Annotated in this window: 36 protein-coding genes and 1 pseudogene (1 of these 37 running past the window's edge); 20 read left to right on the top strand and 17 right to left on the bottom strand. The window is 53.3% G+C overall.

What is annotated here, in order from left to right; translation table 11 throughout:
• The 6 genes from ACWKXT_RS15795 to ACWKXT_RS15770 all read left to right on the top strand — a co-directional run.
• Positions 1-4716 carry the 3' portion of a DEAD/DEAH box helicase gene (locus ACWKXT_RS15795; RefSeq protein WP_454532843.1) on the top strand. It extends 1611 nt beyond the left edge of the window, so the window shows 4716 of its 6327 coding nt (coding positions 1612-6327); its start codon lies beyond the left edge, outside the window; the stop codon is at positions 4714-4716.
• A 223-nt stretch (positions 4717-4939) separates the two neighbouring features.
• Complete coding sequence (locus ACWKXT_RS15790) at positions 4940-7798, top strand: SNF2-related protein (protein ID WP_454532842.1); 2859 nt, start codon at positions 4940-4942, stop codon at positions 7796-7798.
• A 2-nt stretch (positions 7799-7800) separates the two neighbouring features.
• Positions 7801-12705, top strand: a complete 4905-nt coding sequence (locus tag ACWKXT_RS15785; RefSeq protein ID WP_454532841.1) for a hypothetical protein — start codon at positions 7801-7803, stop codon at positions 12703-12705.
• A 47-nt stretch (positions 12706-12752) separates the two neighbouring features.
• Positions 12753-15713 carry a hypothetical protein gene (locus tag ACWKXT_RS15780; RefSeq protein ID WP_454532840.1) on the top strand — a complete coding sequence of 987 codons (2961 nt, stop codon included), beginning with the start codon at positions 12753-12755 and terminating at the stop codon, positions 15711-15713.
• A complete protein-coding gene (locus tag ACWKXT_RS15775) occupies positions 15713-22054 on the top strand; it encodes a DEAD/DEAH box helicase (RefSeq protein WP_454532839.1) in 6342 nt (2113 codons plus the stop codon). Before ACWKXT_RS15780 ends, ACWKXT_RS15775 begins: the two co-directional genes overlap by 1 nt.
• Positions 22051-24168: a UvrD-helicase domain-containing protein gene (locus ACWKXT_RS15770; protein ID WP_454532838.1), complete on the top strand. Its 2118-nt coding sequence runs from the start codon at positions 22051-22053 to the stop codon at positions 24166-24168. The genes ACWKXT_RS15775 and ACWKXT_RS15770 overlap by 4 nt, the downstream gene beginning before the upstream one ends.
• Positions 24169-24240: 72 nt before the next feature.
• Here ACWKXT_RS15770 and ACWKXT_RS15765 read toward each other — a convergent pair whose 3' ends face one another.
• On the bottom strand, positions 24241-26037 hold the full coding sequence (locus ACWKXT_RS15765) for a GmrSD restriction endonuclease domain-containing protein (RefSeq protein ID WP_454532837.1): 1797 nt from the start codon (positions 26035-26037) through the stop codon (positions 24241-24243).
• Positions 26038-26128: 91 nt separating this feature from the next.
• Positions 26129-26998: a phosphorothioated DNA-binding restriction endonuclease gene (locus ACWKXT_RS15760; RefSeq protein WP_454532836.1), complete on the bottom strand. Its 870-nt coding sequence runs from the start codon at positions 26996-26998 to the stop codon at positions 26129-26131.
• A gap of 299 nt (positions 26999-27297) precedes the next feature.
• Here ACWKXT_RS15760 and ACWKXT_RS15755 point away from each other — a divergent pair, with 299 nt between their 5' ends.
• Positions 27298-27753, top strand: a complete 456-nt coding sequence (locus ACWKXT_RS15755; RefSeq protein WP_454532835.1) for a SymE family type I addiction module toxin — start codon at positions 27298-27300, stop codon at positions 27751-27753.
• Positions 27754-27795: 42 nt separating this feature from the next.
• Here ACWKXT_RS15755 and ACWKXT_RS15750 read toward each other — a convergent pair whose 3' ends face one another.
• Together ACWKXT_RS15750 and guaD are read right to left on the bottom strand one after the other, a co-directional pair.
• Complete coding sequence (locus tag ACWKXT_RS15750; protein ID WP_454532834.1) at positions 27796-28560, bottom strand: LecA/PA-IL family lectin; 765 nt, start codon at positions 28558-28560, stop codon at positions 27796-27798.
• Positions 28561-28899: 339 nt separating this feature from the next.
• Positions 28900-30279, bottom strand: a complete 1380-nt coding sequence (gene guaD, locus ACWKXT_RS15745) for a guanine deaminase (RefSeq protein ID WP_454532833.1) — start codon at positions 30277-30279, stop codon at positions 28900-28902.
• Between the two features lie 526 nt (positions 30280-30805).
• Here guaD and ACWKXT_RS15740 point away from each other — a divergent pair.
• From ACWKXT_RS15740 to ACWKXT_RS15730, 3 genes are read left to right on the top strand one after another with little or no spacing between them, the layout of a single operon-like run.
• Positions 30806-31264: an STM2901 family protein gene (locus ACWKXT_RS15740; protein WP_454532832.1), complete on the top strand. Its 459-nt coding sequence runs from the start codon at positions 30806-30808 to the stop codon at positions 31262-31264.
• Positions 31258-31590 (top strand): DUF1493 family protein, encoded by a 333-nt coding sequence (locus ACWKXT_RS15735; RefSeq protein ID WP_454532831.1) that lies wholly within the window; start codon positions 31258-31260, stop codon positions 31588-31590. Before ACWKXT_RS15740 ends, ACWKXT_RS15735 begins: the two co-directional genes overlap by 7 nt.
• 18 nt (positions 31591-31608) lie before the next feature.
• The gene (locus ACWKXT_RS15730; RefSeq protein ID WP_454532830.1) at positions 31609-32106 is read left to right on the top strand and encodes an Hcp family type VI secretion system effector; all 498 of its coding nucleotides are present in this window, start codon (positions 31609-31611) and stop codon (positions 32104-32106) included.
• Positions 32107-32161: 55 nt separating this feature from the next.
• On the opposite strand, the gene ACWKXT_RS15725 is transcribed toward ACWKXT_RS15730, so the two are convergent.
• Positions 32162-32503, bottom strand: coding sequence for a hypothetical protein (locus ACWKXT_RS15725; protein ID WP_454532829.1), 342 nt, complete (start codon positions 32501-32503; stop codon positions 32162-32164).
• Between the two features lie 177 nt (positions 32504-32680).
• Complete coding sequence (gene trpS / locus ACWKXT_RS15720) at positions 32681-33685, bottom strand: tryptophan--tRNA ligase (RefSeq protein ID WP_454532828.1); 1005 nt, start codon at positions 33683-33685, stop codon at positions 32681-32683.
• A gap of 199 nt (positions 33686-33884) precedes the next feature.
• Here trpS and fosA point away from each other — a divergent pair, with 199 nt between their 5' ends.
• On the top strand, positions 33885-34310 hold the full coding sequence (gene fosA, locus ACWKXT_RS15715; RefSeq protein ID WP_454532827.1) for a FosA/FosA2 family fosfomycin resistance glutathione transferase: 426 nt from the start codon (positions 33885-33887) through the stop codon (positions 34308-34310).
• Here fosA and ACWKXT_RS15710 read toward each other — a convergent pair.
• Positions 34296-35303, bottom strand: a complete 1008-nt coding sequence (locus ACWKXT_RS15710; protein WP_032670627.1) for a LacI family DNA-binding transcriptional regulator — start codon at positions 35301-35303, stop codon at positions 34296-34298. The genes fosA and ACWKXT_RS15710 overlap by 15 nt on opposite strands.
• A gap of 111 nt (positions 35304-35414) precedes the next feature.
• Between ACWKXT_RS15710 and ACWKXT_RS15705 the strand changes: the two genes are divergently transcribed.
• Complete coding sequence (locus ACWKXT_RS15705; RefSeq protein WP_454532826.1) at positions 35415-36539, top strand: cellulase family glycosylhydrolase; 1125 nt, start codon at positions 35415-35417, stop codon at positions 36537-36539.
• A gap of 33 nt (positions 36540-36572) precedes the next feature.
• Here ACWKXT_RS15705 and ACWKXT_RS15700 read toward each other — a convergent pair whose 3' ends face one another.
• The 4 genes from ACWKXT_RS15700 to ACWKXT_RS15685 are packed head-to-tail and all read right to left on the bottom strand — an operon-like array spanning position 36573 to position 41319.
• Positions 36573-37394 (bottom strand): alpha/beta fold hydrolase, encoded by an 822-nt coding sequence (locus ACWKXT_RS15700; RefSeq protein WP_454532825.1) that lies wholly within the window; start codon positions 37392-37394, stop codon positions 36573-36575.
• Positions 37395-37424: 30 nt separating this feature from the next.
• Complete coding sequence (locus ACWKXT_RS15695) at positions 37425-39044, bottom strand: MFS transporter (protein ID WP_454532824.1); 1620 nt, start codon at positions 39042-39044, stop codon at positions 37425-37427.
• Positions 39041-39448: a DoxX family protein gene (locus ACWKXT_RS15690; protein ID WP_059312690.1), complete on the bottom strand. Its 408-nt coding sequence runs from the start codon at positions 39446-39448 to the stop codon at positions 39041-39043. Before ACWKXT_RS15690 ends, ACWKXT_RS15695 begins: the two co-directional genes overlap by 4 nt.
• Positions 39448-41319, bottom strand: a complete 1872-nt coding sequence (locus ACWKXT_RS15685) for an amidohydrolase (RefSeq protein ID WP_059312689.1) — start codon at positions 41317-41319, stop codon at positions 39448-39450. The genes ACWKXT_RS15690 and ACWKXT_RS15685 overlap by 1 nt, the downstream gene beginning before the upstream one ends.
• A 218-nt stretch (positions 41320-41537) precedes the next feature.
• On the opposite strand from ACWKXT_RS15685, the gene ACWKXT_RS15680 reads away from it, so the two are divergent.
• The 5 genes from ACWKXT_RS15680 to ACWKXT_RS15660 all read left to right on the top strand — a co-directional run bounded on the left by ACWKXT_RS15680 (position 41538) and on the right by ACWKXT_RS15660 (position 48759).
• Positions 41538-42224, top strand: a complete 687-nt coding sequence (locus ACWKXT_RS15680) for a hydrolase (RefSeq protein ID WP_047742952.1) — start codon at positions 41538-41540, stop codon at positions 42222-42224.
• Between the two features lie 61 nt (positions 42225-42285).
• On the top strand, positions 42286-42507 hold the full coding sequence (locus ACWKXT_RS15675; RefSeq protein WP_454528726.1) for a DUF1427 family protein: 222 nt from the start codon (positions 42286-42288) through the stop codon (positions 42505-42507).
• Positions 42504-42764 carry a XapX domain-containing protein gene (locus ACWKXT_RS15670; RefSeq protein WP_116343926.1) on the top strand — a complete coding sequence of 87 codons (261 nt, stop codon included), beginning with the start codon at positions 42504-42506 and terminating at the stop codon, positions 42762-42764. The genes ACWKXT_RS15675 and ACWKXT_RS15670 overlap by 4 nt, the downstream gene beginning before the upstream one ends.
• A 22-nt stretch (positions 42765-42786) precedes the next feature.
• Complete coding sequence (locus ACWKXT_RS15665; protein ID WP_454532823.1) at positions 42787-43167, top strand: response regulator transcription factor; 381 nt, start codon at positions 42787-42789, stop codon at positions 43165-43167.
• 9 nt (positions 43168-43176) lie between these two features.
• Positions 43177-48759, top strand: a complete 5583-nt coding sequence (locus tag ACWKXT_RS15660; RefSeq protein WP_454532822.1) for a trifunctional serine/threonine-protein kinase/ATP-binding protein/sensor histidine kinase — start codon at positions 43177-43179, stop codon at positions 48757-48759.
• 3 nt (positions 48760-48762) lie between these two features.
• On the opposite strand, the gene ACWKXT_RS15655 is transcribed toward ACWKXT_RS15660, so the two are convergent.
• The gene (locus ACWKXT_RS15655) at positions 48763-49380 is read right to left on the bottom strand and encodes a response regulator transcription factor (protein WP_454532821.1); all 618 of its coding nucleotides are present in this window, start codon (positions 49378-49380) and stop codon (positions 48763-48765) included.
• Positions 49381-49559: 179 nt separating this feature from the next.
• Positions 49560-49946 carry a VOC family protein gene (locus ACWKXT_RS15650; RefSeq protein WP_454532820.1) on the bottom strand — a complete coding sequence of 129 codons (387 nt, stop codon included), beginning with the start codon at positions 49944-49946 and terminating at the stop codon, positions 49560-49562.
• 82 nt (positions 49947-50028) lie between these two features.
• Here ACWKXT_RS15650 and ACWKXT_RS15645 point away from each other — a divergent pair.
• A pseudogene (locus ACWKXT_RS15645) lies at positions 50029-50637 on the top strand (ATP-dependent Clp protease proteolytic subunit); the annotation flags it as partial.
• 73 nt (positions 50638-50710) lie between these two features.
• Here the strand turns inward: ACWKXT_RS15645 and ACWKXT_RS15640 are convergent.
• The 4 genes from ACWKXT_RS15640 to ACWKXT_RS15625 are packed head-to-tail and all read right to left on the bottom strand — an operon-like array spanning position 50711 to position 55457.
• Entirely contained in the window at positions 50711-51424 is a 714-nt protein-coding gene (locus tag ACWKXT_RS15640; RefSeq protein ID WP_454532819.1) for an HAD family hydrolase, read from the bottom strand.
• Positions 51417-53795: a carbamoyltransferase HypF gene (hypF, locus tag ACWKXT_RS15635; protein WP_454532818.1), complete on the bottom strand. Its 2379-nt coding sequence runs from the start codon at positions 53793-53795 to the stop codon at positions 51417-51419. The genes ACWKXT_RS15640 and hypF overlap by 8 nt, the downstream gene beginning before the upstream one ends.
• Positions 53767-54804: a hydrogenase expression/formation protein HypE gene (hypE, locus tag ACWKXT_RS15630; protein WP_454532817.1), complete on the bottom strand. Its 1038-nt coding sequence runs from the start codon at positions 54802-54804 to the stop codon at positions 53767-53769. Before hypE ends, hypF begins: the two co-directional genes overlap by 29 nt.
• A complete protein-coding gene (locus ACWKXT_RS15625) occupies positions 54801-55457 on the bottom strand; it encodes a cysteine hydrolase (RefSeq protein ID WP_454532816.1) in 657 nt (218 codons plus the stop codon). The genes hypE and ACWKXT_RS15625 overlap by 4 nt, the downstream gene beginning before the upstream one ends.
• An 80-nt stretch (positions 55458-55537) precedes the next feature.
• On the opposite strand from ACWKXT_RS15625, the gene ACWKXT_RS15620 reads away from it, so the two are divergent.
• Entirely contained in the window at positions 55538-56449 is a 912-nt protein-coding gene (locus ACWKXT_RS15620; protein ID WP_454532815.1) for a LysR family transcriptional regulator, read from the top strand.
• 87 nt (positions 56450-56536) lie between these two features.
• Positions 56537-57658: a ribosomal protein uL16 3-hydroxylase gene (locus ACWKXT_RS15615; RefSeq protein WP_454532814.1), complete on the top strand. Its 1122-nt coding sequence runs from the start codon at positions 56537-56539 to the stop codon at positions 57656-57658.
• The last annotated feature ends 13 nt before the right edge of the window (positions 57659-57671 follow it).

The raw sequence follows: 57671 nt of genomic DNA, 5'->3' as shown, positions 1-57671 counted from the left end.
CAATTTGATCGTCTTATAGCGAGCGATGGTGAAAAATATATCATTTCACTAGAGGAGGCGACGGCGGGTAAAATCGACCGCGAGGCGCAAAAGCACTATGAGTTAAATCTGATAAGACCTGAATCTCGAGGTGAGGGACGCAATAATTCCTTTGCTTGTGTTTGTTGTGGTGACACCCAACGGAAAAATAATCCTTTGTTCCGTCCGCTTAGACTCGGTGCGCCCTTTTTTTTAAATGAAATTATTCCGACTCTGCTTGAATTTTCGCCTTTACCGCAAACAAGAGAAGAGCAGTTAGGACCGTTTAATGGTCGACGCTTGCTCACCTTTACGGATTCACGTCAGGGAACCGCCCGTATCTCTGCCCGATTACAGCAGGACGCAGATAAAGCTACGTTACGAACCCTTTGTTATCAGGAACTGGCAAATATTAATGAGCCATCAGTAAAGCTCAGTCCGTCACATTGTGCATTGTTAGAGAGTTTTATTACCCAGTTTTCTATCCCTCCTTTAAAAAATTCCATCGACGCACTGAGAAAAGCGATGGTTTCGAATGAGAAGCTTAGCCCAGCAGACGTTCAGGCGCTTAGAATTATCGAGCCGATGGTTAGTTCCTTAAGTCAGGAACATGCTGAAGCGATGCAAATACTCCTCGTCAATTCAGGCAATCAGCAGAAGAAAACCATGTCGTGGCTAACTCTGTCTGAACAACTTGTTGGCAGTGTGGACCTTGCGGACAGAATGAGAGGCAGTTTTAAAGACTTGTCTGGACTTGAGCTTACTAAACAACAGTTTGCTGATTTTTGTTTATACAGTGAGTTTGGTCGCCGCCCTAAAAATGCCTGGACCCTCGAAAGTCTGGGGCTGGTGGCCATTTACTATCCATTTATTGATAAAGTCACAACCTGCCCGCAGGACTGGAAAACATTATTACCCGACCCCGATAAGCAATTACCGGAATGGCGTAATTTATTGAAGATTACCCTTGATTTCTTTATACGTGAAAACAGTGCCGTTTTTTACGAAAACGAGGAGTACCCTCGCTGGATGGGGGCACGTTTTCCGGTAAAAATGCTGCAGGGACCAGATAAAAAATATAAAGGGCAGAAACGTGATCAACTTTGGCCACAAATACGCGATCGCCATTATAACCGGGTAATTAAGCTTTTAATTGCCGTCTTTCCGGCAATACAGCCTGAGCAGGCTCACTGGAAAGCGTTGGTTAATCACTTAATGATTGAAGTCTGGGAAGCTATTCGACCATGTCTGCGTCAGTTTGAATCTGGTTATCAACTGGACATTAAACAACAAGCTGAATTTTACAGTCCAAAGCAAGTCTGGCGTTGCCCCTATACTCGCCGTGCGTTAGATGTCACTTTATTGAGTTATTCTCCGTATTTACCAGGTAGCAAAGAGATAGCACCTGAAAAAGCTGTATTGATTGAAATGCCCGAGCTTCCTGTGCGTCACTGGCGTTTATCCGGTGGTGGAGAAATGGCGCGAGAAGAGCGCCTGCACTGGTTGGAAAGTAATGAGCTAATTCAACATGCTCGGGAGGAGGGGGTATGGTCAACTCGCAGCGATAGATTGGCCCTGAAAGATAGCTGGTATCGTCTGGAGGAACACTCAGCGCAGCGAACGCCAGAGAAGAACCAGTTCAATGAAAAGCAATTTAAGGCAGGGAAAGTTAATGTGCTGAACTGTTCCACGACCATGGAAATGGGCGTGGATATTGGTGGTATGAGTTTGGTCGCGATGAATAATGTTCCTCCAGCTCCGGCGAATTATTTGCAGCGTGCTGGCCGTGCTGGCCGTCGCGGTGAAAGCGCATCTGCGGCCATTACGTTATGTAAAAACACCGCGCATGGAATGGAGGTATTCAAAGACCCTCTCTGGGCGTTCAACACCGTTGCGAGTGCCCCACGGGTTCGTTTTGGTAGCAGTAGTATTGTTCAGCGGCATGTTAACGCATTGGTTTTAGGTGCCTTTTTACGAGCTGAAGTTCCTGATGCGACAAAACTGAGTTGTAAATGGTTCTTTGAAGGTGATGATAGCCAGTGTCTTCGTTTTCTCCATTGGTTAAATCATCAGGCCGATCAACTGGCGGATAAACTTAAACGCCTTACCCAGGGAACTGTTCTGATGTCATTGACGCCGACACAGCTCTTGACTCGTACGCATACGATGATGCAGCTGGTTGATACTCGTTGGAGAAGCCAACTTGCCATACTGTTGGAAAACGTCGAAGCGTTGAAAGCAGATAACAGCGCGTGGGAAGAAACGCCAGCAGGTAAAGCCATCACTTATCAGCTTCGTGATTATCGCGGGGCTTATCTGTTTTCTAAACTCATCAGTGAAGCGTTCCTGCCGGGTCATGGTTTCCCGGTTGGCGTGGTCAATTTCAATTATCTGACCGCGGATGAACTGGAAAAACGTCGCGCAATAAAAGCCACTCAGGCTGACCCTAATGAAGGGGGAGAAAACTTTTCTCGCCGCATTGAAAAACTGCCCAGCCGTGACCTGCCCACAGCATTACGTGAATATGCTCCTGGTGCTGATGTGGTATTGGGCGGAAAAGTGTATCGTTCCTCGGGTATTATGCTTGGTAAAGTACTTGCCAGCGGGCAGGAGCTGTCTGGCGATCATCATATTCCGTGGTTTTGGCATTGCCGTAAATGCGGCGCGGGAGCGACCAGCGCCACCCGCCCTGTCGAATGTAGCCACTGCAAGGCAGAGTTACAGCAGCTTGATGTGAAACGGTATTTACAGCCTGTCGGTTTTGCGACAGACATTCGTTATCAGGCACATAATGATGTATCCATGCCTGCGCAACTTCCCTGGAAAGATCCTCGTGTTCTTGTACCTTCTTCGGTGTGGGTCTCCTTACCCGATGCTGGACTCGGGCGTTACCGTTTTAGTCATAGCGGGGAATTGTTCCACTTCAGTGAGGGTGAATTTGGTCATGGCTACGCAATTTGTCTTTCCTGTGGCCGGGCAGAATCTCAAACCCAGCCCCAGCGTACTCCGGAGAATCTAAAGAACCCGGAGAAGGAAAATACGCACTACCTGTTGAGAGGCGGTAGTAATGATCGGCAGGGGAACAATAAATTGTGCCACGGTCATGTTCATAAAGATCTGTGGCTGGGATATAGCAGCCGTACAGATATGGTTGAGCTGCAACTCAGTGATGATAATGGCTTATTGATCAGGGATGATGTTGCCGCGCGTTCCCTTGCGGTTGCTTTGCGTGAAGGATTAGCGCATAAATTGGGTATCGAAAATACTGAGCTGGGCGTGACGACGCAGCAAGCGCGCGATATCGATGGCTTCACTGGATATTCTATCTTTATTTACGATAATAATGCTGGTGGTGCGGGTTATGCAGTGCAATTGATCGATAATTGGTCGGATGTCTTTAATTACGCCAGAAAATTGCTCGATTGCAGCTGTGATAAATTCTGTCACCACTGCTTGCTCAGCTACGACAGTCAGCATTATGTCGGTAAATTAGATCGTCACCAGGCATTAACCCTGCTCACTAATCTTCGTCTACAGCGGCTTAATCTCGCGCCAGAATATCAGTACTTCGGAGAAAGTAGCCGGGTTGAAACCAACCCACTCAGTTTGCGTATTGCGCAATGCCTGAACAGCGAGATTTATGATTCTTGCTCGTTGGTTCTTGCTGGGTCGCAGGAACAGTGGAGTTTTGCGCAATGGCCATTATTTAAAGAGTTACTCCAGTTTGCTTCCTCTGGGGGCAATGTTGAGTTGCTGATTGCCACGCAGCTGGAAAACATGGCTGATAGCATCAAACATCAGCTTTCCGCGCTAGCGGCGATACCGGGTGAACGCTTGCAAGTGAAATCTATAGCCACTGCGCAACTTGTGCAAGGGGAAGGGATCTTGTTGGCACAGGTCACTCGTGAGGGGCAAACCCAACAGTGGGCCGCTGCCGACAGTGCCACCGTTTCGCCCGGTGAATTATGGGGACAAAGTTCGGCATCGCCGGTAGTGACGATTAAAGGAGCGTCCAGAAAAACATTCTCGGGTCAGACCTTGAGTGCAGAAGACTTACTGCCAGCATTGCCCTCAGGGGCGGTACGCATCAATCTCAGCCAACAACTTGACGGTCTGGTGGGAGGTTTTGGTTCGCGTTTCTGGGCACTGATAGCTCAGCAGCATGCTGGCTGGAAGAAGGCTTTTACTAATCGATGCGAAATTACTCACGTCCATTATAGTGATCGTTATCTCAATAGCCCGTTCACTGTACGTTTGTTAGGTGAAATTTTGACGGAACTGGTTGAACAGGGGCTGGCAGAACGCTCCGAACTCACTGTTTCAGTTAAAAAGTTAAAGTATAGTTCTCGCCAACACGATTCACTCTATAACGCATGGCTTGAAGAGCAGGATCGCCAGCAAGTTCTGACCGCGTTGCTGGAAGAGGGGTACCTTGGGCCTGCCTGGTCAGGGAAAATCTCATGGTTAGCAGGAGATAATCAGAACACCGATCATGGACGTGAACTGACCGTGACCTTCAGCGATGGCAGTGAACATTATGTGTTGCTCGATATGGGACTGAGTTACTGGCGTTGTACGGGTGACACATTCTTCGATTTTTCAGGACGAATACCGAATCAGGTCGAGCGCCTGGCAACATGCCGGGCATTGGTTATAGCCCCGGATAATGGATTGAAGAGTTATATCATCGCAGGCTAAACGGACACTTCCCCACCGACTCAGTGTGGGGGAGTTGACCCAGCTCACTTTTTAACTATCGTTGTTTGAAATTTATGCGTGATTTCTGCGCATTACATTCCATTTTATCCCCCTGACGCCACCCTTCATGTTATCTTTAAAGCCCTCTTTTTTATCGCAGTGTGCAGCGACATATCGCTCGGGATAGTGTTATCACCACTGCCTCATACAGACAGAAAAACCGATGAATAAGCAAAATTATGCACCTGGAATGCGGGTGGTTATTCGTGATGCAGAGTGGCGCATTCGCCGGGCGGATGACAGCGGAGATGGTGGTTACCTGCTGACCTGTGATGGTATTTCGGAGCTGGTACGCGGTAAAGAAGGGCTGTTTCTGACAAAGCTGGAACAAAAAGTCGAGATCCTCGATCCAGCAAAAACAAAACTGGTTGAAGATGAATCAGCCAATTACCAGGCGTCTCAGTTGTACATAGAGAGCCAACTACGCCAACGCGTCCCGACTGACAGCAAAGTCCATTTTGGACATCAGGCTGCGATGGATTCAATGCCATTTCAGCTCGATCCCACTCGCATGGCACTGGCGCAACCGCGCCAGCGGATATTAATTGCTGATGCGGTAGGGCTGGGTAAAACGCTGGAAGCCGGTATCCTGGTTTCAGAGCTGATTCGCCGTGGACGTGGCAAACGCATTCTGGTGCTGGCGGTTAAATCCATGCTTACGCAATTCCAGAAAGAATTCTGGAGCCGTTTTGCTATTCCGTTGACGCGGCTTGACTCCGCTGGTCTACAAAAGGTGCGTAACCGCATCCCAACCAATCACAATCCGTTCCATTATTTCGATAAGACCATTATCTCCATCGATACCCTGAAACAGGACATCGAGTATCGCCATCACCTGGAAAACGCCTGGTGGGATATTATTGTTATCGATGAAGCGCATAATGTCGCTGAACGTGGGACCAGCTCTTTGCGCAGCAAACTGGCAAAATTGCTCGCCGGGCGCAGCGATACGCTGATTATGCTTTCAGCTACGCCGCATGACGGTAAGGCTGAAAGTTTTGCCAGCCTGATGAACATGCTCGACCCGACGGCCATTGCCAATCCGAAAGAGTATGAATACGCCGATTTTGCCGATAAAAATCTGGTTGTGCGTCGCTTCAAAAAAGACGTAAAAGATCAGATGGCTGGCGAGTTTCCGGAACGTAATATCGTCAAATTGATGCGCCCGGCAACCGGAGCTGAAGAGGAAGCCTACCGCCGATTGGTTGAGAGTCAGTTCCGTGACGATGATGATGAAGACTCGCGGTCAAATAAAGGCCGCCTGTTCAAAATTACGCTCGAAAAAGCGTTGTTCTCCAGTCCAATGGCATGTGCCAGCGTGGTGGCTAACCGCCTGAAGCGGCTTGAGAACCGCAAAGAAATAAACAGTCAGAGCCAGATTAACGAATTAGAGTCACTGCTGCTGGCGCTAAATAATATTGATGCCAGTCAGTTCAGCAAGTATCAGTTATTGCTGGAAACCATCCGTAACGATCTCCGCTGGAAAGCGAATAACACAGAAGATCGTTTGGTGATCTTTACCGAGAGTATCAAAACGCTCGAGTTCCTTGAGCAGCAACTGCGTTCCGAACTCAAGCTGAAAGACGATCAAATTGCCACGTTGCGGGGCGATCAGGGCGATACAGTTCTGATGGAAACCGTCGAAGCGTTTGGCAAATCCCAGTCTCCGCTGCGCCTGCTCATCTGCTCGGATGTCGCGTCTGAAGGTATCAACCTGCACCACCTCAGCTATAAAATGATTCACTTCGATATTCCGTGGTCGCTGATGGTATTCCAGCAGCGTAACGGACGTATTGACCGCTATGGGCAAAAACACCAGCCACAGATCCGCTACTTGCTGACTGAAGCCAGCGAACCGCAGATCAACGGTGATATGCGCGTGCTGGAAGTGCTGATCAATAAAGACGAACAGGCGCAGAAGAATATCGGTGACAGCTCAGAATTTACCGGCAAATTTACCCAGGAAGAAGAAGAAGAGCAGGTTGCTGAATTCATGATGCAGGACGATGGCGCCAGCCTGTTCGATGACCTGTTGAATAGCAATGTCGCTGAAAATTCTGAACACGACCTGTTTGGCGAAATCTGCAGCGCAGTGTCCAGCGATGCCTCAACCGTGACCGAAAGCGACATTAGCCTGTTTGATAATGAGCAGGCATACTGCGAAAAAGCGCTGGGCTATCTGAAGGCCAGCGGCCAGACCGTGCAATACGAGACCTTGCCTGATAACACCTTATCGCTGGTCGCACCTGAGGAGTTACGCCGTCGCTTTAACCAGTTACCGCCGGAAATTGCGCCGGAAAACTGGCAGCTTTATCTAAGCCAGGACAAAACCGTTATTACGGAAGCCATTTCGCGTGCGCGAGGTGAGCAACATGCCTGGCCCTATGTGCAGTATCTCTGGCAAATTAACCCGGTTGTGCAGTGGTTAGACGACAAAATTCAGTCCGCATTTGGTCGCCACCAGGCTCCGGTGATGCGCCTGCCACACCTGTTTGAGCCTGATGAAGATCATTTCATCCTTTCCGGGTTGTTCCCGAACCGTAAGTCGCACCCGATGGTGAACCCGTGGCTGGTGGTGAGCTTTAACCGCGAAACCTTAAGCGGTAGCCTGCCTTTTGCTGAGTTCCTGAAACGACATCCGCAACTGAGAAGCAAATTGACTAACAGTGGCGGTAAAGATCGTAGCCACCAGCGTCAGCAGGATCTGCTGGAAGTGGCAATCGCCCATGCGCGGGATGTGTTTGTTCACGATCGAAATGCTTTTGAGGAGCATATCAATCAGCAGCTCAATGAATATCTGCAAAAGCTGGACGTTCTGCGAGGGCGTCAGCTGAGTCAACTGGAGCTGGATTTTGCCGATAATAAACAGCAGCTTTCAGTGAAACAGAACCGCAAAGAACAACGTCAGCGCGAAATCGAACACAATTTTGACAGCTATATCCAATGGATTGAGGACACCATGACCACCGAAAAAGAGCCCTACATCCAGGTTATTGCTGTAATCACCGGAGCGGAGGGCTAATTATGGCGCTGGTCGGTATTAATAACGAAAATGAATTTTACTCCAACCATTATCTGGGCGAAGTCTTTACCAGCGATATTCGCGATGTACTGGAACCCTGGATTGATCAGGAAAATGCCGCTCGCGAAGCTGAACGCGCTGCCCGTGAACAGGGCAAAGAGGTTAAGGCGGGCTACCGCGCGCCGTGGAACCAGCTTAACAGCCTGGCGACAGAGTTTTTCCGTAAACTCACTGAACATGAAAAACAGCGCCAGATCCCGCAGCGTCTGGCCGATCAGCGCAGTCGCTGGCAGCCGCTGTTAAAGGCATTGGGTTATGAACTCAATCCGCACATTCAGATGCTGGATGACGGTACGCCTTTGCCGGTACTGGCTCGTTACAACAGCACCGATGGTAGTCCGTGGCTGTGGATTGTTGAAGCACATGACCAGGAAGAAGGAACGCTGGATCCGCTGGCGCTTTCGCTGCTGACTGCGCAGTTCCCGGCAGATACCGATAAACATAAGCGCGACAGCCTGCGTAAAAAAGCCAACGGTGAATATCGCAGCTGGCTGGATCTGCTCTCCACGGTTGTCTTCACACAAAATGAACCGCCGCGTTTTGTGCTGCTGCTCGGTAACCGCCAGCTGTTATTGCTGGATCGTACTAAGTGGGCGCAAAACCGCCTGCTGCGCTTTGACTTTGAAGAAATTTTAAGCCGTCGTGAAACGGATACGTTGAAAGCGACGTCAGTGTTGCTACACAAAGATTCGCTGTTGCCAGGCAGCGGTGCACCGTACCTCGATTCGCTGGATGACAATTCGCACAAACATGCGTTTGGCGTGTCGGAAGATCTGAAATATGCCCTGCGTGAGAGCATTGAGCTGTTGGGCAATGAAGCGATGCGTTATCTCATCGACAACGAGCTGGCTTATTATACCGGGAAACGAGCTATTAACCCGGATGAGTTGAGCCGCGAATGCCTGCGGTATATGTATCGTCTGTTGTTCCTGTTCTATATCGAAGCGCGCCCGGAACTGGGCTATGCGCCGATGACCGCCAAAACCTATCTGCAGGGCTACAGCCTGGAAACGCTGCGCGATCTGGAGATGATCCCGCTGGCTAGCGAAGAAGATCGCAATGGGCGTTACTTCCACGATAGTCTGAATATGCTGTTCAAGCTGGTGCGTGACGGCTATAGCGGAGGCGTGAAAATGCAGAGCGACCTGGAGAGCGGCGACCAGATCACTATTCACAGCCATCAGTTCAGCGTGCCGCGTCTGGAAAGCCATCTGTTTGACGCGAATAACACCCGCATTCTTAACCGCGTGGTGTTTCGCAACGAAACCCTGCAACAAATTATTCAGGCGATGTCGTTAAGCCGCCCGGGTAAAGGACGTTTTAACCGTCGGGGGCGTATATCCTATCGCCAGCTGGGTATTAACCAGTTAGGTGCAGTGTATGAAGCGCTGCTCTCCTACCGCGGATTCTTTGCCAGCGACGATCTCTACGAGGTGAAGAAAGCCGGAGAAGAGTTTAATGAGCTTGAGACGGGTTATTTCGTCAGCAAAGACGAGATCGGCAAATACCACGACGATGAGAAGGTATACGAAAAAGACGGCAGCCTGCGTATTCACCGTAAAGGCAGTTTTATCTATCGCATGGCCGGGCGCGACCGCGAAAAATCCGCCTCTTACTACACCCCGGAAGTGTTGACTCGCTCATTAGTCAAATATGCCCTGAAAGAGCTGTTTAAAGAGCAGATTGATCCGATTACCGATCTGCACGCCAAAGCCGACGCAATATTAAACCTCACCGTGTGCGAACCGGCGATGGGCAGCGCAGCGTTCCTTAACGAAGCCATCAACCAGCTGGCGGAAGCTTACCTGTTCCACAAACAGCAGGCGGAAGGTCGCCGCATTCCTCAGGATCGCTACACCCAGGAGCTGCAACGGGTGAAAATGTACATTGCCGACAACAACGTATTCGGCGTGGACTTAAACCCGGTGGCGGTGGAGCTGGCGGAAGTGTCGCTGTGGCTGAACGCCATCAGCGGCGATGCATTTGTACCGTGGTTTGGCTACCAGCTGCACTGCGGCAACTCGCTGGTTGGCGCACGCCGTCAGGTCTTCAACAAGAGCGAGCTGACCTACAAAAAAGCGAAAGATCCGAGCTGGCTTAACAGCGAGCCAGCCGAGCTGGCGATGAATATTCCACGCGAAGAGAAGCAGATTTTCCACTTCCTGCTACCGGACAGCGGCATGGCCAACTACAGCGACAAAACCGTTAAGCAGCGCTATCCGGATGATTTCAAAGCGCTGGACAGCTGGCGCAAAGAGTTTACTAAAAGCTTTGCTCCACATGAGATTGTTGATGTGCAGCGCATCAGCGGCAAAGTGGAAGCGCTCTGGAACACGTTCCGTCAGCAGCTGAAAGCCGAGCGTCAGAAAACCGCCGACAATTACCCGGTATGGCCTGCGGAAAATACGGCTCAAGTTCGCTCTTCTTTAAGCAGCAAAGATGAAACCTTCAGCGGTCGCCTCGAAGATAACAGTACTTATCAGAAACTGCGCTGGGTGATGGACTACTGGTGCGCGCTGTGGTTCTGGCCGATCGACAAAGCGGACGAACTGCCGGACCGCGGTATGTGGCTGATGGAGATGGAGACTCTGCTCGACGGTATTGTCGTCACGGAAAGAGTGATAGAAAGTACAGAACAGGCTACCGGCGATCTGTTTGCCGACGAGGGCGTTGTGCGTGAAGAGTCTTCGCTGTTTTCTGGCGTCGGTCGCCTGAAAACTGATGTGCTGTTCCGCCATTTGCCGCGTCTGGCGATTGTTGATGTGCTGAAGAAGCAGCACCGTTTTTTCCATTGGGATCTGGAATTCTGCGATCTGTTCGCCGAGCGCGGCGGCTTTGACCTGATGCTCGGAAACCCGCCGTGGTTGAAAGTAGAATGGCAGGAAGCGGGTGTGCTGGGCGACTACGAGCCGGAGTTTGTGCTGCGTAAGCTGAGCGCCTCGAAGCTGGCGACGTTGCGTATGGATACCTTTAACCAGATTCCGGCACTGGAAGATGCATGGCGCAGTGAGTATGAGGGCTGCGAAGGGATGCAGAACTTCCTGAATGCGCAGCAGAACTACCCTGTACTGCGCGGTGTGCAGACTAATCTGTATAAATGCTTCCTGCCGCAGGCATGGCGCTTAGGGGCGCAGAAAGGTGTGGCTGGATTCCTGCACCCGGAAGGGATTTATGATGACCCGAAAGGTGGGCAGCTGCGTGCGTCGGTATATCTGAGGCTGAGGGCGCACTTTCAGTTTCAGAATCAGCATATGCTTTTCCCAATTGGTCACAGGGTTAAATTCAGCATTAATATTTATACGGCTTCATCGAATCAATCTGTCGGTTTTATCAATATTGCTAACCTTTTCTCAGCCAAAACGATCGAGCTTTGCTTTGCTCATGATGGTTCCGGTGAAGTTGGTGGCATTAAGGATGATGAAACAGGTTCATGGAATGAATCGGGGCATCAAAGCCGTATTTTAACTGTCGGGATGGAACGGCTCGCTCTATTTGCCAGTCTTTATGATGAAGAGGGGACGCCAGCTCTTGAGGCCCGACTTCCTGCGCTTCATGCTGAACCGCTTGTTTCTGTACTTGATAAATTTGCAGTGCAGCCCAAACGGTTAGGGGATTTGCAGGGACAATATCTGTCTCTTGAAATGTGGCATGAAACAAATCAACAAAGTGATGGCACCATTGAGCGGCGTACCCAATTCCCGGAGGATGCTGCACAATGGATTCTATCTGGGCCACATTTCTATGTCGGAACGCCGCTTTATAAAACACCGCGAGAGATTTGCACCGAGAAAGGACATTATGACTGCCTCGATCTGCTAACTCTGCCTGATGACTATCTGCCGCGCACTAACTACATTCCGGCTTGTGATGCACAGGAGTATGCAAAGCGCACCCCACGGGTTTCGTGGACTGAACCGGGTGAAGATGAACCGAGAAAGGTGACAGATTATTATCGTTTTGTTGCTCGCTCAATGCTCAGTCAAGCGGGTGAACGAACCTTGATTCCTGCTATATTCCCGGCCGGTGTTGCCCATATCGATCCATGTTTCAGCATCACATTTAATGAAGTAGAAACTTTATTATCTTTTACTGGTCAATCAATGTCGATTTGCCACGACTTTTTGATAAAAAGCACAGGAAACCCTCGGTTCAGGGAAAATTTGGCAAGATATTTACCTATTGTTGAAAAATATAAAACCAAAATTCAAATACGAGCACTCTGTTTGGTTTCACTCACTAATAATTACAAGCAGTTGTGGGATAGTGCTGATTTAAAACTGGCAATGCACCAGCGTTGGAGCCGCGATCTCCCGCAGCTCCCCCAGGATTTCTTCGCCAATCTGACCTCAGAGTGGCAGCGTGACTGCGCTTTACGCTCTGACTACAGCCGTCGTCAAGCGCTGGTGGAAATCGACGTGCTTGTGGCACAGGCACTAGGTTTAACCCTCAAAGAACTGCTGACTATATATCGCGTTCAGTTCCCGGTGATGCGCCAGTACGAAGCGGACACCTGGTACGATCAAAACGGCCGCATTATTTTTACCCCAAGCAAAGGGCTGGTGGGCGTCGGCCTGCCGCGTACCGCGCGTAAAGCGGACCTGAAAAACGGTTTTGTCTTTAACGTCGACAGCCCAGACTGGACCGGCGGCGATTGCACCGATCAAGCCATCGGCTGGGATGATGTCAAGCATCTGCAAACCGGTACCGTCAGCGTCACTTTTGATGACTATACCCGCAGCGATGAAGGTGAGCGCCGAACCGTCACCTGGCTGGCACCTTTTATCAAACCTGACCGTGAAGACGACTATAAAGTTGCCTGGTCATTCTTTTCTGAACATATCAATTAATGTATCAGGCGTAGCCCTACGAGCTACGCCCTTTTCAGGACGTTTACATGGCGATATACCGGTTACCTGAGCAGTTGGATCAACTCTCTGACGAACAATCTTCCGAGCGACATAGCGTTGTAAAAACGGAACTGGATGCACTCGATGAAGTAATTAGTTATGCAGAAGAGCGTCGTCGCTCCGCAAGTGCGTTTCAACGAAGAGGCTACGAAGAGCTTTATCGCTATGGATTCGGGAAAACCGTCGTTATCGACACTCAACATGCGGGACGCCAGATATTGCGCACCTCGCTCGCGACCTGTGATTACGCCAGCACTACGTTAGGATATGCGACACCCGGCTCGCCAAAGGGACATTTATGTCGGATTGCCCGGCCTGGACAGGAATTTGAAAGCGAACAATGGGGGCGATATACCATTGTCGAAATCCGCAATTTCGCTCGTTTTAGCGGTATTGAAGCGGTACAGAACATCAAGAATTTTCAGGTCATGGAATCAACGTCAATTGCGGGAAAAGGTAAACAGGGTCTCCAGAGCATCGTCAATAATCTGAAGCTCTCGTTGCAGCGTTGGTATCGGCCAAAACATCCGCAGGCCGTGGTGACGGATATGGCATTGTCACCGCTACTCGAAAACACTCCCGCCGACACTATCGAGCAGGAATCAGAAAATTGGTTGGATTTTGCGACTGGACAAGATTATGAGTTGTTCCAGGATGATGCCGAAGAGCAATTAAATCACTACGATATTTATGGTCGCAGTGATGATGACCGTGATGATTATATTGGGCTGAGCAACTATTTCTTTCTTAACCCGACAGAAGAACAGCTCAGCGTTATGACTGGCGCGACCACTACGGGCCCCATGCTTGTTGAAGGCGTCGCCGGGTCAGGAAAAACCTGTGTCGCACTTGGGCGTGCGAAAACGCTATGCGACTTAGCCCGTACCCCCGATGAAGAACGGTTTAATGCTGACTTTTTAGATGAAAGCAGTGTGGGATTTGTACGAACGGGAGAGCTGGTAAACTATCTGAAGGCTTCCTGCCAGTCGCTGAGCATCGATAAACTACCGATAGAAGAGTACCGTTCATTAGTTTATCGGCTTAACAATGTACGCCAGCTTGAGCAGCGCTCTATGTCGACCAGCGCGGAAGGGCAGAAAGTGACTCGCGCTAAGTATACGAATGTCTCAGAAAATCTTTCCTATGATTTCTCTGCTGAAACAACCATGAACTGGCTTCATGCGTCAGCGCAAGCGATCGGCGCTCTTCTTCAGCTTGAACTGCAAAAACAACTGGCCTCACTAAACATCCCCGCTGAGCTACTCAAAGCGCGTTTCCTGGCAGAAACTAAAGCTGGAAATGCCTTACTGGAGCTCGTGAAACGGAGCCTGGCGTCAGATTATGCTTCTCTTTTCAATCAGCTCTCCGGGCATTCTGGCGACGCTTTTGCACTGGATAACCTTCTGAGCCGGTTGGTCAATGTACATGAGCGGATCGAACGTGATTTGTTTGATAAGAATACGCTCTGGATGCATCCGTCTGAAGAAAAATGGCTGATTGTTAAAGAGGCTAAAGCGGCAGTTACAACTCTCCGTGAAATGAGCGTGGTATTAGTCGTTGTCGAGCGGGTCCGTGATGAGAACGACCGAATCCGCCGGAAGGCGACGGAAATATTGATTGAAACATACACCGATTTGCTCAACATTTTTGCGCAAAACGGCATCGTGCGAAGCAAAGATGGTCTGAGCGTTTATGTCGCTGAAGATGCAGAGATTATTTGGGAATGTCGCACTGAGCTTAAACTGGTGTGTGATATTCCATCGGTGGTGAATAGCATCAAAATCACGTGGGCGAAAGATTTTGACGCGGTCAACATCCATCTTATCAACCACAAACTGTTTGGCATTAATCAGAAACGCATTTTTTCTTTGTCTGAGCCGAACCCCTTTGTACGCAAAATTGAAGTGGGTGAAGAGAAAACGCAAACCTCTCTCGCAGTACGGCTTCGCTCTCAGATGCAACGGATTTATAGCTCGTGGCAGTATGCCGATCTCTATCGGGATGCATTGCTCTCCTTCCCGCAATACTGGCAGGACTACCCGCATGTGAGTCAGGCGTCAGAACGTCTGAAAGCGAAATTACTGGCAGATCATGACAAAGATATTCTGTTAGCGCTTGCTCAAATCATAACGCGCGGTGCGCAATCCAGTCGGCTTCCTCCGCGTTTGCAGGAGCAGCCTTGGTATCCTTCTGTTTTTATTGATGAAGTTCAGGATTTTACAGAAGTGCAGGTTTTCCTGATGGCTCAACAGGCCGATCCGAAATATCACGCGGTAACGCTAGTGGGGGATATGCATCAGCAGCTAGGTCGTGGGAATGTGCACGATCTTGACGCCTGTTTCCCTTACCATTCTTTGACAAAGTTTCTGCTAAGAGAAAATAAAAGACAGGAACGAGAGCCACAGCTGGCGGCGACGTCGATGCTCTTTCGCGCGTTAGTTCAGAACGATAGTCGCCTGCAGGAGTCGGCAGAACAGCTCTCTCTCTGGCAAGAACAAGCGCAAAACGGGACAAATAAAAAATTCATCAACCAGCCTTTCGATAACATTGATGCTGAATTGGTCGATCTCATTAGTGAACAACCTCATGGGCGGACTATTGCTGTTATCTGTCCAGACCTGGCCCTGGCCCGGAAACTGGAGGAGCGTGTACGCAATGATTTGATTCAGAAGTCCTCAAGGACTCCGCGCGTTGCAGAACAAATTGATCTCGCCCAAAAGTATCAGATTCATTTCTCCTGTGCTGAGAATGTCAAAGGCCTGGAGTTTGACACCATGATTTATGTTGGGCTTGAGAAAATAGACTGGGCAAATCCACAAGAGCTCAACAAAGTATATGTAACGATATCAAGGCCAAGGAAGCGGCTGATTATGTTTGGTAATTACTATGATTTACCCGACACTGTCGCAACATGTTTACTTACTTATTCTGAACGCAGGAGCGCCTGATGTTGCCTTCCGTTGTTAGTCGGCAGGTTGCCGACAGCGTTGCTTCCTTTTTACGGGCTGCCTTTCCGCTTAACAGCCCGCTGTTTAATGGTGAAGAAAACAATAACGTCTCTATGCTGGAGCAATTTCTGTCCCAGCCGGAAACGCTGCTGAAAGGGCCATATCTTTCCGCTCAGCTGCCGTTTCGTAAAAGTGACTTATCGCTGAATTTCTTTCCCAACCTGACGCTGCCGTTCCCGCCGCACGCGCATCAGGCGCAGGCATTTCAGCGCCTGGGTATCGAGACGCCTCAGCCGACGCTGGTGGCGACCGGGACGGGTTCCGGTAAAACGGAATGTTTTATGTTCCCGCTGCTTAACCATTGTGCTGGGGCATCAGAGGCCGGTGTTAAAGCGATCATCATTTATCCAATGAACGCCCTGGCAACCGATCAGGCCAGCCGTTTCGCCAAAACTATCGCCAGCGATTCGCAGTTGCATGGCAAAGTAACCGTCGGTCTGTTTGTCGGCGACAGTGAAATCGAACCCAGCAAAAAGATGTCTGCAGATAAAGTTATCACCTGCAAACATACCCTGCGTGAGAACCCGCCGGATATCCTGCTGACCAACTATAAGATGCTGGATTACCTGCTGATGCGCCCCGGCGATCAGAAGCTCTGGCGCTATAACCAGCCAGGGTCGCTGCGTTATCTGGTGGTGGATGAACTGCATACGTTTGATGGTGCGCAGGGGTCGGATTTGGCCTGTCTGGTACGCCGCTTAAAGCATCATATCGGTGTCGATGACAAGCGTTTTGCCTGCGTGGGGACGTCGGCTACTGTAGGTGACGAACTGGGACAACTACTCGATTATGCGAAAACGATCTTTGATCAGCCGTTTGGTGATGACGCGGTTATTCGCGAAGATCGCTACACGGCGGCAGAGTATCTGCAAGGTTATACCATCGAGTACAGTCAGTATCCGGGCCAGGATGTCGGCGCTGCGCTGGATCCGCAAACGTACGCCAGCCCGGTAGACTATCTGAACGGACAAATTCCGCTGTGGTTCCCGGATAGTTCGCTGCAATTACCTGCCGATCTGGACAGCGATCTCGGACGTGAAAAGCGTATTGAATTGGGCTCATTGTTACGTCGCCACAGCATCCTGCACGTACTCCTTGAGGATTTGCAGGGGGGGATTTTGTCGGAACAGCAGTGCCTGGAAAATCTCCAGGTGATGCTGGCGGAAAGCGCCGGGCATGCGACCCGCGTGCTGCAAAGCATTCTGTCACTGATTGCCCAGGCGCGCCTGGACGTTCCAGAAAAACAGGAAGATCGGGAAAAGCGCCTGCAGGCGAATAAAGCGCGTCCCGTTCTGCCCTTTGTGCAACTTCGTTCTCAGCTGTGGTTGCGCGAGATGCGCCGCCTGGTCGCCAGCGTGTCAAAAACACCTGAGCTTGTTTTTGCTGATGATGTCGCGGTGGAAGATCGTGAGCATTATCTTCCCGTTATTCACTGTCGTGACTGCCATGCTACCGGGTGGGCGAGCCTGCGCCATGGTCAGAGCGTTCAACTCGAAACCGATCTGGACGGTATTTATCGTCAGTTCTTCGAAAAAGGCCGTTCTATTGTACTGGCCTTCCCGGATAACAACGATAAACCTGTCAGCGGTGTTCACCAGAAACTGTGCCCTTCCTGTTTAAAGCTCAATAAGCAATCTAACGTGCAGTGCGGGCATTGTGGCCATACTGGTCTGCTACAAGTACTTATCCCGGATATGCTCAAAGAGCGTAAGGATGAGCTGGGATTTGCCAACGAATGCCCGTACTGCAACAGCAAACAGGGTATTTCGATTCTTGGGTCACAGGCAGCCAGCCTGTCGGCGGTGATGATCCATCAGCTTTATGGCAGCCAGTTCAACGAACATAAAAAGCTGATTACGTTTTCTGACTCGGTACAGGATGCCGCACACCGCGCCAGTTTCTTTACCGCCCGAACCTGGCCGTTGATGGTACGCGGACAAATCGCCAGTGTGTTGGGTGAAAAAGAAACGTTACCGTTGGATGCCTTTGCGGCACGCGTCTGCCAGCAGACGCGTGAACGTTCACCGGATGACGCTCATTTTGCCGCGAGCTTCATTGCGCCCAACATGCAGTGGATAAACGATTATCTGACGCTGAAAAACGAAGGCCAGCTGGCAGAGAGTTCCGATTTACCGGAGCTGGTTTCGCTTCGTCTCGACTGGGAGGTATACAGCGAATTTACCCTACGCGCACGAATTGGCCGTACGCTGGAGGCCACCGGTTACGCAGCGGCAGGAATTGATATTGCACGTTTCAATTCAGCGATAACGGCGCTTCACCAACAGCTTGTCGAAGAGCTGGGTGATGAAATGGTTGGGGTTAGCGTTGAGCAGGTGGCACACCTGGTGATTGGCGTTCTTTGGCATCAGCGGCAGGCGGGAGCTGTTCTGCATCCGGCGTTCGAAAGTTATCGGCGTGAGGGTAAGACCTTTATGATGACGCAGAAGGAGCGAACTTCGCGCTATATGCCGTCTATTGGCCCGAAAACGCGTAAACCTGCCTATGCATCATTTGAAAAAATAAATGGCTTCCATCGCTTGATTGGCGCGAAATCTAACCCCAGCTGGTATCAGCATTGGATCAACCGCACGCTCAGCAACGGCAATAATCTGTTTATCAGCAGCCTGGCCGAGACGGTTTTACGATGTCTGTTTGCGACACTGAAAATGGCCGGGTTGGTAAAAGACTTCGACACAAAAGGTAAAGAAGCTTGGGGGCTAGTACCTTCAGCCCTAGTGGTGAGCCGTGATGTTGTTCAGCTAAATTGCTCTTGCTGTCGTGAGGTTGTTCGGGCACCGGCCGATCAGGGGTGGCACTGGCGAAACGCGCCATGTCTTTCTCTGCGCTGCGAAGGTCGCTATCAGGAAGTTGAAAATATGATGACCTGGCGCTGGGATAATATGGACATCGCGCGTGTTCAGGGCGCAGAACATACCGGATTACTGAGTCGTGAAGATCGTGAGGCTACGGAACAATCGTTCTACCGCGGTAATCAGCCATGGAATATCAACCTGCTTTCGGCAACACCGACGCTGGAGATGGGTATCGATGTGGGTGACCTTTCTACGGTATTACTTTGTTCTGTTCCACCCGCACAGGCTAATTACTTACAGCGTATTGGTCGTGCCGGGCGTAAAGATGGCAATGCATTTAATATCACGGTGGCTGAGGGTAACCCGCACGATCAGTTCTTCTTTGAAGAGCCTCTTGAGATGATGCAAGGGCAGGTTCAGGCTCCTGGTGTGTTCCTGAACGCAACGGCTATCCTGGAGCGTCAGCTGGCCGCATTCTGCATGGACAACTGGGTGAAAACCGGCGTCCCGGCATCTGCTATCAGTAAAAACGTGAAGCAGATGCTGGACGAGCTGGAGTTTGGACACAAGTCTGGGTTCCCTTATAACTTCCTGCGTTATATTGATCAGCATCATGTGTATATTGCTCAGCAGTTCTCGTCCATCTTCCCTGATCTTACGGAAGACACTCGTCTACAGTTACTGTCATATTTGCAAGGGGCACCAGGGCAGCGTTCTCTGGTTCAACGTATCGAACAAGCATTAAAACTGCTGGTGGAAGATCGCAAATCGTTGCGGTCCCGGATTGATAAACTCAAGCGCAGTATCGACAAGCTGGAGAGCGACCCGCACGATCAAAACTTTGACAGCGATATGCGCGAGTTGACTTCGGAACGTCAGGCGCTAATGACGCTGGTGAACCAGATCAATAACAAGCAAACGCTTAATTTCCTCACCGATGAAGGATTACTTCCCAACTATGCCTTCCCGGAGGCCGGTATTACGCTGCGTTCTGTGCTGTGGCGGCGCAAGGACGGTGGGGAGACGCGTGAGTATCAGAACACGACCTACGAATACGAACGTCCGGCATCAACGGCGCTGGCCGAACTGGCCCCGTTGAATAACTTCTATGCAGGCGGGCATAAAGTTGAAATCGAACAGATTGACCTTAAAGTGTCTGAGCCTGAAAACTGGCGTATTTGCAGCCACTGTAATTACAGCGAGAATATCGATCAGACCGGCGATCAGCATAAATACTGCCCAAAATGCGGCACACCGGGTTGGGCTGATGCCGGGCAAAAAACGACGTTACTGAAGCTTCGCCAGGTTTATGCCCGCTCAAGCGCCCGTGACAGCCAGATCAGTGATGAGAGCGATAGCCGAGAACCGGCATTCTTCCAGCGACAGCTGCTGGTCAGCTTCGAAAAAGAGGATGTATCGGCCGCTTATGCCATTGATGAAGGAGAAGTCCCGTTTGGCTTTGAGTTTTTGAGCAAAGTGACTCTGCGAGATATCAACTTTGGCAAAATGGCGGATGATGCCAATGAGCTGATGATCGCAGGAGAGGCAAAGAAACGCACCGGGTTTAAAGTTTGCCTCGGCTGCGGCATGGTGCAGCGTCCTCGAGATCATGAACCACGCCATGACCTGAGCTGTAAATATCGCGTTGAACCCGAAAAAGCGAAGTTTGAAGATTATCTCTACCTCTATCGCCAACTGGAATCTGAGGCATTGCGTATCCTGCTGCCGGTAACCAGCTACAGTAACGATCGCGTGGTGGAAGCCTCCCTGGGGGCAGCCATTCAGCTTGGGCTTAAACATTACTTCAAAGGTAATGTGGATCACCTGAAAGGCGTGGTGTATCGGGAGCCGGAAAATGAAGGCGAATCCTGGCGTCAGTATCTGGTGATTTACGACACCGTACCTGGGGGGACCGGCTCACTCAAAGAATTGATGCGTACACCTGACAATCTGCTGAAATTACTTGAGCTGGCCTACAAGGCGCTAGTGGAATGCAGCTGCAACCATGATACGCATAAAGACGGCTGCTATCGCTGTGTTTATGCTTACCGTGACCGCGGGCGTATGAAGTATGTATCAAGAGATCAGGCGCGTCTCTTACTGGCGAAAATCCTGAAGGCCAGTGCTTCTATACGCGTTATTGATTCCATCAAAAACATTTCGCTTGATGCAATGATGGGGAGTGAACTGGAAAAACGGTTCATTCACTGCCTGAAGGATAATAAAAATCTTATTGTGAGCCGGAGTTATGCCCATCAGAACGCAGGCTGGATTATTAATACCCGTATAGAACCAGCGATGAGCTGGCATCTCAAAGCACAAGTTGATTTAGGCGTTAAAGATGGGGTAGGTATCCTCAGCCGACCAGATTATGTGCTCTACCCCCTAATGCTGTCAGAGAAGATAAAACCGGTAGCAATTTTCCTGGATGGTTTTGCATTCCATAAGGATAGCGTGTGGGATGATGTCCAAAAACGGCAGGCAATTAAAGACAGCGGGAATTTTTGGGTATGGACAGTGACATGGGCAGACCTTCAAGAACAAGGACTGAAACATGTTCAGGATGTCATGGGGCTTGGGCATAACCCGGATATGAAACAGCCTAAGTTTTATAACCCGTTCCATGATACAAACTTTGCGACGCTTGAAGGTTCATTCAGGGAGAGAAACAGTTTTGCACTGCTACTCGATTATCTCTCTGATCCCGGTAATAAAACTCTACTATGGCAGAAAATGGCCGCTGCCTATGCTTGGGTGTGGCTGGATCCTAAAAAGTCGCAGGATACCGGAGCCAAACAAAAGTATGCCTATGAAATGCAGGAGAACGCTCCCGCTTATCGGTTGAATGCACTTTTGCCTGATGAACCTTTTGTATTTGGTGGTTTACTGGATAGCTGTAGTTCATCACAACAGTTCATTGAGCTGGCAGCTGTTGTACCGCAACAAGCCATTAAATCAACGACAAGCATTGAACAAATGCGAAATTGGTTGAGGCTGCATATTTGCTTTGACGATCGTTATTCCCAGGATGATGGCTATGAAGCAGGATTTAACGGTTTCTGGCGGATGGTGAATTTACTGCAGTTCTTGCCAGATATGACGTTTACCAGTCGTAAAGCGGTTAACTCACCGCAAGAGTCTGGAGCGGCCAAAATTGAGACGACGGTGGTAGCAGAGATTCAGTCTGATGAGAGCTGGGCGGAGATAATTGAGTTCGGTTTATTGAGTACAGAAGAAATCGCTTTGCTTCAGTCATTATCGCTACCTGCACCGACAGTCGGATATGAATTGCAGGATGACGATGGCGAAATTATTGCAGAAGCCGATCTCGCCTGGCCATTACAAAAACAAGCCTTGATTATCGATAATCAGGAGTTTACTGCTTTATTCGAAAGTAAGGGTTGGCACGTTGCATTCGGGCCAATTGACGAAAACACATTGCAGCATCTGTCCGGAGGTGACAAATGACGATTCCAACGCCAAAGGTGGCACTTTCTGATGGCTTTCTGGGGGCTTTTGCGCGGATTCCTAAAGCGCAGCAAAAAAAAGTCCAGGAATTCATCTCCAAGTTCCGCCAGGATCCGACGAGTAATGGGCTGAACTACGAAAAAATCCATGATGCGCGCAGCAATAACGTGCATTCCGTTCGTATTGACCAAACCTACCGGGGGATCGTCCTGAAACCTGCGCAGGGTGCTCTGTATATGCTGATGTGGGTGGATAAGCACGACGAAGCCTACGACTGGGCGCGGCGACACGAATGTGCGATTCACCCGGTAACCGGTGCGATTCAGGTGATTGATACCAGCTATATCAAACCTACCCCCGAGCCGACTGTTGTTGATAAACCCAAACTCTTTGCTGCTTATACGGCAGAGCAGATCCTCGCGCTCGGAGTTCCTCCTGTGTTTATTGAGCAGGTAATGGCTCTTGTAGATACAGCAGGGCTGAATCAGCTAGAAAGTGTGATGCCAGCGGAAGCCTGGGAACCCCTACACTGGCTGGAAGAAGGGCTGGATTATCAGGAGGTTCTGGAGGAATTCAACGATCATCGTAATGCGCTCGTTGATACCAATGACTTTAGCGAGGCAATTGAACGTAGTAAGCGTCGTTTCTATGTTGTTGAGAATGAACAAGAGTTACTACAGATGCTCAATGCGCCGCTAGAAAAATGGCGTGTTTTCTTGCATCCAAGCCAGAGAAAATTGATTGAGTCCCCGGCGAATGGTCCAGTACGCGTATTAGGCGGGGCGGGGACCGGTAAAACTGTTGTTGCGATGCACCGTGCCAGATGGCTGGCTCAACGGCTTGCAGATAAACCGGGTAAGAAAGTTCTTTTCACTACCTTTACCCGTAACCTCGCGGCAGATATCCGTGCCAACCTCCAGCGCTTATGTACCCGTGAAGAAATGGCGCGGATCGAGGTGGTCAACATTGATGCATGGATGAATGAGCAGCTTAAACGCCACGGATATGATTTCCGCGTGGTGTATGACTTTGATGAAGGTCGGCGTAAATGTTGGAATTATGCGTTGCAACAAGTCCCTGCAGACTTAGGGCTCCCGGATAATTTTTACTTAGAAGAGTGGCAACGTGTCGTTCAACCGAATGCGGTATATAGCCGTGATGATTATCTTAAAGTAAGTCGTATTGGTCGTGGCACGGCGTTATCACGTATTCAGCGTGCGAAAATCTGGCCTGTGTTCGAAGAGTTCCGGGCACAAATGGCGCGTGCCAAACTGCGAGAAATGGGTGATGCCATGCATGAGGCTATTATTCTGTTTAGAGAAAAACAGGTGCAATTGCCTTATAGCAGTATCGTAGTTGATGAAGCTCAGGATATAGGCGCTCCGGCCTTTACTCTTATTCGTAGCTTGGTCCCAGAGTCTCCTAACGATCTCTTTATCGTGGGGGATGGACATCAGCGTATTTACCGCAATAAAGTCGTTCTCGGCCAGTGTGGGATTAACGTTCGCGGGCGTCGTAGTAAAAAACTGAAAATCAACTACCGGACTACAGAAGAGACGCGACAGTTTGCTGTCGGGTTGTTAACCGGAGTTAAGGTTGACAACCTGGATGGTGAAGCGGATGCCAGCAATGATTATTTGTCATTGCTTCATGGTGAAAAACCCATCATCACTTATGCTCCAGATTTTAAAGATGAGGCAGCGACGATTATCAAGCAAATTCAGGCGTTATTAGCCAATGATGTCCGCTCTCAGGATATCTGCGTTACCGCTCGTACCAGACATGGTTACGAACGCTACGCTGCAGCGCTCAATGATTCTGGCATTGATACGTTCACTTTGACTAACGATAGTGGTGATAATGATCAACGTCCCGGGATACGTATGGCAACCATGCATCGTATAAAAGGGCTTGAGTTCCAGTATGTCTTCCTGGCGGGGATTAATGACGGAGTGGTTCCTGAAGAGAAAGCCATTGCATCCGATGATCCTGTTGAACAGCGTGATGCATTGTTTAATGAAAGGGCATTACTCCATGTGGCGGCCACTCGTGCGATTAAGGGACTTTTTGTCTCTTCATCCGGTGTGCCGAGTAAACTGTTAAGCGTGCAATAGCATCATTTATTAAATTTTAGTTTCTAGCTGACTTCTGTGCGGGGATTTTCCTCGCACAGAAGCGTATCAGAATTAAGAGTTAAGTGATTTTCCCATCGCTCTTTCAATTAAACTCAGTAATTCCTTTTGTCGCTGCTCGTAGAATTCTTCGAAGTTATCGTGACGTAGCGCACTCACTGGCATGTGATGGCTACGTAGCAGCGCATCCATTGCATCATCATCCAGCTGAACCTGTGAATGTGACTGGAGCGCTGACAGATATACAGATGGCGCTGAACCACCAATCATTCTGTTGGCCTTATAAGAAATTGGTGTTTTATTGATGATCGAATCGTACTGACGACGAGGAATGCCTTGTTTTTCACACCAGTCTTTCGGGAATATATGGTGGATATCCAGAGCGACTTCGTCTGCTTCAAGATTACGGATCTGGGATTTCCAGAACAAATCATGAGCACCATCTCGCAGAACAAGCACATTAATACCCTTATATGCCGCACTCAAACGGGAAGTGAGAGACCCCAGACGGTCAATCTGGAAATTTGCATCATTGATTGTTCTGGGCAGGTCACCGCCAGCTTCAATCCATGAAAGAAGCTCCTCGACGTCGTTAGCAATACGAGTTTCAACGGCGCCGCCATAGAGTTCACCTAACACACCGCACCAGAACCAGCGAGCAAGTTTCTGATGAATCTGCGGTTCTCTCCAGCGTTCATCATCTTTGCTACAAATAATAGTCATTACTGCAGCCAGAGGTGCAATTTGTGTACGGTACGGTAAATCACGCTGAGAGCTGAAGCACTCCTGACGCAAGAATTTTGCGGCACATTTAAACCCTTTCTCAACTGCTTCGGCCCAGTCCTGGTAAGCAGTTAAAGGCAGCTCAAGAACGGAAGCCCTTTTGGCGCTAACGGGAGATACCTGCTTTCCAGTTTTACCCGCCGCAAGGTCGGCTTTACGTTTTTCCAGCGTATGGAGCATCGTTACAGCTTGAAGGAAGTCCGTATTTTCAACCCCTTTAAGGATAGGCTCTACTGAAAGACGCTGCTTGCGAGAATCAACGTCGCGGATATCACTGCCGTACCAGTCATCCCTAAGGTTATAGCCATCAGCAGCATAACTGGCCGTTACAAGCTCAAACACCGACAACGGTACTCCACCGGTGTTCACTTTTTCAAAGACAAGACAAACGGCTTCTTTTGATGTGTCTTTTTTCAGGACAATAAGTGGGATTTGGTAATCATTATAGGCATCCAGAACTTTCGCCTTGAACTCGAAGAAGAGCTGTACTGCTTCGGAATTGTGGGTATAAAGATCTTGCAGCCAGGCCATCGCTTCGAGGATTTCGGAGCAAGGAAAATAGAGCTGCTGACACTCACGTTTTCTGTCAGAGAGATCAAGTTCAATCTTGCGGCCAAAATCGCTACGGAGCTGGCGGCTTCCATCCGTTGCGATAATTGCATCGTCCAGCCGGTCTGCACCTTCGAGCGCAGTAGGGATATGGATATAGTAATAACGATCTATCGGTTTACCTTTGTCGGTCGTCGTTTTTACCGGACCCGAGAGCTTAAGTACCTGGGTTAATGTTGTCAGACGTTGCTGGCCGTCCAGTATTAATTTTTCAGGGGCAGGAAGACCAACAGGAGACACATTTTCAACAGGGCGAACCTGAAAACGTACTTCGCCACCCGTTTCAAGAAGCATTACGGCACCGACAGGAAATGAACGACCGAGGCTTACCAACAGGCTACGAACATGTTCATCATCCCATACCCATCCGCGCTGAAAATCAGGGAGCTGAATTTTACCCTCAACGATATCTTTTAACAGATCCTTCAGCGGAAGTTTCGTACTATCAAATGTCGACATTTTCTATCCTTGCTGTGCGGAGCATAATAAATGCTGTGAAATTAATGCGATTATGAATTTGTATATTCTGTTTAATTTATCTTTATCAAATTTAGGAACGAAAAACTTCTTTTCTGTGCCACTCCACAAACCCCTCTTCTGGATAATTCCCTTTCACCATCGGCAGCGCAATCTGCTTGCCTGCAAAATCCCAGAACAATCGCCCAACAATCCCATTCCCATTTACCGCCTCAGACACGAGCACCCGCATACTCTCATCCAGTCCAATTGACCCCTTATCAAACGCCTTATGATGAATTGCGCACAGCGCCAATCCGTTCTGGATCTCACACGGCCCGCTAAACTGCTTCCACTTAATATGCGCTGCTTCGAGTCCAACAGAGGCGTTATCATGCCGCATATTGAATCCGCAAATTGCGCACTCGTAGTTATACGCACGCAACACTTGCTGGCGGAAAAGCGGATCGCGAACCTTACGGAACTGCTGGATATCAAAGCCCATTTCATCTGCGATCTCTTCCTGAATGCTTTCCGGGAAATGCGCCTCAAGGATCTTCTGTGTCAGCGAGCCGATTAGCTTCTTGTTCTTTCTCAGTAGCGCATAGTGTTCTTCATCAAAACCGCCAGCGACCTTATGTTCAACAAGCTCTTTTACCAGTGGTTGTTTGCTGCCAGTGGTGGAACAGAGTTCACTGTTCTCAAGTTCCCAGAATCCATCCCTTTTGAGTCGCCAGAAGGGCATGTTCGGGTAATGTTCTTTCCTGTCTGGACCAAAGCGTTCTAAGAGGCTTAGCAGTTGAGCGTGTACCCCGGTTCCATAATCAAACAGCCGCGCATGCCCCTGCTGATACTTCGCCAGCACGTACAGAAGCAATAAAGGCTTATGCGGCGCACGCTGTTCGCCTTTGCGCCAGATAGTGATGTCGGCAATTTCCTGTTCGAGAGTTTTGCTGGAAGCCATCGCGTTACGGAAGAAGGTAAATAATTGCGATGATGCTCGCAAAACCCAGACCAATCAACCCGAAATCAACAAAAACATGACCTTACCGCACACAACACTATTTCCTGAATCCCCCTCGCAAATTCCAAATTTCCCCCACACCAAACCGCTGTATTTATATTCAGCCCTGTATAATGAGCACCAGAAATGACGCCGAACGGCAAAGGAAGTATCAGAGAAATTTAAAGAAGAATTCGCGATATGAAGGTGCTGCAACACCCCCATACCGCTAACCACAACCAACTTGATAGGAGTTGTATATGGCTGCGATGAATTTTAAGCCAGAGTTTACTGTTTGCAAAACAGAATCAGACACTTTCACCGGCATGATTGAAAACCGCGAGCTGGTACGCAAAAACAGCGCCCGCCGACTTCACGGCAACCAGCCCGATACCGCGCCCGTCCATCCCCGCGCGGAAACGCCGCAGGAAAGTGCAGCCTGCTGCGAACTCTATGCACGCATAGACATGAAATATCTTCTGCTGGGCGGTGACTGGCTAACCCGTGCGGGCTTTATCAACGGCATGCCGGTAAAAATCCGCGCCATGAAAGACTGCATTGTGATTACGCCCCAGCATACAAGAGAATTATGGGGATGCCTGGAAGGGATGAGCGTGGTGAATATCAATAAACAGAAAGTCGCGCAGTGGTTAAAAACGTTTCCGGGGGCGTTGAATGATACCGGTGATATACCGGTCATTAAGCGTAACGCCTGAACATAGACCGCAGGGTGAAAATGAATTCCACCCTGCATAACTTCAGCGCGTAACGATCAGATTCACGTCGTAACCGCCCGTGTTATTAGCATATTCCGATGCCTTGTTGGTATCGTTAAAAATAAAGGCGATTTCTCCCTCCGTCTGGACTTTCAACGGCTTGCCGCCGGATCCGACAGAATAGATTTGATCACCAATTTTAATCAACAGCGCGCCTGCAATGGCGCCCGGCAGAACAAACGACGGGTCAGGTGCCTTAGCGGAAGGATGCTGGCTGTCGCCATCCGGTCCGAAGGTGCGTCCGCGGCTGTCATACTGGGCCTGACCCGCGGCAACCAGCAGAATGCTATCGTCCTGGCGGACGGTGATCCCGGTCTTCACCCATTCACTGCTGGTTGCAGGAATATGGCCTTTCCACTGAACGGGTTCTGGTGTCGGGTGTTCCACATCACTCCCCAGATAAACATCCGCCTGGAATGAACCGGTATTATCACTGTGGGATGAATCGCTAATGAATAATCTCAGCTCGCCGCTTTCCGGTGCAGCCAGTTGATATACGCCGGTACCGATATCATAGCTTTTGCCAGATTCGCTAAAACGCGCCTTGAGGATGGCAATATCCTTTTTTTGTCCGCCTTTACCGATATTGCCGCCCGGATAAGCCCATGCGTGCTCTTCCTTGCCATATTTGATCAGACCCGTAGCGATAATGGTGATCTTATCGCCTTTGTTGACCTTCAGACCGGTATTGATACCTTGTTCTTTTGTTGAATCAATGGCGCCAGACCATGCGCTTTTTGTAGACATGTTCTATCTCCCTTCGGATGTCAGTGTTTTGTATTTCAGCGGGGCTTAATTATTCCCGACGTGATAATAGTTATCTGATATCAACGGTACGAGACCGTGTGACGTAGACAGCGTAGAATTGGCCGTCGGTGTTGGCAAATATAAAAATGACAAATTGACGGATGTTATTTTTCTAAAAACAGGTCATGCCTGGGTTTGAGTATTTGCGTTTTAAGATAAATCTGAGTTAATTCGCTTTAGCAAAAAACGGCTCTGAATGAAAATGGAGGGGCGTATAAAGCAATTTAATTCCCCTGAGAAAATACAGGTGTTTTCTCAGGGAGATATTATGCAAGCGCGCTACTGAATATTGACGGCTTTGCCGTCCACCCAGACGCGGCTGATATTATTGCGTCTGGCGTTATAGATAATTTTCTGCAACCTGTCTTCCGGCGCGTCTTCAGCCGTATCGATATAAATATCGCTTCCGGCGGCCCGGGTATCGATCACAATGGCATCGAACTGGTAGCCGACCGCCAGTTTGCCCACACGCAGGTCAAGCACCTCTCCCGCGCCCCCGGTCGCCAGCCAGAACGCTTCCCGGAAGCTGATTGCCGAGCCGGGTCTGCCGCGTTGTTCCGAGGCGATACGGGCATCGACGCCATCATTCAGGGCTTTGCTGGCGGTCATGGCGTGGCGGCAGGCATCAAATACCGAAGGGCTATGACCGCCCGCAATATCGGTGCCTAAGCCGACGTTAAGCCCGCGGTCCAGCATGGCGCGAAGGGGGAAGACCGCATTGGCAAAGTAGAAGTTGGACAGAGGGCAGTGTGCGACGCCAGCTTGAGTTTGCTTGATCAGGTCGGCATCGTCATCTTCGATGTGGTTTGAATGCGCGAGTACGGTCTTTCTGGTCAGCAGGCCAAAATCCCGCAGCGCCGTGGTATCCGATTTACCCAAACGCTGCTTAACGTAAGCATGTTCCCAGTCGCTTTCCGAGCAGTGGGTCTGCACGTGGCAGCCTGTTTCAGTGGCAAGCTTGCCCAGGCCTTCCAGAAGCGCATCTGTACAGGACGGAATAAACCGTGGGGTGATAACCGGCAGCACGCGTTTTGCCGTATTGCCGGGGAGCTGTGCAACCGCGTGAATAAATGCGCGGGTCCCGGCGATGGCTGTCTCCGCGCTTTCATCCCGGTAGTAGTCAGGGCACTGGGAGGGGTCATCCATCGCCACCCGGCCAACCAGCGCACGCTGACCCTGCGCCAGACAGATACGGGCCAGCTCCACGCTACTTTCCGTGTGCAGGGTGGCAAAGTAGACGGCGGTGGTGGTGCCGTTTGCCAGCAGCGCGCTGACCAGTTCCGTGTAGTTGCGGCGGGCAAAGGCGATGTCAGCGTATTTTGCTTCCAGCGGGAACGTATAGTCATTCAGCCACTCTGCAAGCGGCTTATCGAGAGCCTTGCCCATCTGCGGCCACTGCGGGGCATGAACGTGGAGATCAATCAGGCCAGGCAGCAGGTACTGGTCTGAAGAGAGTTCGGTCAGATTTCCTGCCTTGCGGGCCGCGTCTCTCACGGGCCTGAACGCGCCATCGTCACCCTGTATAATATCGACAATGGTGCCGCTGCCGTCGATACAGAACAGTGTGTCAGTAAAGTGGGTTACACGGTCTTTCGATTCGGCCGTGTAGCCCTGAGCGCTGACAACCTGCTGCCAGGGGAATGCGTGTAGGGTGTTCATATCGTCGTCCTTATTCATCATCACGCTGAAAGGGAAATTACTCCAAAGTCATGCATTATTATTCGCTCAAAAAGCCTGGCATAAAATCACAATACATCAACTTATTGATGAGTTAATAAGGTGGCATTTGTTTCTGTATTTGCGGGGATAATAAAGGGAGACTGTAATGATAAGCGGAAGTTGCTGGGGCTTATTTGGCAAAGTAGTTAAATAACCGACGTGTTATCCACTCTTTGAATCTCTTTTTTCTTGCGCTCTTTTTCTTATACTTTTTATTGTGGTGAATCCCCCTGTGCGGTGGGGCATAATTTATGGGTTAACGTCATTATGCGGGCTTTGCTCACCGGGAGGCACCCGGCACCACAGCTCTTTTTTTGCAGTATTTCATATAATGATTGTGAATATTAACTGCGAATAGTTGTTTTCAGATGAATGTTTGATTTTTTATGAAAAATAAGCTGTGTCTCTCAAGATAAATTTTTATCAGATTTTATTATCTCTTCCTGGAGCAATCCTCGGAGGAAGAATGGACACAACTGAAGAACTAAATGGAACGTATTTTTATGCTGGCAGAACAAATCTTACCGCTGGCGGCTTTTTCTTTATGATTTACTGCGAATCAATTGCCGATCATTTTGGTATTGACGATGTCGCTGGAATTGCTGCGCTATACAGCGGTGCTAATAATCAGAAGACCAGAAAGAAACCCGCGGGAGCGAAGGAAGGAACGTCCCGAGCCTCGAAAGCCATGAGGCGCTATTTCAAACAAGCTAAGTTCCCGTATGGCATCAGGCTCCCGACATGGATTGGCGGCTACACGCCATGGACTGTACGCTGTAGGATGGTTTCACAAATCAGTACGTTTATCGGAAGAACGATTCCATTAGTTGGTATGGTGATATTAGTCGCTGACGTATCATTAATCACCTATGCTGCTATACGTGATTATAATCGAATCGCACGGGGCACAGACAAACTATGGTAGAGGATATTGAGCCGCGCATCTACGCCTTAGCCAGACGCTATAACGGCGTTTATCTGATGAATAACGAAGCGAAGCAAAAATTACTGAATGCTAAAACTGATTTGGATACTGACTTGCAGCTTGATGTCACTGAAGCAGAAGATTTAATGGAAGAGTTTTTTAAAGAATTTGATGTTGATAGAGGGAATTTTAACATAAACACCTACTATCCTGATGAGCCCTTTTCATGGAATCCATTCAAGAAATTCCCTGTGGTGATGGTTCCAGATTTCACTATTGGAATGCTTATCGAATCCGTAAAAGCGGGCAAATGGTTATACGACTAAAAAGCAAGGAGCAATAGAATGGCCGTACCTGTACATCTCTTTTTAACCAATGACGGCGGCACAATGATTTGTGGTTCTTGTGACGTTGCACAAAGGGAAGGAAGTATTGAACTAAGAGGATTACAACATAACCTCAGCCTGCCAACCGACTCGGCAACGGGAAAGGTCACCGGCACTCGCCAACATTCGCCGTTTCAGTTTACCAGGGAATTGGATAGCTCTTCGCCCTATCTGTTCAAAGCGGCAGCAACGGGTCAGACCCTTAAAACGGCAGAATTCAGGTTTTATCATATTAACTATTCCGGACAAGAGGAGGAGTATTACCGAATCACGCTCGAGAATGTTAAGGTCATTTCTGTGAGTCCAGTAATGTACGACACTCGAGGCTGTCCGGGGACGGGGCATATGGAGGAGGTGGCGTTTAATTATGAGAAGATTACCCATTTGTACAAGGACGGTAACTTGTTAGCGCACGATGCGTGGAATGAACGCCCAACCTCTGGCACTGCTGCATAACGTTATATGAACTTGCCCGCCAGCGTTTCGTATGCGCGGGCAGGGATTATCATTACTAATCTCTTTTCATAAATGATGGCCTAAACATCATAAAAATAATCCATGCAAACATCCCAATAATCTTTATCGGCCAGGGTTCTAACACATCCAGACACACAATTGCGCCAATCACTAATAGCGGTCCTTCAACTAATTCAGCTATCCCCCCTAAAAGATGTAAGTTATGAGGCAGTACCCGATTAAGTAATGTCGCAATAAGCTGTGCACTTCCTAATATGATTGTTATTGCGATTGTACGGTCCTCCCAGTTATCAAAACTAACCAAAAAAATGAGGCATGTAGCTAGTACATAACCACAAAAAAATATATTCAGCATGTAAATGATAAACTTGCTCATAACATTTGCTACGACGTTCGAAAAATATAAAGAGTCTATGAATATAGCGCTCTCAACAGAATGACAAACGACATTGGCTAATAATGCATTTTAGAGTTTATTGCGCCTCGCGGATTTCCGTAATAATCAAGTTAGCGGTTTCATGCCTATCCCACGCACTCCACCGCTAAACCTAACTTAACTAAACACCGGCACCCCCAGCCCAACCTTCACCTCCCTCAACGTCTCCTGCGTCACCCCCTGCGCCCGCTCGGTCCCGCGCTTCAGCATCGCCATCAGCTCCCCCTTATCTTGCATATACATCGCCCTCCGCTCCCGCATTGGCGCAATCAATTCCTGCAAACACCCCTCCAGCTCGTTCTTGCAAACCCGGTCCCCAAGCCCGCCCGCCTGGTAGTGCGCCTTCATCGCCGCCACTTTCTCCCTGTCCGGATGAAACGCGTCGAGGTACGTAAACACCACGTTCCCCTCAATCTGCCCCGGGTCGCTCACCTTCAGGTGATTCGGGTCGGTGTACATGGCGCTGACCGCACGGTGAATCGTCTCTTCGCTGGCCGAAAGGTGCAGCGTGTTGCCGAGCGATTTCGACATCTTGGCGCTGCCGTCGATGCCGGGCAGGCGGCTGGTGTCGCTCAGCATCGCCTTGCAGTGGCGCAGCACCGGGGCGGGTAGCAGGCTGTTCATCTTGTGCACAATCTCGTTGGTCTGCTCAATCATCGGCAGCTGGTCGTCGCCGACGGGCACGCACTCGGCCTTGAACGCGGTGATGTCCGCTGCCTGGCTGATGGGGTAGGCCATAAACCCGACCGGCAGCGAGCGGGCGAAACCCTTCTGCGCAATCTCGTTTTTCACCGTCGGGTTACGCTCCACGCGGGCGACGGTGACGATATTCATATACAGCATCGTCAGCTCGGCGAGGGCGGGCAGGGCGGACTGCAGGCAGATCGTGGTCAGGTTAGGGTCGATGCCGGCAGCGAGGTAGTCGGCCAGCACTTCGGGGATGTTGTCGCGAATTTTCTGCGGGTTGCTGCCGTTGTCGGTCAGCCCCTGGAGGTCGGCAATCAGCACAAACTGGTTGTGCGTGTGCTGGAGCGCCACGCGCTGGCGCAGCGATCCGACGAAGTGGCCGAGGTGCAGCGGGCCGGTTGGGCGGTCGCCGGTGAGGATGGTGGGTGCGTTCATAAAGACTCCTTAATGTGCAGCAGCCGAAAGGGGTCTTAGAAATGTGGAAGCCGCCTTTCGGCGGCTATCTGAAAATGGGGAAAACAACTCCGTGCCGCCTTTAAGAAGGCAGCCACCAGCGGTTTACGGTGAGCACGGCGTGGTTTATGTTCATCTCTTTACCGTACCACGTCCGGCGCGAAAAACAAAAGGGCACGTCATGCTGCAATCACTCAACCACCTGACCCTCGCGGTCAGCGACCTGCAAAAAAGCATCAGCTTCTGGCACGAGCTGCTGGGGCTGACGCTGCACGCCCGCTGGAATACCGGGGCCTATCTCACCTGCGGCGATCTGTGGGTCTGCCTGTCGTACGACGAGGTGCGCCAGTACGTGCCGCCGCAGGAGAGCGACTATACCCACTACGCGTTTACCGTGGCGGAAGAAGATTTTGAACCGTTCTCGCACAGGCTGGAGCAGGCGGGCGTCACCGTCTGGAAGCAGAACAAAAGCGAGGGGGCGTCGTTCTATTTTCTCGACCCGGACGGGCACAAGCTGGAGCTGCACGTTGGCAGCCTCGCCGCGCGGCTGGCGGCGTGTCGCGAGAAGCCCTACGCGGGCATGGTGTTTACCTCAGACGAGGCTTGAGGCGCGCACCTTCAGCCTGCCCGCCAGCGTCACGTGCGTGGCGGCATCTTCCTGATTGCATAGGTACTCCACCGCCAGCCGCCCCAGCTCGCTGTAGGGCAGCTGGATACTGGTCAGCGGCGGGGTGAGCTGCTCGGAGATCTTCTGGTCGTCGTAGCCCGCCAGCAGCATGTCCTGCGGAATGCGCACGCCGTTCACCGCCAGCGCCTGATAGCAGCCAATCGCCAGCCAGTCGCTGGCGCAGAAGATGGCGTCTGGGCGCTCGGCCAGTTCCAGCAGCGAAGCTGTCGCGGTAAAGGACTCGCTGAACTGCCAGTTGGTCTGGCGCACCAGGCCGTCGTCGCACGCGAGTCCGGCCTGCTGCAGCGCCGCCTGGTAGCCCGCCAGACGCTGGCGCGAGGCCTCCATCCAGCTCTCCCCGGTGATGTGGGCGATGCGCGTGGCCCCGCAGGCGATGAGGTGTTTAGTGACCTGGAAGGCGTTGGCGTAATCGTCCGGGATAAACGACGGCAGCAGCGGCGAGCCGGGGTCGCGCTGGTTGAGCAGCACCAGCGGGATGCGGGTGCAGTCCTGGAATGCCGTCATGTCCACCAGCGTGGTGACCGGAGACGCGAGAATAATCCCGATGCAGTTGCGCTTCTCCAGCTGGCGGATGATGTTCAGCGCCAGCTCGATGTCGTCGCCGTAGTCGTAGACGGTGAGCAGGGTCTCGTTGCGCCACGCGGCTTCCCGCGCCTGGCTGATGGCGTCGATAAACGGGTCGAAGCTCTGCATGGAACTGACCAGCAGGGCGATCTCTTCCTGGTTGCGCGGGGCGTGAACAGCGGGGAGGCGGTCGTAGCCGAGTTCGGTGGCGACGTTAATCACCCGCTGGCGGGTGTCGTCGCTGAGCTTGATGTTGCGGGACTGGTTGAGCACCAGCGATACCGTCGCCTGCGACACGCCCGCCGCCCGCGCAATATCGTTCATCGTCACTTTCGTTTTTCGCTTCATCCGTCCTCTCCTTTTCGCGCCTGCGTGAACGTTGTGAAGGGTTTCGCAGTTTACGCATTTATCCTTCGGATAATATTTATTAGCTAAATTTTATCAGCAAAAGGACACATTATGAAAGAGCAGTGGAGCAGGGAGCAGACACAGGCGTGGTATCAGAAAAAAGGCTGGCTGTGCGGGTTTAACTACCTGCCGTCGACGGCGGTGAACTGGACCGATATCTGGCAGGAAGAGACGTTCGATGCCGCAACCATCGAGCGCGAGCTGGGCTGGGCGGCGGAGGCGGGCTACAACACCCTGCGCATCAACCTGCCGTTTATCGTCTGGGAGCACGACCGCGACGGGCTGATGGCGCGCATCGACCGGTTTTTGACGATTGCCGACGGTCACGGGTTCAGCACCATGCTGACCCTGATGGACGACTGCGGCTTCTCCGGCGACGAGCCGTACCTCGGCCCGCAAAAGCCGCCGGTGCCGGGCAAGCACAACAGCCAGGCGGCGGCGAGCCCGGGGCGTGACAAGGTGTGCGATCCCGGCTGCTGGGGAGACATTGAACGCTATATCCGCGACGTTGTCCGGCAGTTCCGCGAGGATAAGCGCGTGCTGCTGTGGGATCTGTATAACGAGCCGGGCAACCGCGGCATTTTCGCGACGGGCACGCAGGAGGTGCAGTACGACGCGAAGCTGGAGACCTGCGCCCATAAGCTTATGAAGCTCGCGTTCCAGTGGGTGCGTGAAGAAGACCCTACCCAGCCGCTCACCGTCTGCGCGTGGCGTCTGCCGCCGGAAGAGGAGGGCGAGACGTTCTTCCGGCATCCGCTGGACCAGACCGCGCTGGCGCTCTCGGACGTGGTGAGCTTCCACGCCTACACCCACACCGGGCGCATGACGGCGATTATCCAGCAGCTGCAACAGCTCGGCCGCCCGCTGTTCTGCACCGAATGGCTGGCGCGCCACGTGGGCAGCACCATCGAAGAGCAGCTTCCGCTGATGTACGCGGCGAAGGTCGCGCCGTACCAGTGGGGGCTGGTGCGCGGCAAAACCCAGACGTGGCTGCCGTGGCCGGTGGTGATGAAGGAGTCCACGGACTACTGCCGCCTCTGGTTCCACGACGTGTTCGAGGAGAACGGCATTCCGTTCTCGCGCCGTGAAATCGCGCTGATGCAGTATCTGCGCAAGATCGCCCCGGGTGGCGGCTGCGCCTTATCCGGCCTGCAAAATCAACCTTTACAGGCCTGATAAGCGAAGCGCCATCAGGCTTCGCGTAATGACTTACAGCGACTTCACAAACGCCAGCAGATCTTCGTTGAGCTGGTCCTGGTGGGTCAGCGCGAAGCCGTGCGGCGCGTTGTCGTACACCTTCAGCGTGGCGTCTTTGATCATCTCTGCCGCCAGCTTGCCGGTGCTTTCAAACGGCACGATCTGGTCGTTGCTGCCGTGGATCACCAGTGTCGGAACGTCGATTTTCGCCATATCCGGGCGGAAGTCGGTTTCGCCGAACGCGGTCACGCAGTCGATGGTGCCCTTCAAAGACGCCAGCAGGGCGATGTTCAGCGTCTGGGTGAGGGCACCGGCAGAGACGGTCTGCCCGGCGTTGGTGCCGTAGAACGGGGTGGCGAAGTCGCTGATGAACTGGGCGCGATCTTTACGCAGCCCGTCGCGAATGCCGTCGAACACGCTCTGATCCACACCCTGCGGGAAGGTGTCGGATTTGCCGAAGATTGGCGTCACCGCGCCCAGCAGCGCCAGACCGGCGACGCGCGCGCTGCCGTAGTTGTTGATGTAGCGCGTCACGTCGCCGCCGCCCATGGAGAAGCCCACCAGCGTCACGTCCTGCAGGTCCAGGGTGGTAATCAGGTCGTTGATGTCGGACGCAAAGGTGTCGTAGTCGTAGCCGTTCCACGGCTGATCCGAGCGGCCAAAGCCGCGACGGTCAAAGGCGATGGCGCGGAAGCCGCGCTCCGCCAGGTAGTTCAGCTGGCTGTCCCACATGTCGCCGTCCAGCGGCCAGCCGTGGCTGAAGAGAACCGGTTTGCCCGCGCCGCCGTCTTTGTAGTAAATCTGCGTGCCGTCTTTTGCCTTAAACGTTGCCATAGTGTGTTCCTGTGCAGGTGATGGTTAGGGTTATACCGGCGCGACCAGGTAGCGAATTGCCGGTGATGTTGTGCCCTGATGAAAAGCCAGAACGCGGCTCTGCAGCAGGAGGTCATTCATGGTGTGGCGCTCCTGCTGGCGCAGATGCTCAATCCAGGAGCCCATCAGGAAGGTCTCGATAAACAGGCCGGGGCGCTCAATATCTTCGTATACCGCCCAGCTCATCGCTCCGGCGCGGCGGCGCACCCGGCGAAGCTCGTGAACCGCCTCCAGGAAGGCTTTCGCGTTCTGCGGGTCGATGATGTACTCGTGCGACACCAGCACCGGGCCGCGCTCGTTGGGCAGGTCAATCTCCACGCCGTCCAGCGGCTGGCCGCTGAGGTCGAGGTTCAGATCCGGATCTTTGCCCAGCTTCCAGCGGAACACCGTCGCGCTCGCCAGCACCATCCCCAGCGTGGCGACAACCAGCGAGGTCGGGGTGCCGAACCGGGAGGCGATCTGCCCCCAGATGGCGCTGCCCGCGGTCATCGAGCCGAAGAACACCGTCAGGTAGACCGCCAGCGCGCGGGCCTTCACCCAGCGGGCGGCGCTGCGCTGCGCGCCGAGGTTCAGCGTTGAAAGCACCGCAATCCACGCGAAGCCGGTGAAGAACTCAAACAGATTCAGCAGCCAGACGTGGCGCACGAACGCCAGCGCCAGCATGGTGAGGGCAAAGGTCAGGCTGGCGGCCACCATCAGGCGGTCGGCATTCAGCCGCTGGCGCAGGCGCGGAAGCAGAATGGCCCCGGCAATCGCCCCCAGGCCAATGCACGCCAGCATTACGCCGTAGCCCGCCGGGCCTAAGCCCAGCTCGCGGCGCGCCACCAGCGGCAGCAGTGCCCAGCCCGCGCTGCCGAAAACGAAGAAGGCCACGGTGCGCACCAGCACGTTGCGCAGCACCGGCGCGGCGTGCACGTAGCGAATCCCGGAGCGCACCGCAGAGAAGAAGTGCTCCGGCGGCAGGCGCTGTATGGACGGGGCCGGACGCCAGCGCCACAGCACCCACGCCACGCCGACCACGGAGAGCGCGTTCAGGGCAAACACCATCCACGGCCCGGCGAGCGAGAGCAGAAAACCGCCCAGCGCGGGGCCAATCGCCCGGCTGATGTTCACCCCGAGCGAGTTCAGCGCCACGGCGGCGCCCAGTTCCGGCTTGCTCACCAGATCGGGCACCACGGCCTGGAACGGCGGCGAGCTCATCGCCGCGCCCACGCTCAGCAGAAACGTCGCCACCAGCAGAACGGTGGGGGTGACGTGTCCGGTGAAGGAGAGCACCGTCAGCCCGGCGGCGGCGATGAACACCCACAGCTGGGAGAAGAGCAGGTATTTACGTCGGTCGACGATGTCCGCCATCACCCCGGACGGCAGGGCGAAGAGGAACATCGGCAGGCTGCTGGCCGCCTGCACCAGCGCGATATCCAGCGGGTCGGCGCTCAGGGCCAGCATGCTCCAGTTGATACCGACGTCGCTCATCCATGAGCCGACGTTAGAGACCACCGTGGCGATCCACAGCATGCGGAACACCGGCTGGCTCAGCGGCTGCCAGGGCGAAACCGTCGATGCGGGCGTCGTCTCGACGTGTGCGTCGCGAACGTCGTTAACCTGGGTCATGCGAACCTCTCCGTTGCCTTACGCTGCAGCCGCCACTGGCCCGGCCCGGTGAGGGCGAGGGTGGTGAAGATAATCAGCAGCAGCCAGCCAAACTGCCCTTCGGCAATCGACCAGTTCGGGTGGACCGCCAGCATCGCCACCAGCAGCACGGCGATAATCGGCAGGCACGCCAGGCGGGTGTACACGCCCGCAATGATAAACAGCGGGCAGATCACCTCGGCGACAATCGCCGGGATCAGGCTGGCGTAAGGCCCGAAGCCGAACGGATCTTCAATGCGCGTCAGCTCTTCGCTGAAGTGCAGCACCTTCGGCAGGCCGTGCACGTAAAGCAGCAGCAGGCTGCCGGTCAGGCGCAGGAAGAACAGCCCCAGGTCGACCCGGGGCGGAGCAAAGGTGTTTTTCATCAGAATGCAAAGCAGCTGCAGCCCAGCGCCCCCCAGAAAGCGTTATCGTCGGACACCGGCATCTCTGACGTGCGGGCGAAATCATGCTGGTGGCTGTGAACCCCGCACGGGCCGCTGCAGTGGTGAACCACACTCAAGCCGACGCGTGCGGCCTGCGGCGGCGCGCTGCGGTAGTGGCCCGGCACCTTCACCACCGGGGACCACTCGGGCAGAACCGGAATGGCCGGCGGCGCGAGCGGGCCAAAGCTGCCTGCGGCGTAAACGATGTCGCCGTTGACCACCGTCAGGACGGATTCGATGCCCTTGATCTCCTCTTCCGGCACGCGGAAGTAGTCTTTGCTCAGCACCGCCAGGTCGGCGAGCTGGCCGACCTTGATCTGCCCCTTCTGGTTCTGCTCGCTGGAGAACCACGCGCTGCCCTGGGTCCAGAGCATCAGGGCGGTATCGCGATCCAGGCGGGCGCTGTGATCGTACATCTGCATCCCGCCGACGGTGCGGCCGGAGACCAGCCAGTAGAGGGCGGTCCACGGGTTGTAGCTCGCCACGCGGGTGGCATCGGTGCCTAAGCCCACCGGTACGCCGGTCTCGAGCATTTTCGCCACCGGCGGCGTGTGGCGGGTGGCTTCGATCCCGTAGCGCTCGGCGAAGTATTCGCCCTGGAAGGCCATGCGGTGCTGGACGGCAATGCCGCCGCCCAGTTCTTTGATGCGGTCGATGTTGGCCTGGGTAACGGTTTCCGCGTGGTCGAAGAACCAGTGCAGGCCGTTGAACGGAATGTCGCGGTTCACCTTCTCGAAGACGTCCAGCATGCGGCTGATGGATTCGTTATAGGTGGCGTGCAGGCGGAACGGCCAGCGGTGCTCCACCAGATGGCGCACCACGCGCTCCAGCTCGTCCTCCATGCCCGGCGCGAGGTCCGGGCGCGGCTCGAGGAAGTCTTCAAAATCGGCGGCGGAGAAGACCAGCATCTCGCCCGCGCCGTTGTGGCGGAAGAAATCGCTGCCCTGGCCCGGCGTGAGCATGTCGGTCCATTTTTCAAAGTCTTCCAGCTCGTGGCCCGGACGCTGGGTAAACAGGTTGTAGGCGATGCGGATGGTCATCTGCTTTTTCTCGTGCAGCTCGGCGATCACCTCGTAATCTTCCGGGTAGTTCTGGAAGCCGCCGCCCGCGTCGATGGCGCTGGTCAGCCCCAGGCGGTTCAGCTCGCGCATGAACTGGCGCGTGGAGTTGACCTGCTGCTCCAGCGGCAGTTTCGGCCCTTTGGCCAGCGTGGCGTAGAGGATCATGGCGTTCGGACGGGCAATCAGCATCCCGGTTGGGTTGCCGTTGGCGTCGCGCTGGATCTCCCCCCCCGGCGGGTTCGGCGTGTCTTTGGTGTAGCCGACCACCTTCAGCGCGGCGCGGTTGAGCAGGGCGCGGTCGTACAGGTGCAGGATGAAGACCGGGGTATCCGGCGCGGCGTCGTTGATCTCGTCCAGCGTCGGCATGCGGCGCTCGGCAAACTGGAATTCGGTCCAGCCGCCCACCACGCGCACCCACTGGGGCGACGGCGTGCGCAGGGCCTGCTCTTTCAGCATCCGCAGGGCGTCGGCCAGCGAAGGCACGCCTTCCCAGCGCAGCTCGAGGTTGTAGTTCAGCCCGCCGCGAATCAGGTGCAGGTGCGAGTCGTTCAGGCCGGGGATGGCGGTGTGGCCTTTTAAGTCAACCACTTTAGTGCCGTCGCAGTGGTGCTGCATCACCTCGGCGACGGTACCCACTTCCAGAAATTTTCCGTCGCGCACGGCAACGGCTTCCGCGACGGGGTTTTCGCGATCGACGGTGTGAAACTGGCCGTTAACCAGAATGAGATCGGCTTTACCGAGGGTAACCATAAACTGCTCCTGACTGAGAGGGGAATGGTCAGGATTATGGGAACCGGTTTCGGCAAAGATCCAGTTATACAATAGGATAGGTATACCAAAGTATAACTATACCTAAGGTTAACTATACGAAGAGATAATTACGCCCAAGGACGGAAAACCGCAGGATGAGGGTGATTTTATCGTCGCGGCGCTCGCGGCGATTTCACCCTTAACCACTGGAAAATGCTATGACCTCTTCAAAGCTCGAAGTGTTAACCCCTGCGAACTGTCAGATAATCTTTATCGATCACCAGCCTCAGATGGCGTTTGGCGTGCAGTCGATTGACCGCCAGGTGCTGAAAAACAACACCGTGGCGCTGGCGAAAGCGGCTAAGGTGTTCAACATTCCAACCATCATCACCACCGTTGAGACCGAAAGCTTCTCCGGTAACACCTATCCGGAGCTGCTGGATGTATTCCCGGGCCAGGACATCCTGGAGCGTACCTCCATGAACTCCTGGGACGACCAGAAGGTGCGCGATGCGCTGCAGGCCAACGGCAAGAAGAAGGTGGTGGTTGCCGGCCTGTGGACCGAAGTGTGCAACAACAGCTTTGCCCTGTGCGCGATGCTGGAAGGCGACTACGAAATTTATATGGTGGCGGACGCGTCCGGCGGCACCTCCAAAGAAGCCCACGACTACGCGATGCAGCGCATGATCCAGGCGGGCGTGATCCCGGTGACCTGGCAGCAGGTGATGCTGGAGTGGCAGCGCGACTGGGCGCGTAAAGAGACCTACACCGCAGTAATGGATATCGTGCGCGAGCACTCCGGCGCGTACGGCATGGGCGTGGATTACGCCTACACCATGGTGCACAAAGCGCCGTCTCGCCAGAAGAGCGAGCACCGCACCTTAGCGCCGGTCCCGGCTCGCTAAGCCCCGCTGGCGGGCTGGTCCCTCATCCGGCTCGCCGCTGCCTCTTTCTCTGGAGTTCACAATGAGTACTGGGCTGATATCCCTTGCCGCAGGCGTGCTGATTGGCCTGATGTATGCCGTGCTGAAGGTTCGCTCCCCCGCGCCGCCCGCGCTGGCGCTGATTGGCCTGCTGGGGATGCTGGCGGGTGAACAGGCGACGCGCCATCTGTTATCACGCGACGCTGCGCCGCTGCCTCAGGCGACCGTTCCGCAGGCCAAATCGCAGACGGGAGCGACCTCATGAAAGCATGGATAATTTCTCTGGTGTGCGGCGTGGGTGCTGGGGTAATTTACGCTCTGCTCGACGTCCATTCCCCGGCGCCGCCGGTTGTCGCCCTGCTTGGCCTGTTTGGCATGCTGGTGGGCGAACAGCTCATCCCGGTGGGACGGCGTTTACTGAGTCGCGAACCGCTTACCCTCGCCTGGTTTCGTCACGAATGCGTGCCGAAAATCAGCGGCACGGCGCCTCCTGCGCCCGCGAAGGACGATCGCGACGTTTAATGTTTTGTGAGAGGAAGACAGCATGACGCTGCCGTGGCGCATTGCCATCATTGATGACGAACGTTCCGTCCGCAGCGGGCTGAGTAATCTCCTGGAGTCGGAGGGCTATGCCGCCGATACGTTTGATTCGGCAGAGGTATTTCTGAGCCATCCGCTCGCCCTGTCCGGCGCGGCGCTGGTGATCGCCGATCTCAAGCTGCGGGGCATGAGCGGCCTGGAGCTGTTTGACAAGCTGCGGCTGCTGGCCGTCCCGCCTCCGCCCGTGATCTTTATCTCCGGTCATGCTGATGAAAATATGCAGCGGTACGCTCTCAGCCTGGGCGCCGCTGCATTTTTGCGTAAGCCCATTAACATCGATATTCTGCTGGATCATATTCAGCGGGAGCTGGCCCGCCGACAATAAGGATCGCGGATGAACGAACACGAGCAGCCTGCATTCTGGCCCGCCCAGGGGAATCTTCACCAGGGGCGGGTTTTTGTCCTTAAAGAGGATGTGATTTTTACCGTGCTGGTGCAGGAGGGCGGTATCGCCTGGATGCACGCGCGACATCCTCACTCCGGCGGCTCGTTCATTATCGCCACCGCGGTGAGCGACGAAGAGGAAGAGCGGGCCACGAGGCTGCTGAAAAACGAGTTTGCGCTGCGCGACGTGCTGCAGGACAGCTGGGCGATCCGCGCCGTTGCCTCCACCCAGTACCGGGGACGCTTCGCGCTGGTGTACGCCCCGTTTGCGTTTGAGATGCTGGCGCGACGCGCGGGCAGGGCGATTTCGGGGATCGCGCGCTTTATTGAGATGGCGATCCAGATCTGCGTTCCCCTGCGCCAGATGCATCTGCAAAACTTGATCCACGGCGATATCAAACCTGGCTCGATCTTTGTTCATCACGATGCCACCTGCCGTCTGGGCAGTTTTGGTCTCTCCTGTAGCCTCTCCGGTGCCTTCTCCCAGACCCGGCTTGCCGTTTCAGGCGGTACGCCCGCGTATATGTCGCCGGAGCACACCACCCGCACCCATCGCCCGGTCGATGGCCGCAGCGATCTCTACAGCCTCGGCATGGTGCTGTATGAGCTCCTGACCGGACGCCTGCCGTTTGAGCTGGGGGAGGACGAACAGACCAACTGGGCGCACTATCATATTGCCTCGGCGCCGCTGGCCCCGGATGCGATCCGCCCGGACGTGCCGGAAATGCTGTCGACCATTATCCTCAAGCTGCTGGAAAAGCACCCCGAAAACCGCTACCAGACGGTCGACGGGCTGATTGCCGACCTCCGCCGCTGTCAGGCGACGCTGACCTGCGAGGGCGAGATCGTCGCTTTTACCCCCGGCCAGCAGGACCGTACCCCGGCGATCCATCTGGCGGACTCCCTGTTCGCGACGCATCCGCAGGCGAACGACGTCATTGCCGCGTTTGAGCGGGTGGGTCAGAATCTGGTGCCGGAGCTGGTGACGATCGGCGGGCCGTCGGGGATCGGCAAATCCTCGATCATCGCGACGGCGCTCAAAACGCTGCAGCAGCGTACGGTGCTGCTGGCGGTGGGCAAAGTCGACCAGTTTTCACCGTCGCTGCCCTACGGCGTATTAAGCTCCGCGTTCCGCACCCTGACGCTGCACCTGCTGGGGCTGCCCGCAGAGGACGTGGCGAAGTGGAAAATCCGCCTCTCGCGCGCCCTTGAAGGGTATGAGGAGCTTGCCGTCAGCCTGGCGCCCGAGCTGGGCCTGCTGCTGGAGAGCCAGCCGCGCTTCTCGGCGGATACGTTTTCCATTGATGCCCGGGCGCGCTTCAGCCATATGGTGCTGGCGCTGGTAAAAACCTTTGCCTCTCAGGGCTGCCCGCTGGTGCTGGTGCTCGACGATCTCCAGTGGAGCGACGCCGCCAGCCTGCATACGCTCAAATATCTGCTGATGAACTGCGGCGCTGTTCCGCTGCTGGTGGTCGCGGCCCACCGGGATATCGGCTCCGTGTCCGACGCCGCCCTGCAGGCGCTGCTGGCGAGCCTGCCGGAAGCGGCGCAGCACGCGAGCGAGATTGTCCCGCAGGCGCTCTCGGTGAAAGCGGTGTCCCGCTGGCTGGCGACGGTATTTCGCACCCGCAGCGCGGCGACGACCGATCTCGCCACGCTGATCCACGAGAAGACCGGCGGCAACCCGCTCTTTGTGCACGAATTTTTCCGCCGCATCGTTGATGACGGCCTGGTGGTGCACAATAAATATCAGGACAAGTGGCACTACGATCTGCAGGCGATCCGCGCCAGGCATTACACCGAAAACGTCGTCACCCTGGTGCTGGAGCAGCTTGAAGAGCTGCCCGACGAGACGCGCCGCCTGCTGGGCAGCATCGCCTGCCTCGGCGGCACGGGCGAGATGGAGATGATCTGCCGTGTGGTTGGCCTGTCGATGGCGGAAATGCGCTATGCGCTGCACCCGGCGGTGATGGCCCAGCTCATCGTGCTGACGGAAAAAAAGTATGCCTTCACCCATGACCGGGTGCAGGAGGCCGCCTTTGCGCTGCTGGATCGGCATGAGAAAAGCCATATTCACCTGACGACCGCCAGCCTGCTGGCCGACGCCGCGCGTCAGGCGGCGGGGAACGAGCTGCTGTTCCGCGCCGTTCACCACGTCACGGCCGCGCTGGACAGCATCCAGCCCGCGCCGCAGCGCCAGATGTTCCGCGAGCTGAGCCTGCTGGCCGCACGACGCGCGAAGCGTTCAGGAGACTACCTTTCGGCGCTCGGCTATATCCAGACCGCCAGAGCGCTGGGCAACGCCGGGACGGTGTCAGACTTTATGCTCGATATCGAAGAGGCGGGCTGCGAGTTTGCGCTGGGGCACCTGGAGCGGACCCGCGAGCTGTGTGATGCCATCCTCGGCTGCCCCGGCGGGCTGACCGAAAAAGCGCTGGCGGCCAACCTGCTGGTGGAGGTGTACATTCGCCAGTCGGACAGCCGTCTGGCGCTGGAGGCGGCGCTCTGCTGGCTGGGGATTTTTGGTATTCAGATTGGCCGCCACCCGGAAGACGCCGACTGCGACGAGGCCTGGGAACACTTCTGCAACCGCACGGCCGATGCGCCGCAGAGCCTGTTTGCCCGGCTGTCGCGGATGGATAACCCGGAAACCGAAGCAGTGATGAACCTGCTCTACAGCGCCAGCATTTGCGCCAGCTTCATCTGCCCGCGCCTGCACTTTTTGCTGCTCTGCCGCATGATGCAACTGACCCTCGACCACGGCATTACCGGCGCCTCCACCACGGCGATGGCCTGGTTTGGCGTGCTGATTGGCCAGCGCTACGCCGAGTACCGCCTCGGGTTCCAGTACGGCACCCTGGCCCGCGAGCTGGTCAATCGCCACGGCTACGACGCGTTCGAAGCCAAAACCCTGCTGCCGCTCGACCAGCTCAGCGTCTGGACCCAGCCTTTATCGTTTACCATCGAGTGCGCGAAGGCCTGCTTCACCTCGGCGGTGACCCACGGGGATATGACCATGGCCTGCTTTGCGGCCTGCCACCAGGTGATTAACTTCCTCTCGCGGGGCGATCACCTGGACGGGGTGCTGACCAGCATCGATCGCGGCCTGGCGTTCGTGCGGAAAACCCACTTCCAGGACGTGGAAACCATTTTGATGGTCCAGCGCGGCTACGTTGAGTTCCTGCGCACGCCGGTCATCGGCACCTGGACTGCGTCGCAGGTGCTGCCGGAGGCGCTGCTTCCCGCGTCGCCAGAACAGGCGCCGGAGAAGAACGCCACCATGCTGTTCTGGTACTGGCTGTATCGCGGCATGGCGCACTTTACCTGCGGCGAATATGCCGACGCCCAGGCGGATCTCGAGATGGCGGGCTGGTACGCGTGGTCTGCGCCGGGGCACATTCATCTGCTGGATTACCATCTCTACAGCGCCCTGGCGCTCTCCCGTCAGTTGACCCCTGAGACCTTCTCGGCGAATCACCGCCGCAGCATTCACGCCCACTACGACAAAATCGCCCTCTGGGCGCGCATTAATCCGGCCACGTTTGCGGATAAAGAGGCGCTGATCTACGCCGAGATCGTGCGTCTGGACGGGATGAACAGCATTGCGCTCGAGCAGTATGAGAAAGCGGTCCGGCTCTCCCGCGAGGGGGGTTTTAACCCGATCAATGCCCTGGCCCACGAGCTGGCGGGCCGCTTTGCGCTGGCCTGCGGATACCCGACCGCCTCGGACGCGCACTTCCGCGGCTCGATTGCCGCCTGGGGCCGCGCGGGCGCGCAGGCCAAGGTGCGCCAGCTGGAGCAGGATTTCCCGCATCTGCTGGCCTCCGGGCAGGCCAGCGCCTACGACACGGTGGCCTTCGCCCAGAATGAGACGATCCGCGATCTGCAGAGCGTGATCAAAGCTTCCCGCGCGCTGTCGGAAGAGATCAACCTTGAGCGCCTGATCGAAAACCTGATGACCATCCTGCTCGAACGCGCCGGGGCGCAGCGCGGCCTGCTGCTGCGCGTGAGCGAGAGCCTCATTCCGGAGATTGAGGCCAGCGCCTGGACCAGCACCGAGGGCGTGCGGGTGCGGATCCTGAAAGACGTGCCGACGGCCACCGACCTGCCGCTGTCGGTGCTGGCGGCGGTGATCCGCACCGGGCAAGAGATCCGCACCGGCAGGCCGGAGGAGTTTCATCCCTTCAGCCAGGACCCCTATCTGGTGACCTCGGGGGCGGCGGTCATGTGCGTCCCGATGTTCAAACAGGCGCGGCTGGTGGGCGTGCTGTACCTGGAAAACCGCCTGATGCCGGAGGTCTTTACCGCCGAGCACTCGCGCGTGGTGAGCCTGCTGGGCGCGCAGGCGGCGGTCTCCCTGGAGACGGCGCGGCTCTACGCCGAGCTGCTGGCGGAGAACATCCAGCGCCGCCGGGTGGAGAAAGAGCTGCGTGCCAGCCAGACCTCGCTGATGCTCGGCGAGCAGATCAGCCACACCGGCAGCTGGCGCTGGGAGCTGGAGCAGGATCTGATGTTTGTCTCGGAAGAGTACGCCCGCATTCTCGGCCTGCCCGAGCAGCAAAAGATGATCTCCATGGCGGAGTTTTTGACCTTCGTCCATGAGGACGATTACGGGCGCATCAGCGCCATCGTCACTGAGAGCGTGCGCGACGGGCTCTCCATGCGCGCGGAGTTTCGTATTAAACGTACCGACGGCTCAACGCGCTACATCCTCGGGATCGGCGATCCGGTGGGCGTGGGCAGTGAGGTGAACGAGTATTACGGCATCATCACCGATATCACCAGCCAGCGCGCCGCGGAGGATGCGATGCGGGTCGCGCAGGCGGATCTGGCGCGAGTGTCCCGGGCTACCACCGTCGGGCAGCTGACCTCCTCCATCGCCCACGAGATCAACCAGCCGCTGATGTCGATCGTCTCGAATGCCGGGGCGAGCCTGCGCTGGCTCAACCGCGAGCCCGCCCGGCTGGACAAGGTTCGCGAAGGGCTGGAGGAGATCGCCGCGGAAGGCGCGCGGGCGGGGGAGATCATTCGCAGCATTCAGTCCCTGACGCGCAAGCAGGATCCCACCTTCTCGCGCATCGACATGCACTACCTGATCCACCATATCATCACGCTCTCCCGCAGCGAGCTGGAGCAGAGACACATTAGCGTTGATTATCTTTTAAACGCGCAGGACAGCTTCATCACCGGCGACAGCGTGCAGATCCAGCAGGTGCTGCTGAATCTGGTGATGAACGCGGTAGAGGCGATGGCCGAGGTGAAGGATCGCGCCAGCACCATCACCCTCAGCACCGCCAACGCCGACGGGAAAGTGATCGTTGAGATCGCCGATACCGGCAGCGGCATTGAGCCCGAGCGGCTGGATCAGATTTTTGACTCGTTCTACTCCACCAAGCCGCAGGGGATGGGGATGGGGCTGACCATCAGCGCCAGCATCATCGAGCGCCACTGCGGGAAGCTGAGCGCGCGCCGCCGGGAGCCGTACGGCACGGTGTTTGCGTTTGCACTGCCGCTGGCGGCGCAGGAAGGGTAAAGGTTACTCTGCAGGCTGGCTTTTGGTCAGGCGCTCAACGGCCCTGACCAGCTCCGCGACGGAGCGCACCTGCATTTTCTCCATCACGCGGCGGCGGTGCACTTTCACCGTGATCTCGCTGACGCCCAGCTCGGCGGCAATTTGCTTGTTGAGCTTGCCGCTGATGGCAAGTTCAAGCACCTCGTGCTCGCGCGGCGTAAGAGACAGATGGCGCTGCTTCAGGGCGTAGTGCTCTTTATTGCGCTCGGCGTTGTGTTCCGCCAGCTGCAGCGCGGACTCGATGGCGTCAATAAGCGCGGCGGATTCGACGGGCTTGGTGAGAAATTCGTACGCGCCGCCTTTAATGGCGCGCACTGACATCGGGATGGTGCCGTGACCGGTGAGAAAAATAATCGGGATCTCGCGCCCGCTGTCCTTGAGCGCGTCAGCCACCTCAAAGCCCGAGATGGCGGGCATTTGCATATCGAGGATCACGCACGACGGCAGATCCTCAAACCGGTGTTGAAGAAACGTTTCTGCTGATGAAAAGCCGATGGCGTTTAAGTCTGCCGATTCCAGCAGCCCGATTACGGACTGCCTGACGGCGTCATCGTCATCAACCACATACACAATGTGTTCCATTCACCGCCCCGGTGCTGATTTAAATGTCGAGGATGCAAACTGTCACTACGGCTACGTAAGAGACTGTTTATGCTGACTTTCATCTTAACACATTAAATATCATTATCATTTAACAATATGATAACCATATGAAGTATAGCGAGCCGGGGCGGAGGCGGTGAAGGAACGAAACGCCGTTTTTATGCACCGACAAGCTCAATGCGGTTGCCGTCCGGGTCTGCAATCACCGCTTCATAGAAGCCGTCCCCGGTCATGCGCGGGGCGCTGAGCAGCGTACCGTTGGCCTGCGCCCGCTCGGCCATGCTGTCCACTTTTGCCTTGCTGCCGACGTTGATGGCGATATGCGCCCAGCCGACAAACTCCGGGTGCGCGGGGGCACCGGGCAGATCCGGCAGCGTCATCAGCTCGATGGTTGGCCCGTTATCCAGCGTAATAAAGTGTGATTCGAAACCGGGACGGTTTTTACTGACGTAGCGTTCATTACTGCGGCCATTAAACACCGTTTCCCAGAACCGAACCTGCGTCTCCAGGCTGCGGGTCCAGAGTGCAACATGGGCAATATTCATAAGATCCCTCGTTATTTGTCTGTGAGGACTTTCACCGGTAAAACAGGCTACACTCTGGTTTTGAGCGCGACAAGCTGAGGAAAAGACAATGCACTACACACTGAAAGAAAGCGACAAGGAAAAAGCGGAAGGGTCAAACGGCGCGGGCGCTCTGCAGCAAAAACTGCTGGAGTCCCGTTCGATTGTGATCTCCGGTGAGATTAACCAGGAGCTGGCGCAGAAGGTCATCACCCAGATGATCCTGCTGCAAAGCGTCAGCAACGATCCGATCAAGCTGTACATCAACAGCCAGGGCGGCCACGTGGAAGCTGGCGATACCATCCACGACTTCATCAAGTTCATCCGCCCGGAAGTGCACGTTATTGGCACCGGCTGGGTGGCAAGCGCCGGGATCACTATCTTCCTGGCGGCGAAGAAAGAGCACCGTTACTCGCTGCCGAATACCCGCTTTATGATCCACCAGCCGCTGGGCGGCGTGCGCGGGCAGGCGACGGATATTGAGATCGAAGCGCGCGAGATCATCCGCATGCTGGATCGCGTGAACAAGCTGATCGCCGACGCCACCGGCCAGCCGCTGGAAAAAGTGAAAAAAGACACCGACCGCAACTTCTGGATGTCTCCGGCAGAAGCGCTGGACTACGGCATCGTGGGTAAACTGATTACCCATTATGACGAGCTGAAGCTGGATTAAGTTTTATCCATCTGTAAGCCTAAAAGTTCTTGCTCCCTGTTCAAGGGGAGCAAGAATAATCCAAAGCATGTCGCTACTCGCCAGACTCAATAAATCTTTCTGCAACTAATACGTGCCCTGGGCACAATGAAATTGCGACGTTGCTATCCAGACGAGTTAATACCTCGACTCCCGTGAAATCAGGGATAACGCACCTGGCTCCATTAGCAATCAGTTCAATCCCACCTATTCCAACGCAACAGGTGCCAGCGCTCACTGCAGAAGTCACTCCACTCCTTGAATCTTCAAAAACAATGATTTTCTCGGGTGGCGTTGAGAGTCGTTCTGCTGCAAGTAGATAGGGATCAGGAAAGGGTTTACCTTTTTTGACATCATCACGCTCAACAATAACCGAAATACAGTGTTGCACCCCTAGCATGGCCGTTACACGATCAATTTTCTCTCTCCATCCGCTAGTCACTATGCCAACGCGGATTCCTACTGAATCAAGGGAAGTAATTAGCGCAGCAACGCCCGGAATAGGATCATATTCGGCTGTATTCTCAACATAAATAATGTGTGCCTGAATTTTTCTCTGCGCTTCAACAGGCAGATCACTAAAAAGTGCCTGGATAGTATGAGGTCCCGGCTGTCCGTGTATGTGCTTGATAATGTCGTCTTGCGAAATTGTCTTGCCAAATATTTCCGCAGCTTCTCGCCAGCCTCTTTCAATGACTGAGTTGGAGTCAATAAGCACGCCATCCATGTCAAATAATACGGCTGAAAAATGATTTACGTTTTCACGCATGCTCGATCTCCCTGACATCAATATGTTTTGCCTGTAATTGCCCCCTCGCTACAACAATTTGTCCTAGTGATATACCGCCATCGTTGGTGGGGACGCTCTGGTGGAAATAAGGCTTCAGACCAGCGATATTTAAACCTTCCACAGTATTAAGCAGGATAAATTCATTCAAAAATACACCTCCGCTTAATACGACCTGTCTTGTTGCGGATACTTTTGATAAACGTATACATACTGAGATGATCATATCCACAATCGTTGAATGAAAACGCCTGCTCAATAGGGGGAGATTAGGCACCGTCGTAGTAAGCTCAGACACTAATTCCCTTATCATTGGACGATAATCCACTTCCAGGTGACCATTTTTTTCCTGGATACAATATGAAAAAGGTTGTGACATGTAGAGATCGCGATTCAGTAAGGCTTCAAGCTCAATAGCCGCTTGTGCTTCATATTCGACATACGAGCAAATACCTATTAACGCTGATATGCCGTCAAATAACCTGCCCATACTACTGGTTTTGGGGGAGTTGAAATGCCTGGCAGCCATTTTAGCGTACACGCTACGCTGCTGAGCCGGCAGCGCATCAAGCGCAGGAAGATTAACGCCCTCTAAATGTTCTCCGTATAGTGCTGTTAGCAACGATATAGCAACCCTGATAGGCTCTTTAACAGCCTTGTCTCCGCCCGGAAGAGAGAAGGTACGAAGGTGTGCAGTCCTTTCAAAGCTTTTTTCATCACCGGTAAGGAATTCTCCACCCCATATGGTGCCGTCTGTTCCATATCCCGTACCATCGAAAATAACGCCGATAGTTTTACCAGAAAGCCCATTTTCTGCCATGCATGACACCATGTGTGCGTGGTGATGCTGTACCTGAATAACGTGTAGCTTTGATTGCTTTAGTGCATTACGTGTAGAGCGAAAAGAAGGATGCAGATCGCAGGCTATTGCATCAGCGCTTGCGCCAAGTAATGTTTGCAGATGGTTTACACATTCGATATGGGAATTGAACGTTTGGTCATTTTTTAAGTCGCCAATGTGTTGGCTGATGAAAACCTCTTTACCCTTAGCGATACTCACGGTGGTCTTTAGTTCAGCACCTAGCGCAATAGACTTACCTACATCAAACGGCAGATGAACAGGATAAGGAGCATACCCGCGCGAGCGTCGAATGAAAGAAAGGTGACTATGTCTTCCCTCTGGTAACGACATAACACGAACGACAGAGTCATCAACGCGCGTATGTATGTCGCGATTGTTGAGAATAAAATAATCAGCAATGTCACCTAATTGTTCAATTGCGCTAGCATTATCACAAACAATAGGGTAGCCAGAGCGATTCCCGCTCGTCATCACCAGTGCTGGCATTTTCGGATCGCTCAGCAATAGATATTGAAGCGGGGTTGAGGGTAGCATTACTCCAATACTGGGATTATGTGGTGCAACAGAGTTTGCGAGCATATTGTGTCGCTTTCGTAGCAATACGATTGGTCGCTGTGAACTTTCAAGAACTTCTTGCTCCTGCACATTTACATAAGCAATACGTGATGCACTATCACTGTTTAACAGCATCACCGCGAAAGGTTTTGAGTCTCTGCGTTTACGTTTTCTTAATTCCTGAACAGCATTATCGTTACTTGCATCGGTGACGAGATGGAATCCACCTAAGCTTTTCACGGCAATAATGGCACCTTCTTGTAACCGTGCTAGGGCGTAATCAATAATATCATCGGTAACGATTGTTGAGCCGTCGCGTTGAGTTAATTGCAATTGTGGTCCACATTCGGGACAAGCATTTGGTTGAGCATGATAGCGACGATCTTCAATATCATTATACTCATGCTGACATGCGCTACACATAGAAAAGGCACGCATCGTGGTTTTTTCCCGATCGTAAGGCATCCCTTTAATGATGCTATACCGTGGTCCACAGTTCGTACAATTTGTGAACGCGTATTTATAGCGCCTATTATTTAGTGTGTTCATTTCTTCCAGACAGTCACTGCAAACATTTGAATCTGGAGGAATAATAGTATTCATGTTGCTAAGGAGATGACTTTCACGAATGTTGAACTCGTTATACCGCTGTTCGCTTTTTTCTCTTTGTACTTCCTGAACACTGATAATTTTGGCCATAGGAGGAGGACTTAATATCAGTTCGTCAAGGAAACGGGTAATATTATCTTGTGTTGCTTGTATTTCAATTAATACGCCTTCCGAATCATTAAGGACCCAGCCTGTAGCATCAAATAACTGTGCCAGGCGATGAACAAAGGGCCTGAATCCGACCCCCTGGACGATACCACATACGCGATAACGCCGTATTAAAAGGTCATCGAATTGATTAACAGAGTCGTGGGAGTTCAGCACCATAAAGTTCCTCAATTGTTGACAGTGTTCCATCTGGCTCAAGCATGGTGACTTTTTGCTCAATGGTTGGAAGAACTTCGCCGATAATAGCCGCATTTTGGCCGAGCGGGTGGGCCCGTAAAAGCGCAAGCGCCTCATCTGCGCTATCTGGCTCAACGAACAAGCAAAGACAACCTTCATTAGCAAGGTTTATTACATCCACTCCTAGCATATTGGCAGCCATTGCTGCTTCAGGCTGTATTGGCAAGGATTGCTTCTCGCAACGAATCTCACTTCCGGAAGCTCGGGCATGCTCATGGAGAACGGCAGATAATCCGCCACGCGTAACATCCCTCATGGACGCTATTTTTCCAGCGGGAAGATTATTGAGCAGGGATCGAATCATATGGTTGAGAGGTGCGCAATCGCTCAGAATATTTCGTTCAAATCCCAGACCTTCTCTGATAGATAAAAGGTGAATAGAGTGGTTTCCAATATACCCGCTAAGAATGATTTTCTGTCCTGGACGTACATTTTTGATTGAGACCGGCGGATTTTCGAATACACCAATGCCTGCGGTATTGATAAACAACTGATCGGCTTCACCTTTACCTACGACTTTAGTATCCCCTGCTACAATTTTAATATCGGCCGCTTTAGCTGTTTCACGCACTGATTCAATAATCTTGATCAGGTCTGACATTAACATGCCAGCTTCAATGATCAGACTGAGCGTCAGATAAAGCGGTTTTGCTCCGCTTACAGCGAGATCGTTGACGGTACCACATACCGCAATTTTTCCTATGTCGCCATTGCCGTAGATGATCGGCGTTACGACAAAAGAGTCTGTAGTGAATGCGAGCTTACGGGAAGGTAATTCCAGCAGTGCGCTGTCTTCCATTGTTCCAAGGTAGGTGTCTCCCAGAATATGCGCTATCAACTCAACCAATTCACGACTTAATCGAGCACCAGTACCATGATCCAGCACGACAGTCTCTGTTGTGTTACCTTCAATTTCTAAAACGTTGCTCATGATCCTCTCCTTTCACTACGTTCCGGAAGATCATCATGTTTTTCCAACAAAGAAAGGATCTCAGAGGAGGATGCGACAGTAGCGCAATAACTTGAAAGCCATTCCAGAGCACGGGCTGTATCTTCTGAGGAAGGGGCGAATACACAGTCTTCCGGGACCCAAACATTGTATCCGCGAAAAAATGCATCTGCAGCCGTTGTCTGTACGCAAACATGGGTTTGCAAACCCGTAACGATGACTGTTTTGATTCCGAGTTCCTGTAGCGTCTCATCAAGGTTATTGTTGAAGAAACCACTATCTCGACCTTTTACAACGATAAGGTCTGATGAATGGCATATACTACTGATAATTTGATTTTCAGGTCTTCCGGCTAAAGCGGGAATGCCCGCAGCGCGGTTTTTATAGCGCCGTTGAACAGCGGGATCGCAGGGGTCATTTATGAGTTGCAGATGAATGACCGTTTGATTTTGTTTTCTCACGCCGTCTAAAAAGGCATTGAAAGCTGTCAACTTTTGCGCGAGTTCTGCTTCAGAATACGTAATTTTATAAGTGAACTCATACTGCAGATCGTTAGTCAGTACAGCAACATTTGGCATTTTTATATATTCCTTTATATTCATATAGTGAATTACATAAATCTTACTGCCAGACACGGTTTCTTATTTGGCAGGTATTTTCTATAATGTGTTTATGACGTGTTCTTGTAAAATTCCATTTTTTCAGGGTTTGATAAATGAAAGGAATCGATATCAAGTTGTTACGGGCGTTTGTAACACTTGCAGAGCAGGGGAGTTATCATCGCGCTTCGCGGTTGTTGTTTTTGACGCAACCCGCGTTATCAAAGCAGATAAAAATGTTAGAGACGCTTATTGGCGGTCCTCTTTTCACTCGCGGTCGATATGGCGCAATGTTAACTGAGCACGGCTGCCAGCTTTTTTTAAAGGCAAATGAGTTACTGAAGATTCATGCTGATTTTTTGAATTATGCCGAAAAACTATTTAAAGATAACCATGAAAAACTTATGCTTGGTTTTGGGATTTCAACTTTTCATACAGTACCATTATGGATAAATACCTTCCGGAATAAATTTTCGGCGTGTGAAGTAAATATAAGCAATCTCCCCTCAGGTGTGCAGCGTAAAATGCTACTTGAAGGAACACTCGATATCGGCTTCTTCCGGATGCCAGCTGGCAATGAGTTAACCTCTAGAGTGCTGTACAAAGAAAAGTTGATACTGGCTATACCATCAACTTATAAAAAGGATATTACACATATCCGTGATGTGCTATCTCAGTATCCTTTATTACAATTAACTCCTGCTGTTGGTCCATGTCTTGCAGAACAAACTACTCAGTTTCTCCTTACCAACCAATTACATGCTGACCCTGTCTCGGTGACAGATGATATGCCAACTCTGCTGGCATTGATCGCGGGGGGAAATGGAGTCGCTTTTTTGCCTGAAAGCGTAAGGCATTTTTCACCAGAAGGAGTAAGGCTTATTGCACCTGACCTGGAATCACTGTACTGGGAAATTTGTGTGGCGTGGGATCCTAGAATAATACGTCCATATCGGGATGAATTTTTACGCATTGTTGAAGCGCATACGGGAAAAGATTTGATGCGATCTCATAATTCCGTCCGTTGAAGAGTCTTCGACATTGACCCATGACAAGGCAGTTTGATGCGCTCTCTTCCATAATCGCGCCTGTTTCCCCTCTCACTGGTGCTACCCATGGCGTATCAACTGAACCTGAACTGGCCGGAATTTCTTGAAAAATACTGGCAAAAACAACCCGTAGTGCTGAAAAATGCCTTCCCAAATTTTGTCGATCCGATTACCCCGGACGAGCTGGCAGGGCTGGCGATGGAGCCGGAAGTCGATAGCCGTCTGGTGAGCCATTTCAACGGCAAATGGCAGGCCAGCAATGGTCCGTTTGAGCACTTTGACGATCTGGGCGAAACCGGCTGGTCGCTGCTGGCGCAGGCGGTGAACCACTGGCATATGCCTGCGGCGGAGCTGGTGCGTCCGTTCCGCGTCCTGCCGGACTGGCGTCTGGATGACCTGATGATCTCCTTCTCCGTGCCGGGCGGCGGCGTGGGTCCGCATATCGATCAGTATGATGTGTTCATCATTCAGGGAATGGGCAGCCGCCGCTGGCGCGTGGGTGACAAGCTGCCGATGCGTCAGTTCTGCCCGCATCCGGCGCTGCTGCATGTCGATCCGTTCGAGCCGATCATCGACGAAGATCTGGCCCCGGGCGATATCCTCTACATCCCGCCTGGATTCCCGCACGACGGCTTTACCCATGAAACGGCGCTCAACTATTCCGTCGGATTCCGTGGGCCGAACGGTCGCGATCTGATCAGCAGCTTCGCCGATTACGCGCTGGAAAACGATCTGGGCGGCGAGCACTACAGCGATCCGGATCTGACCTGTCGCGAACACCCGGGCCGCGTGGAGCAATACGAGCTCGATCGCATTCGCCAGATGATGATCGACATGATCGGCAAGCCGGAAGATTTCACAAAATGGTTCGGCAGCTTTGTCTCGACGCCGCGCCACGAGCTGGATATCGCCACCGCCGAGCCGCCGTACGCGCCGGAAGAGGTGCTGGACGCGCTGCAGGGCGGCGAAACGCTGTCTCGCCTGAGCGGCCTGCGCGTGCTGAACATCAACGGCAGCTTCTTCATCAACAGCGAACAGCTGGAGACGGTAGATGCGAAGGGTGCGGATGCACTGTGCCGCTACACCGAGCTCGGTCAGGCCGAGCTGGGCGATGCGCTGAATAACCCGGCGTTTGTTGAAAAGCTCACCGGGCTGATTAACCAGGGATACTGGTACTTCGACGAGTAGTACTGCATGGTTT

This window comes from Enterobacter sp. UPMP701 (genome assembly GCF_053709515.1).
Note: the sequence above shows the minus strand (reverse complement) of the source record. Positions and strands in the feature narration are given on the sequence as shown.

Excerpts from the sequence above, each read along its gene's own strand:
- ACWKXT_RS15615 (WP_454532814.1), top strand. The coding sequence starts at position 56,537 with ATGGCGTATCAACTGAACCTGAACTGGCCGGAATTTCTTGAAAAATAC.
- ACWKXT_RS15660 (WP_454532822.1), top strand. The coding sequence starts at position 43,177 with ATGAACGAACACGAGCAGCCTGCATTCTGGCCCGCCCAGGGGAATCTT.
- ACWKXT_RS15665 (WP_454532823.1), top strand. The coding sequence starts at position 42,787 with ATGACGCTGCCGTGGCGCATTGCCATCATTGATGACGAACGTTCCGTC.
- ACWKXT_RS15725 (WP_454532829.1), bottom strand. The coding sequence starts at position 32,503 with ATGAGCAAGTTTATCATTTACATGCTGAATATATTTTTTTGTGGTTAT.
- ACWKXT_RS15640 (WP_454532819.1), bottom strand. The coding sequence starts at position 51,424 with ATGCGTGAAAACGTAAATCATTTTTCAGCCGTATTATTTGACATGGAT.
- ACWKXT_RS15760 (WP_454532836.1), bottom strand. The coding sequence starts at position 26,998 with ATGGCTTCCAGCAAAACTCTCGAACAGGAAATTGCCGACATCACTATC.
- ACWKXT_RS15750 (WP_454532834.1), bottom strand. The coding sequence starts at position 28,560 with ATGTCTACAAAAAGCGCATGGTCTGGCGCCATTGATTCAACAAAAGAA.
- ACWKXT_RS15655 (WP_454532821.1), bottom strand. The coding sequence starts at position 49,380 with ATGGAACACATTGTGTATGTGGTTGATGACGATGACGCCGTCAGGCAG.
- ACWKXT_RS15785 (WP_454532841.1), top strand. The coding sequence starts at position 7,801 with ATGGCGCTGGTCGGTATTAATAACGAAAATGAATTTTACTCCAACCAT.
- ACWKXT_RS15700 (WP_454532825.1), bottom strand. The coding sequence starts at position 37,394 with ATGGCAACGTTTAAGGCAAAAGACGGCACGCAGATTTACTACAAAGAC.
- hypE (WP_454532817.1), bottom strand. The coding sequence starts at position 54,804 with ATGAGCAACGTTTTAGAAATTGAAGGTAACACAACAGAGACTGTCGTG.
- ACWKXT_RS15705 (WP_454532826.1), top strand. The coding sequence starts at position 35,415 with ATGAAAGAGCAGTGGAGCAGGGAGCAGACACAGGCGTGGTATCAGAAA.
- ACWKXT_RS15710 (WP_032670627.1), bottom strand. The coding sequence starts at position 35,303 with ATGAAGCGAAAAACGAAAGTGACGATGAACGATATTGCGCGGGCGGCG.
- ACWKXT_RS15695 (WP_454532824.1), bottom strand. The coding sequence starts at position 39,044 with ATGACCCAGGTTAACGACGTTCGCGACGCACACGTCGAGACGACGCCC.
- ACWKXT_RS15775 (WP_454532839.1), top strand. The coding sequence starts at position 15,713 with ATGTTGCCTTCCGTTGTTAGTCGGCAGGTTGCCGACAGCGTTGCTTCC.
- ACWKXT_RS15740 (WP_454532832.1), top strand. The coding sequence starts at position 30,806 with ATGGACACAACTGAAGAACTAAATGGAACGTATTTTTATGCTGGCAGA.
- ACWKXT_RS15650 (WP_454532820.1), bottom strand. The coding sequence starts at position 49,946 with ATGAATATTGCCCATGTTGCACTCTGGACCCGCAGCCTGGAGACGCAG.
- ACWKXT_RS15670 (WP_116343926.1), top strand. The coding sequence starts at position 42,504 with ATGAAAGCATGGATAATTTCTCTGGTGTGCGGCGTGGGTGCTGGGGTA.
- ACWKXT_RS15790 (WP_454532842.1), top strand. The coding sequence starts at position 4,940 with ATGAATAAGCAAAATTATGCACCTGGAATGCGGGTGGTTATTCGTGAT.
- ACWKXT_RS15675 (WP_454528726.1), top strand. The coding sequence starts at position 42,286 with ATGAGTACTGGGCTGATATCCCTTGCCGCAGGCGTGCTGATTGGCCTG.
- hypF (WP_454532818.1), bottom strand. The coding sequence starts at position 53,795 with ATGGTGCTGAACTCCCACGACTCTGTTAATCAATTCGATGACCTTTTA.
- ACWKXT_RS15765 (WP_454532837.1), bottom strand. The coding sequence starts at position 26,037 with ATGTCGACATTTGATAGTACGAAACTTCCGCTGAAGGATCTGTTAAAA.
- guaD (WP_454532833.1), bottom strand. The coding sequence starts at position 30,279 with ATGAACACCCTACACGCATTCCCCTGGCAGCAGGTTGTCAGCGCTCAG.
- trpS (WP_454532828.1), bottom strand. The coding sequence starts at position 33,685 with ATGAACGCACCCACCATCCTCACCGGCGACCGCCCAACCGGCCCGCTG.
- ACWKXT_RS15620 (WP_454532815.1), top strand. The coding sequence starts at position 55,538 with ATGAAAGGAATCGATATCAAGTTGTTACGGGCGTTTGTAACACTTGCA.
- fosA (WP_454532827.1), top strand. The coding sequence starts at position 33,885 with ATGCTGCAATCACTCAACCACCTGACCCTCGCGGTCAGCGACCTGCAA.
- ACWKXT_RS15755 (WP_454532835.1), top strand. The coding sequence starts at position 27,298 with ATGGCTGCGATGAATTTTAAGCCAGAGTTTACTGTTTGCAAAACAGAA.
- ACWKXT_RS15735 (WP_454532831.1), top strand. The coding sequence starts at position 31,258 with ATGGTAGAGGATATTGAGCCGCGCATCTACGCCTTAGCCAGACGCTAT.
- ACWKXT_RS15730 (WP_454532830.1), top strand. The coding sequence starts at position 31,609 with ATGGCCGTACCTGTACATCTCTTTTTAACCAATGACGGCGGCACAATG.
- ACWKXT_RS15685 (WP_059312689.1), bottom strand. The coding sequence starts at position 41,319 with ATGGTTACCCTCGGTAAAGCCGATCTCATTCTGGTTAACGGCCAGTTT.
- ACWKXT_RS15680 (WP_047742952.1), top strand. The coding sequence starts at position 41,538 with ATGACCTCTTCAAAGCTCGAAGTGTTAACCCCTGCGAACTGTCAGATA.
- ACWKXT_RS15770 (WP_454532838.1), top strand. The coding sequence starts at position 22,051 with ATGACGATTCCAACGCCAAAGGTGGCACTTTCTGATGGCTTTCTGGGG.
- ACWKXT_RS15690 (WP_059312690.1), bottom strand. The coding sequence starts at position 39,448 with ATGAAAAACACCTTTGCTCCGCCCCGGGTCGACCTGGGGCTGTTCTTC.
- ACWKXT_RS15780 (WP_454532840.1), top strand. The coding sequence starts at position 12,753 with ATGGCGATATACCGGTTACCTGAGCAGTTGGATCAACTCTCTGACGAA.